The sequence below is a fragment of the Rhizobium oryzicola genome (assembly GCF_030504645.1).
Taxonomy (GTDB): Bacteria; Pseudomonadota; Alphaproteobacteria; order Rhizobiales; family Rhizobiaceae; genus Neorhizobium; species Neorhizobium oryzicola.
Window position 1 is genome coordinate 54,980 of the sequence record NZ_JAUKWQ010000006.1, and the last position, 55,882, is coordinate 110,861.

The 55,882-nt window shown below is 60.3% G+C and carries 56 protein-coding genes (2 of these 56 cut by a window edge); 45 read left to right on the forward strand and 11 right to left on the reverse strand.

The genetic code is table 11. The features are described from left to right. The 7 genes from Q2T52_RS18095 to ppa form a co-directional block, all read left to right on the forward strand. Positions 1-566, forward strand: partial view of a M3 family metallopeptidase gene (locus Q2T52_RS18095; RefSeq protein WP_302078222.1) — the 3' portion only. It extends 1,528 nt beyond the left edge of the window; 566 of the gene's 2,094 nt are visible here — the last part of the coding sequence; its start codon lies beyond the left edge, outside the window; it ends in the stop codon at positions 564-566. A 136-nt stretch (positions 567-702) separates the two neighbouring features. Next, complete coding sequence (locus tag Q2T52_RS18100; RefSeq protein WP_302078223.1) at positions 703-1,692, forward strand: ABC transporter ATP-binding protein; 990 nt, start codon at positions 703-705, stop codon at positions 1,690-1,692. Further along, positions 1,689-2,483 (forward strand): ABC transporter permease, encoded by a 795-nt coding sequence (locus tag Q2T52_RS18105; protein WP_302078224.1) that lies wholly within the window; start codon positions 1,689-1,691, stop codon positions 2,481-2,483. Before Q2T52_RS18100 ends, Q2T52_RS18105 begins: the two co-directional genes overlap by 4 nt. A 3-nt stretch (positions 2,484-2,486) precedes the next feature. Continuing rightward, the gene (locus Q2T52_RS18110; protein ID WP_302078225.1) at positions 2,487-3,287 is read left to right on the forward strand and encodes an ABC transporter permease; all 801 of its coding nucleotides are present in this window, start codon (positions 2,487-2,489) and stop codon (positions 3,285-3,287) included. A gap of 132 nt (positions 3,288-3,419) precedes the next feature. Next, positions 3,420-5,240 carry a translational GTPase TypA gene (gene typA / locus Q2T52_RS18115; protein ID WP_302078226.1) on the forward strand — a complete coding sequence of 607 codons (1,821 nt, stop codon included), beginning with the start codon at positions 3,420-3,422 and terminating at the stop codon, positions 5,238-5,240. Positions 5,241-5,452: 212 nt separating this feature from the next. Continuing rightward, complete coding sequence (locus Q2T52_RS18120; RefSeq protein WP_302078227.1) at positions 5,453-5,959, forward strand: GNAT family N-acetyltransferase; 507 nt, start codon at positions 5,453-5,455, stop codon at positions 5,957-5,959. 109 nt (positions 5,960-6,068) lie between these two features. Further along, positions 6,069-6,602: an inorganic diphosphatase gene (gene ppa, locus Q2T52_RS18125; protein WP_302078228.1), complete on the forward strand. Its 534-nt coding sequence runs from the start codon at positions 6,069-6,071 to the stop codon at positions 6,600-6,602. On the opposite strand, the gene Q2T52_RS18130 is transcribed toward ppa, so the two are convergent. Next, positions 6,586-6,933 carry a DUF167 domain-containing protein gene (locus Q2T52_RS18130; protein ID WP_302078229.1) on the reverse strand — a complete coding sequence of 116 codons (348 nt, stop codon included), beginning with the start codon at positions 6,931-6,933 and terminating at the stop codon, positions 6,586-6,588. The genes ppa and Q2T52_RS18130 overlap by 17 nt on opposite strands. Then, a complete protein-coding gene (locus Q2T52_RS18135) occupies positions 6,900-7,193 on the reverse strand; it encodes a YggT family protein (protein ID WP_302078230.1) in 294 nt (97 codons plus the stop codon). Before Q2T52_RS18135 ends, Q2T52_RS18130 begins: the two co-directional genes overlap by 34 nt. Positions 7,194-7,328: 135 nt before the next feature. Between Q2T52_RS18135 and Q2T52_RS18140 the strand changes: the two genes are divergently transcribed. Continuing rightward, positions 7,329-8,567, forward strand: a complete 1,239-nt coding sequence (locus tag Q2T52_RS18140) for an MFS transporter (protein ID WP_302078231.1) — start codon at positions 7,329-7,331, stop codon at positions 8,565-8,567. 1 nt (position 8,568) lies between these two features. Here Q2T52_RS18140 and Q2T52_RS18145 read toward each other — a convergent pair whose 3' ends face one another. The 6 genes from Q2T52_RS18145 to hemC all read right to left on the reverse strand — a co-directional run bounded on the left by Q2T52_RS18145 (position 8,569) and on the right by hemC (position 14,518). Next, a complete protein-coding gene (locus Q2T52_RS18145; protein WP_302078232.1) occupies positions 8,569-9,327 on the reverse strand; it encodes a glutamine amidotransferase in 759 nt (252 codons plus the stop codon). A 13-nt stretch (positions 9,328-9,340) separates the two neighbouring features. Next, positions 9,341-9,817 carry a tellurite resistance TerB family protein gene (locus Q2T52_RS18150; protein WP_302078233.1) on the reverse strand — a complete coding sequence of 159 codons (477 nt, stop codon included), beginning with the start codon at positions 9,815-9,817 and terminating at the stop codon, positions 9,341-9,343. 11 nt (positions 9,818-9,828) lie between these two features. Continuing rightward, positions 9,829-11,448, reverse strand: coding sequence for a heme biosynthesis protein HemY (locus Q2T52_RS18155; protein ID WP_302078234.1), 1,620 nt, complete (start codon positions 11,446-11,448; stop codon positions 9,829-9,831). 9 nt (positions 11,449-11,457) lie between these two features. After that, complete coding sequence (locus Q2T52_RS18160; RefSeq protein WP_302078235.1) at positions 11,458-12,789, reverse strand: COG4223 family protein; 1,332 nt, start codon at positions 12,787-12,789, stop codon at positions 11,458-11,460. A 64-nt stretch (positions 12,790-12,853) separates the two neighbouring features. Then, complete coding sequence (locus Q2T52_RS18165; RefSeq protein WP_302078236.1) at positions 12,854-13,585, reverse strand: uroporphyrinogen-III synthase; 732 nt, start codon at positions 13,583-13,585, stop codon at positions 12,854-12,856. A gap of 3 nt (positions 13,586-13,588) precedes the next feature. Further along, positions 13,589-14,518 carry a hydroxymethylbilane synthase gene (gene hemC, locus Q2T52_RS18170; protein ID WP_302078237.1) on the reverse strand — a complete coding sequence of 310 codons (930 nt, stop codon included), beginning with the start codon at positions 14,516-14,518 and terminating at the stop codon, positions 13,589-13,591. Positions 14,519-14,591: 73 nt separating this feature from the next. Here hemC and tsaD point away from each other — a divergent pair, with 73 nt between their 5' ends. Genes tsaD through Q2T52_RS18195 form a run of 5 tightly spaced genes read left to right on the forward strand, consistent with a single transcriptional unit; the run spans position 14,592 to position 18,085 of the window. After that, a complete protein-coding gene (tsaD, locus tag Q2T52_RS18175) occupies positions 14,592-15,686 on the forward strand; it encodes a tRNA (adenosine(37)-N6)-threonylcarbamoyltransferase complex transferase subunit TsaD (RefSeq protein WP_302078238.1) in 1,095 nt (364 codons plus the stop codon). Continuing rightward, the gene (locus tag Q2T52_RS18180; RefSeq protein WP_302078239.1) at positions 15,683-16,669 is read left to right on the forward strand and encodes an NAD(P)H-dependent glycerol-3-phosphate dehydrogenase; all 987 of its coding nucleotides are present in this window, start codon (positions 15,683-15,685) and stop codon (positions 16,667-16,669) included. The genes tsaD and Q2T52_RS18180 overlap by 4 nt, the downstream gene beginning before the upstream one ends. Positions 16,670-16,686: 17 nt before the next feature. Continuing rightward, complete coding sequence (locus Q2T52_RS18185; RefSeq protein WP_302078240.1) at positions 16,687-16,983, forward strand: YciI-like protein; 297 nt, start codon at positions 16,687-16,689, stop codon at positions 16,981-16,983. A 6-nt stretch (positions 16,984-16,989) separates the two neighbouring features. Continuing rightward, positions 16,990-17,430, forward strand: a complete 441-nt coding sequence (locus tag Q2T52_RS18190) for an EVE domain-containing protein (RefSeq protein ID WP_302078241.1) — start codon at positions 16,990-16,992, stop codon at positions 17,428-17,430. Positions 17,431-17,440: 10 nt separating this feature from the next. Continuing rightward, on the forward strand, positions 17,441-18,085 hold the full coding sequence (locus Q2T52_RS18195; RefSeq protein ID WP_302078372.1) for a class I SAM-dependent methyltransferase: 645 nt from the start codon (positions 17,441-17,443) through the stop codon (positions 18,083-18,085). Here the strand turns inward: Q2T52_RS18195 and Q2T52_RS18200 are convergent, their stop codons facing one another. Continuing rightward, complete coding sequence (locus Q2T52_RS18200) at positions 18,086-18,460, reverse strand: hypothetical protein (RefSeq protein WP_302078242.1); 375 nt, start codon at positions 18,458-18,460, stop codon at positions 18,086-18,088. A 296-nt stretch (positions 18,461-18,756) separates the two neighbouring features. Here Q2T52_RS18200 and sdhC point away from each other — a divergent pair, with 296 nt between their 5' ends. The 17 genes from sdhC to Q2T52_RS18285 all read left to right on the forward strand — a co-directional run bounded on the left by sdhC (position 18,757) and on the right by Q2T52_RS18285 (position 36,659). Beyond that, positions 18,757-19,149: a succinate dehydrogenase, cytochrome b556 subunit gene (sdhC, locus tag Q2T52_RS18205; protein WP_302078243.1), complete on the forward strand. Its 393-nt coding sequence runs from the start codon at positions 18,757-18,759 to the stop codon at positions 19,147-19,149. 11 nt (positions 19,150-19,160) lie between these two features. Further along, positions 19,161-19,541 (forward strand): succinate dehydrogenase, hydrophobic membrane anchor protein, encoded by a 381-nt coding sequence (gene sdhD / locus Q2T52_RS18210; RefSeq protein WP_302078244.1) that lies wholly within the window; start codon positions 19,161-19,163, stop codon positions 19,539-19,541. Between the two features lie 7 nt (positions 19,542-19,548). After that, positions 19,549-21,390 carry a succinate dehydrogenase flavoprotein subunit gene (sdhA, locus tag Q2T52_RS18215; RefSeq protein WP_302078245.1) on the forward strand — a complete coding sequence of 614 codons (1,842 nt, stop codon included), beginning with the start codon at positions 19,549-19,551 and terminating at the stop codon, positions 21,388-21,390. 7 nt (positions 21,391-21,397) lie between these two features. Continuing rightward, on the forward strand, positions 21,398-22,321 hold the full coding sequence (locus Q2T52_RS18220; RefSeq protein WP_302078246.1) for a glycosyltransferase family 25 protein: 924 nt from the start codon (positions 21,398-21,400) through the stop codon (positions 22,319-22,321). Beyond that, positions 22,314-23,093 carry a succinate dehydrogenase iron-sulfur subunit gene (locus Q2T52_RS18225; protein ID WP_302078248.1) on the forward strand — a complete coding sequence of 260 codons (780 nt, stop codon included), beginning with the start codon at positions 22,314-22,316 and terminating at the stop codon, positions 23,091-23,093. Before Q2T52_RS18220 ends, Q2T52_RS18225 begins: the two co-directional genes overlap by 8 nt. 180 nt (positions 23,094-23,273) lie before the next feature. Further along, on the forward strand, positions 23,274-23,822 hold the full coding sequence (locus tag Q2T52_RS18230; RefSeq protein ID WP_302078249.1) for a protease inhibitor Inh/omp19 family protein: 549 nt from the start codon (positions 23,274-23,276) through the stop codon (positions 23,820-23,822). A 23-nt stretch (positions 23,823-23,845) separates the two neighbouring features. After that, a complete protein-coding gene (gene zapE, locus Q2T52_RS18235) occupies positions 23,846-25,012 on the forward strand; it encodes a cell division protein ZapE (RefSeq protein ID WP_302078250.1) in 1,167 nt (388 codons plus the stop codon). A gap of 171 nt (positions 25,013-25,183) precedes the next feature. Continuing rightward, positions 25,184-26,146, forward strand: coding sequence for a malate dehydrogenase (mdh, locus tag Q2T52_RS18240; RefSeq protein WP_302078251.1), 963 nt, complete (start codon positions 25,184-25,186; stop codon positions 26,144-26,146). Positions 26,147-26,179: 33 nt separating this feature from the next. Next, positions 26,180-27,373 carry an ADP-forming succinate--CoA ligase subunit beta gene (sucC, locus tag Q2T52_RS18245; RefSeq protein ID WP_302078252.1) on the forward strand — a complete coding sequence of 398 codons (1,194 nt, stop codon included), beginning with the start codon at positions 26,180-26,182 and terminating at the stop codon, positions 27,371-27,373. A gap of 19 nt (positions 27,374-27,392) precedes the next feature. Then, positions 27,393-28,295, forward strand: coding sequence for a succinate--CoA ligase subunit alpha (gene sucD, locus Q2T52_RS18250; protein ID WP_143127589.1), 903 nt, complete (start codon positions 27,393-27,395; stop codon positions 28,293-28,295). A 184-nt stretch (positions 28,296-28,479) separates the two neighbouring features. Continuing rightward, positions 28,480-31,476, forward strand: a complete 2,997-nt coding sequence (locus Q2T52_RS18255; protein WP_302078253.1) for a 2-oxoglutarate dehydrogenase E1 component — start codon at positions 28,480-28,482, stop codon at positions 31,474-31,476. Positions 31,477-31,536: 60 nt separating this feature from the next. Continuing rightward, the gene (odhB, locus tag Q2T52_RS18260) at positions 31,537-32,757 is read left to right on the forward strand and encodes a 2-oxoglutarate dehydrogenase complex dihydrolipoyllysine-residue succinyltransferase (protein WP_302078254.1); all 1,221 of its coding nucleotides are present in this window, start codon (positions 31,537-31,539) and stop codon (positions 32,755-32,757) included. A gap of 21 nt (positions 32,758-32,778) precedes the next feature. Continuing rightward, positions 32,779-33,189, forward strand: coding sequence for an MAPEG family protein (locus Q2T52_RS18265; protein ID WP_302078255.1), 411 nt, complete (start codon positions 32,779-32,781; stop codon positions 33,187-33,189). Then, a complete protein-coding gene (locus Q2T52_RS18270) occupies positions 33,189-33,830 on the forward strand; it encodes a LysE family translocator (RefSeq protein WP_302078373.1) in 642 nt (213 codons plus the stop codon). Before Q2T52_RS18265 ends, Q2T52_RS18270 begins: the two co-directional genes overlap by 1 nt. A gap of 14 nt (positions 33,831-33,844) precedes the next feature. Further along, positions 33,845-34,603 (forward strand): SDR family oxidoreductase, encoded by a 759-nt coding sequence (locus Q2T52_RS18275; RefSeq protein WP_302078256.1) that lies wholly within the window; start codon positions 33,845-33,847, stop codon positions 34,601-34,603. 24 nt (positions 34,604-34,627) lie between these two features. Then, the gene (gene lpdA, locus Q2T52_RS18280) at positions 34,628-36,034 is read left to right on the forward strand and encodes a dihydrolipoyl dehydrogenase (RefSeq protein WP_302078257.1); all 1,407 of its coding nucleotides are present in this window, start codon (positions 34,628-34,630) and stop codon (positions 36,032-36,034) included. A 112-nt stretch (positions 36,035-36,146) separates the two neighbouring features. Further along, positions 36,147-36,659, forward strand: a complete 513-nt coding sequence (locus tag Q2T52_RS18285) for a cytochrome b (RefSeq protein WP_302078258.1) — start codon at positions 36,147-36,149, stop codon at positions 36,657-36,659. On the opposite strand, the gene Q2T52_RS18290 is transcribed toward Q2T52_RS18285, so the two are convergent. Together Q2T52_RS18290 and Q2T52_RS18295 are read right to left on the reverse strand one after the other, a co-directional pair. Beyond that, positions 36,637-37,710, reverse strand: coding sequence for a TraB/GumN family protein (locus Q2T52_RS18290; RefSeq protein WP_436799553.1), 1,074 nt, complete (start codon positions 37,708-37,710; stop codon positions 36,637-36,639). The two genes, Q2T52_RS18285 and Q2T52_RS18290, sit on opposite strands and share 23 nt — an antisense overlap. A gap of 70 nt (positions 37,711-37,780) precedes the next feature. Continuing rightward, complete coding sequence (locus Q2T52_RS18295) at positions 37,781-38,716, reverse strand: tyrosine recombinase XerC (RefSeq protein WP_302078260.1); 936 nt, start codon at positions 38,714-38,716, stop codon at positions 37,781-37,783. A 144-nt stretch (positions 38,717-38,860) separates the two neighbouring features. Here Q2T52_RS18295 and Q2T52_RS18300 point away from each other — a divergent pair, with 144 nt between their 5' ends. The 15 genes from Q2T52_RS18300 to fdhF form a co-directional block, all read left to right on the forward strand. Next, complete coding sequence (locus Q2T52_RS18300; RefSeq protein WP_302078261.1) at positions 38,861-39,784, forward strand: GNAT family N-acetyltransferase; 924 nt, start codon at positions 38,861-38,863, stop codon at positions 39,782-39,784. Positions 39,785-39,880: 96 nt separating this feature from the next. Further along, on the forward strand, positions 39,881-41,023 hold the full coding sequence (locus Q2T52_RS18305; RefSeq protein WP_302078262.1) for an AAA family ATPase: 1,143 nt from the start codon (positions 39,881-39,883) through the stop codon (positions 41,021-41,023). Between the two features lie 51 nt (positions 41,024-41,074). Next, positions 41,075-43,300, forward strand: a complete 2,226-nt coding sequence (locus Q2T52_RS18310) for a primosomal protein N' (RefSeq protein WP_302078263.1) — start codon at positions 41,075-41,077, stop codon at positions 43,298-43,300. Positions 43,301-43,367: 67 nt separating this feature from the next. After that, positions 43,368-43,766 (forward strand): AGROH133_08824 family phage infection protein, encoded by a 399-nt coding sequence (locus Q2T52_RS18315; protein WP_302078264.1) that lies wholly within the window; start codon positions 43,368-43,370, stop codon positions 43,764-43,766. Positions 43,767-44,009: 243 nt separating this feature from the next. After that, entirely contained in the window at positions 44,010-44,576 is a 567-nt protein-coding gene (locus tag Q2T52_RS18320; protein ID WP_302078265.1) for a F0F1 ATP synthase subunit delta, read from the forward strand. Next, positions 44,576-46,105 carry a F0F1 ATP synthase subunit alpha gene (atpA, locus tag Q2T52_RS18325; protein ID WP_302078266.1) on the forward strand — a complete coding sequence of 510 codons (1,530 nt, stop codon included), beginning with the start codon at positions 44,576-44,578 and terminating at the stop codon, positions 46,103-46,105. The genes Q2T52_RS18320 and atpA overlap by 1 nt, the downstream gene beginning before the upstream one ends. A 27-nt stretch (positions 46,106-46,132) precedes the next feature. Next, a complete protein-coding gene (locus tag Q2T52_RS18330) occupies positions 46,133-47,011 on the forward strand; it encodes a F0F1 ATP synthase subunit gamma (protein WP_302078268.1) in 879 nt (292 codons plus the stop codon). Positions 47,012-47,037: 26 nt separating this feature from the next. Further along, positions 47,038-48,510, forward strand: a complete 1,473-nt coding sequence (gene atpD, locus Q2T52_RS18335) for a F0F1 ATP synthase subunit beta (RefSeq protein ID WP_302078269.1) — start codon at positions 47,038-47,040, stop codon at positions 48,508-48,510. A 71-nt stretch (positions 48,511-48,581) separates the two neighbouring features. Then, a complete protein-coding gene (locus Q2T52_RS18340; RefSeq protein WP_302078270.1) occupies positions 48,582-48,986 on the forward strand; it encodes a F0F1 ATP synthase subunit epsilon in 405 nt (134 codons plus the stop codon). 153 nt (positions 48,987-49,139) lie between these two features. Further along, positions 49,140-50,072, forward strand: coding sequence for an L-lactate dehydrogenase (locus Q2T52_RS18345; protein WP_302078271.1), 933 nt, complete (start codon positions 49,140-49,142; stop codon positions 50,070-50,072). A 26-nt stretch (positions 50,073-50,098) separates the two neighbouring features. Then, entirely contained in the window at positions 50,099-51,034 is a 936-nt protein-coding gene (locus tag Q2T52_RS18350) for a LysR family transcriptional regulator (RefSeq protein ID WP_302078272.1), read from the forward strand. A gap of 115 nt (positions 51,035-51,149) precedes the next feature. Continuing rightward, a complete protein-coding gene (locus tag Q2T52_RS18355; protein ID WP_302078273.1) occupies positions 51,150-51,629 on the forward strand; it encodes a formate dehydrogenase subunit gamma in 480 nt (159 codons plus the stop codon). After that, a complete protein-coding gene (locus Q2T52_RS18360; protein WP_302078274.1) occupies positions 51,626-53,182 on the forward strand; it encodes a formate dehydrogenase beta subunit in 1,557 nt (518 codons plus the stop codon). The genes Q2T52_RS18355 and Q2T52_RS18360 overlap by 4 nt, the downstream gene beginning before the upstream one ends. Next, positions 53,179-53,394 carry a DUF4287 domain-containing protein gene (locus tag Q2T52_RS18365; protein WP_302078275.1) on the forward strand — a complete coding sequence of 72 codons (216 nt, stop codon included), beginning with the start codon at positions 53,179-53,181 and terminating at the stop codon, positions 53,392-53,394. Before Q2T52_RS18360 ends, Q2T52_RS18365 begins: the two co-directional genes overlap by 4 nt. 62 nt (positions 53,395-53,456) lie before the next feature. Further along, positions 53,457-55,882, forward strand: partial view of a formate dehydrogenase subunit alpha gene (fdhF, locus tag Q2T52_RS18370; protein WP_302078276.1) — the 5' portion only. It continues 457 nt past the right edge of the window; only the first 2,426 of its 2,883 coding nucleotides appear in the window; the start codon lies at positions 53,457-53,459; its stop codon lies off the right edge, out of view.

The window sequence follows — 55,882 nt, forward strand, 5'->3', positions numbered from 1 at the left end:
CGTCGCAGCTTTACGAACACTGGCTGACCGTGCCGGAAATCCTCACCCGCTATGCCGTGCACTACGAAACCGGCGCGCCCATGCCCAAGGCACTGCTGGACAAGGTTCTTGCCGCCCGCACCTTCAATGCCGGTTTCAATACGGTGGAGTTCACCTCGTCGGCTCTGGTCGACATGGCCTTCCATACGCGTGGCCCGGTGGAGGACCCGATGGCCGTGCAGGCCGAGGTTCTTTCAGAAATCGGCCTGCCGTCCTCGATCGTCATGCGCCACGCCACGCCGCACTTCCAGCATGTATTCTCCGGTGACGGCTATTCGGCCGGCTATTATTCCTACATGTGGTCGGAAGTGCTGGATGCCGATGCGTTCGCGGCCTTCGAGGAAACCGGCAATGCCTTCGACCCTGTCATGGCCCGCAAGCTGAAGAACAATATCTATTCCGTCGGCGGTTCGATCGATCCGGAAGAAACCTACAGGGCCTTCCGCGGCAAGCTGCCGGACCCGGACGCCATGCTGAAGAAGAAGGGCCTTGCCATGGTTCAGGAACTGGCCGGCAGCGACGCCTAAAGAGCGTATTCGCCCCTGCTTTAATTTGAAGATGGAATGGTTTCCATCACAAGAAGTGGGGGGCGAATCGCATAAGAGTCGCATAGATTTCATGCGACTCTCCTAACCGGGAGTTCCTTCGCAGAGGACTTCCGCCATGGCCGCCATCATCAGCGCAGACAACGTCGCCAAGATCTTCCGTCAGCGTGTGCGCCAGCCGGGCGTGCTCGGTGCGTTCAGGGATTTCGTGGCGCCTGTCAGCAAGCCGGTGAAGGCGGTGGATGGCATTTCCTTTGCCATCCAGCCTGGCGAAGCAGTCGGTTATCTCGGGCCGAACGGTGCCGGCAAATCCACCATGATCAAGATGCTGACGGGTATCCTGGCGCCATCTTCCGGCACGGTTACCGTGCTTGGGAGGCATCCGCAGCAGGAGCGGGTGGCCAATGCCCGCGAGATCGGCGCGGTCTTCGGCCAGCGCACGCAGCTCTGGTGGGAACTTCCTCTGTCCGAAAGCTTTGAACTGCACCGGCGCATGTACCGGGTGCCTGAACCGGTCTTCCAGCGCAATCGCGCAGACCTCATCGATATGATGGAGCTCTCCTCCTTCATCGGTCGGCCGGTGCGCCATTTGAGCCTTGGCCAGCGCATGCGCGCGGAAATCGCCATGGCGCTGATGCATGATCCGAAGATCCTGTTTCTGGACGAGCCGACCATCGGTCTCGATGTGGTGGCCAAGGATGTCGTGCGAAAGTTTCTGACCCGCATCAATCGCGAGCGCGGCACGACGATCATTCTCACCACCCACGACCTGCAGGATATCGAGGAGATCTGTCCGCGCCTGATCATGGTGGATGAGGGCAAGCTTCTGTTCGACGGGTCGATTGCCGACCTGCGCGTCACCTTCGGCGCGAAGCGAAGACTGACGCTCGAATTCGCGCATGATCCCGGACATGTCGAGCTTGCCGATGCCGAACCGCTTGCAGGCGAGGGGGCGGTGCGCGAATTTCTGCTGCCGGATGACAATCGCTCCCTGGTGCAATTGATCGGCGCGCTGCCGGCGGGCTCTGATCTGCGCGATGTGCGGCTGCACGAACCTGGGATCGAGGAGATCATTCGCACCCATTACCAATCCAAGGTGCCCGCATGAGTGCCTTCATCGCCTTGGTTCTGGCATCCTTCCGCCGGGAGACCCAGCATCGCCTCCAAACGGCGATGCGGATCATCGGCGGGCTTGTCGAGATCCTGGCACGCATTTCGATCTGGCAGGCGGTGTATGCCGGTCGGGCTGCTGTGGGCGGCATTTCGCTGGATAGCATGATGACCTATGCGCTGGTGGGCGGCACCATTCTCTCCAGCTGGGAAGCCACAATGATCGTGCGCGAAGTGGGGACGACCATTCGGACGGGCGCGATCGGCGCGACCTTGCTGCGCCCTGCCAGCTATCCGCTGATGCTGCTTGCCGAACAGATCGGCGCGCGGCTGTTCGAGTGGGTCATCATCGGCCTGCCGGTCATTGTCGTCATGGGGGCGATCTATGGTCTGCTGCCGCCAGCCAGCCTGCCGCATGGCCTGTTGTTCATCGGCTATCTCGCCGTTTCCATCGCCATCCTGATGCTGACCGGCATCCTCATCGGGCTCTTCTCCTTCTGGGTTTTCGATGCCCATTCGCTCGAATGGTTCATGCGCGGTCTGCTTGCCGTGCTGTCCGGCAGCCTTGTGCCTATCTGGTTCTTTCCGGCAGGGTTTGGCGAGGTCGTGCATTTTCTCCCCTTCTCCTGGATCACCTATCACCCCATGGCCGTCTATCTGGGTCAGCGTGACCTGATGGCGTCGCTGGAATATCTCGTGGGCGGCATTGGCTGGGCAGGTCTGTTGGCGCTGACAGTCGCATTCGTCTGGTCGCGGGCCTGCCGCCAGGTCGTGGTGCAGGGAGGCTGAAGGATGCGAGACACGCTTTCCTTGCTCTTCTACCTCATGCGGCTCAGGGTGCGGACCCGGCTGGAGTTCCGCGCCAGTCTTGTCATTGCATGGGTCGCGCAGGCCTTTGGCTATGCGGGCGTCTTCACGCAGCTCTGGCTGATCCTCACCCGGTTCGAGAATCTCGGCGGCTGGACATGGCCACAGATGGCCATGCTGCTCGGCTTCCATACGTTGGGCTATGCGCTCGGCGCCTGCTTTACCCTGGTGCAGCTGAGGCGCATGGAGGAGATCGTGCTCGGCGGTGAGTTCGATACGCTGCTGGTGCGCCCGATCAACCCTTGGGCCTATCTGGTCTTTTCCGGCTTCAATGTGGAGTATGGCGGGCACATCGTGCTGGGTGCCGGCCTGATCCTCTGGGCGCTGCCTCATCTCGGCCTTGTCTGGACACCCGGAACGGTGTTTCTGCTGGCGGGCGGATTGATCAGCGCGGCGCTCATCACCGCCTCGACCATCACCATCATCAGCGCCTTTGCATTGATCCTGGGCCGTGCGCGCTACCTGTTCGGCCTCTATTTCGACTTCTGGGAGCTGTCGCGCTATCCAGCCAGCATCTTTGCCCCGGCACTCCAGCTCATGCTGCTAACGGTCGTGCCGCTGGGGTACATGGCGTTTGTGCCCGTTTCGGTGCTGCTCGGCCGCCCCGTTCCCTATCTCGGATCGTTCGCGGAAGCGGCGGCGCTGGCTGCCGGGCCTCTCTCCGTTCTCGCAGCCGTGGCCTTCTGGCGTTTCTGCATGAACCGCTATCAGGGAGGTGGGGGGTGAACGCAGGTGTATCCCTCTTAACCCTTCATTCACCCGCCCCCTTTCGCAAATGCGAAAAACAAGCTATGAGCGCCCCAACGAAAATTGGCGCGTTGAGCTCCCGGCGTGCGCCACAGCCCCAGAGAACCAGATATGGCACTTCGCAACATCGCGATCATCGCGCACGTTGACCATGGAAAAACGACCCTCGTCGACGAGCTGCTGAAGCAGTCCGGCTCGTTCCGCGAAAACCAGCGCGTTGCAGAACGCGTGATGGACTCGAACGACCTCGAAAAGGAACGCGGCATCACCATTCTCGCCAAGGCAACTTCGGTGGAATGGAAGGGTGTCCGCATCAACATCGTCGACACCCCCGGCCACGCCGACTTCGGTGGCGAAGTGGAGCGCATTCTCTCGATGGTGGACGGCGCGATCGTTCTCGTCGATAGCTCTGAAGGTCCGATGCCGCAGACCAAGTTCGTCGTGTCCAAGGCGCTGAAGGTTGGTCTTCGCCCGATCGTCGCGATCAACAAGATCGACCGTCCCGATGGCCGCCATGAGGAAGTCATCAACGAGGTCTTTGACCTGTTCGCCAATCTCGATGCCACCGACGAGCAGCTCGATTTCCCGATCCTCTACGGTTCGGGCCGTGATGGCTGGATGAACTTCAACCCGGAAGGTCCGAAGGAAGAAGGCCTTGCGCCGCTTCTCGATCTCGTTCTGAAGCATGTGCCGGAACCGACGGTCGAAGAGGGTCCGTTCCGCATGATCGGCACGATCCTCGAAGCCAACAACTTCCTCGGCCGCATCATCACCGGCCGTATCGCCTCCGGCTCGATCAAGCCGAACCAGGCCGTCAAGGTTCTCGGCCAGGATGGCAAGACTATCGAAACCGGCCGTATCTCCAAGATCCTTGCATTCCGCGGCATTGAGCGTACCGCCATCGAAGAAGCCCATGCGGGCGACATCGTTGCGATCGCCGGCCTCTCCAAGGGCACGGTTGCCGATACCTTCTGCGATCCTTCCGTTACGGAAGCCATGACGGCGCAGCCGATCGATCCGCCGACCGTCACCATGTCCTTCATCGTCAACGACAGTCCGCTGGCCGGCACCGAAGGCGACAAGGTCACGAGCCGCGTCATCCGCGACCGCCTGTTCAAGGAAGCCGAAGGCAATGTCGCGCTGAAGATCGAGGAAGCGGAAGGCAAGGATTCCTTCTTCGTGTCCGGCCGCGGCGAATTGCAGCTTGCCGTTCTGATCGAAACCATGCGCCGCGAGGGCTTCGAGCTTGCCGTGTCGCGTCCGCGCGTCGTCATGCATAAGGACGAAGCGACCGGCCAGACCATGGAGCCGATCGAGGAAGTGGTCATCGACGTGGATGAAGAGCATTCCGGCGTCGTTGTGCAGAAGATGTCCGAGCGCAAGGCCGAAATGACGGAACTGCGCCCCTCCGGTGGCAACCGCGTTCGCCTGAAGTTCCTGGCACCGACCCGTGGCCTCATCGGCTACCAGTCCGAACTGCTGACCGACACGCGCGGCACGGCGATCATGAACCGCCTGTTCCACAGCTACCAGCCGTTCAAGGGCGCGATTGCCGGCCGCAACAACGGCGTTCTCCTGTCCAACGGTTCGGGCGAGGCTGTTGCCTATGCCATGTTCAACCTGGAAGATCGCGGCCCGATGATCATCGAGCCGGGTGAGAAGGTCTATCAGGGCATGATTATCGGCATCCACAGCCGCGATAACGACCTGGAAGTCAACGTGCTCAAGGGCAAGCAGCTCACCAACATCCGCGCCGCCGGCAAGGATGAAGCCGTGAAGCTGACCCCGCCGATCCGCATGACGCTCGACCGTGCGCTCTCCTGGATTCAGGACGACGAGTTGATGGAAGTCACGCCGAAGTCGATCCGTCTGCGCAAGATGTATCTCGACCCGAATGATCGCAAGCGGTTCGAGAAGGCGAAGATCGCCTGACGCACGAAGTCGCGTTGTAGTATCGAGACCCCGGCTGAAAAGCTGGGGTCTTTTTCTATGGCGCTTGGTATAACGCACCTGATGCCTTGTCGCTTTCATTAAAAAAGCGTTAATCTGTCTTTCGCGGTGTTCGAAGCATGATCGCTTCGAAGCTGCCCAAAGTTTCCACCTTGGAAGCCTTGGATCAGCGGCGGCGAGAGCAGAGTATTGTCATGAAGACCCTATCCATCGACGTCAGGCGAGCTGAAGCCTCTGATGCACGCGCTATTTCCGAAGTGCATCGCGAGGCATGGACCCAAGCCTATGCGGGTCTGATCCCGCACAAGGCGTTGACGCAGATGCTGGAGCGCCGTGGCGAAGCCTGGTGGCGCCGTGCGACGCGTGGCCCTGCAACGCTGCTGGTGCTGGATGTCGCAGGCACGATTGCCGGCTATGCGACGATTGGATTGAACCGCGCCCGTGCGCTGCCGCAGGATGGCGAGATCTATGAAATCTACCTGCGTCCGGAGTTTCAGGGCATCGGCCTTGGTCGCCGCCTGTTCGGCGAAACGCGCAGACTTTTGAAATCGCTGGGCTGCAATGGCCTTGTTCTCTGGTGCCTGGAAGACAGCGAACATGCGACCCGCTTCTTCCGCCGCCATGGCGGTCTTGATCTTGCGGAAGGCATGGAAGACTTCGACGGCGTGAACCTGCGCAAGATCGGCTTCGTCTGGCCCTGAGACGACCCTTCAAGCCCGTCTTTCCGCTCGTCAGCCGGTTGGCTGATGTTGCATTGCATCCAGATTCCCAGTATCGAGGCGGCACCTTTCAACGCTATCGGGGAAGAATATGCGTATCGATGCAATCAAGGTCGGCAAGAATCCGCCGGAAGACGTCAACGTGATTGTCGAGGTGCCGATCGGCGGCCACCCGATCAAGTACGAGATGGACAAGGACGCCGGCGCCCTCATCGTCGACCGCTTCCTCTATACGCCGATGACCTATCCGGGCAATTACGGCTTTGTGCCGCATACGCTCTCCGACGACGGTGATCCGATCGACGTTCTCATCTGCAACACTCGTCCTCTCGTTCCCGGTTGCGTCATCAATGTTCGCCCGATCGGCGTGATGCTGATGGAAGACGATGGCGGCAAGGATGAAAAGATCATCGCCGTGCCGGTTCCGAAGCTGACGCGCCGTTACGACAAGGTCGAGAACTACACCGACCTGCCCGAAATCACACTGAAGCAGATCGAGCATTTCTTTGAGCACTACAAGGATCTGGAGCCCGGCAAGTGGGTGAAGATCGGCGGCTGGCAGGATGTGACGGTTGCCAAGAAGCTGATCGTCGAGGCGATCGAGCGCTTCAACGCGCAGAAGTAATCAGCGCTTCCAGTTTGGATATCAGATCCTCCGGCTCGCCTTCGATCCGGAGGATTTTTTTGCGCGCCGTTTCACCCGAGACGAAGCTGATCGAGGATTTGGGAACGCGAAGCGCCTTTGCCAGAAGCTGGATCAGCGCCTTGTTGGCCTTTCCATCTTCGGGAACAGCGGTCACCCGTGCTTTCAGGAAGATATCGCCATCCGCCGACTGCTCGGCGCCATCCACGCCGTCGCGCGATGCGTTGGGCGTCAGCCGCACGGTCAGTCTGACATGATCGGCGAAAGCGGAATAGGGGATTATCGCAGCACCGCCGGCACGATCGTCGTCCACATCAGCGAGCGGATGAAGAAGATGATCAGCAGCAGGATGACCGGCGAAATATCGATACCACCCAGGTTCGGCATGATGCGGCGGATCGGGCGCAGTGCCGGCTCCGTCAGGTTATACAGCATGGTGCCGATCGAATTGACGACCTGGTTGTGAGAATTGATCACGTTGAACGCGTAAAGCCATGAGAAGATGGCGCTGGCGATAAGCACCCAGGTATACAGGTTCAATGCCAGGTCAATCGTCTGAAACAGCGCGAGCATTCATATCTCCATTTCTCGGTTGACAGACATGTAGACATTGGCGAGTTAAGCGGCAAGTGCCGCAGTGAGTGCCATGGCGAATCATGTTTAACGCGGCATCGCCTCGCCCCCGGCCAATCGAAAGCGCGTTTTCCCATGACCATCCATACGTCAGATGACCGGTTCGCAGCGTTCCGGCACAGTTCTTACACGCGTTTTTTCTTTTCGCGCTTTCTGGCTGCCTTTGCGATCCAGATCGTCAGTGTCTCCGTCGGCTGGCAGATGTATGATGAAACGAAAAACACGCTCTATCTCGGACTGATTGGTCTCTTTCAGTTCCTGCCGTCGCTGTTGTTGATTTTGGTGACAGGCTCCGTGGCCGACCGCTACAATCGCCGTGCCATCGTGGCGGCATGCCTGTTCGTCGGAGGCCTCTGCACGGCGGCTCTGCTTGCGCTGACGGTGACGCACCAGTTCGCGCCTTGGCTCGTCTTCGCGATCCTGATCGTCTTTGGCATTGAGCGCGCCTTCATGGGCCCTGCCGTCCAGTCGCTCGCTCCGAACCTGGTGCCGGAAGAGGCGCTTCCAAACGCGGTGGCGTGGAACTCCTCCTCCTGGCAGACGGCTTCCATTTTGGGCCCTGTCGCGGGTGGTCTGCTCTATGGTGTCAGTGCCGTTGCAGCCTATTCCGTTTCGCTGCTCTTCATGTTGGGTGCAGGCTTTCTTGTCATCACCATCCCCAAGCCTTCGCAGCGTAGCGCACCGAAGGCCGTTGGCTGGGAAACGATTACCGCCGGCTTCCGCTTCATCTGGAGCGAGAAGGTGGTGCTGGGTGCGATCTCGCTCGATCTTTTCGCCGTGCTGCTGGGCGGTGCGGTTGCGCTGATGCCGGTTTTTGCCCGCGATATTCTCGACCTCGGTCCCTGGGGCCTCGGCCTGTTGCGATCAGCGCCTGGTATCGGCGCTATCGCAGTCGCCTTGTTTCTCGCGGCCTACCCGATCCGCCACCGTGCCGGCGTTGCCATGTTCGTGGGCGTCGCTCTGTTCGGCCTCGGCACGATCATCTTCGGCATGTCGCACACGGTCTGGCTATCAATCGCGGCGCTGATGCTGATGGGCGCTTCCGACATGATCTCGGTCTATGTCCGTGAAAGCCTGATCATGCTGTGGACGCCGGACGAGGTGCGTGGTCGCGTCAACGCCGTCAACATGGTGTTCGTCGGTGCCTCCAACGAGCTTGGGGAGTTCCGCGCCGGCACCATGGCGCATCTGGTCGGTGCGGTTCCGGCCGTCGTCATCGGCGGCTTTGGCACGCTGGCAGTCTCGATCATCTGGGCCTTGGGTTTCCCCAAGCTGCGCAAGATCGACAATCTGGATGCGCCGACAAAGAGTTGATTCAGGTCGCTTCGGCGTAATGCGGCGTTGTTGCCGCTTTCTGTTCAGGACGCTGGAAGACGAGATCCAGATAGTCCCAGAGCCAGGCGCGCAACGGCGCATCGAAAAGCATGCGCCCTTCCAGGTGTTCGCGCCCCTGCTGCGCATTGGGCATGACGAAGCGTGAGGCACCCCGCACCACCCAGCTATGCATCATGGCGCGGGTGAGTTCGGCGTGGAACTGTACGCCCCATGCGTTCTCACCATATCGGATCGCCTGGTGAGGATAGGCATCGCCTTCGGCCAGAAGCTTGACGCCGCGTGGCACACTGAAGCCTTCGCGATGAAAGTGATACACCATGCGCGGCCAGTTCATAAGCAGGCGGCCATGCTCTGTGGCGCGCAAAGGATACCAGCCGATTTCCGTCAAACCCCTGTCATCCGGGCCAACCTTGCCGCCGAGGTTCTTCACCAGCATCTGCGCACCCAGACAGATGCCGAGATAGGGCTTGTTTTCGCTGAGCGGCACGGAGATCCAGTCGATCTCCCGTTTCACGAAGTCTTCAGGGTCATTGGCGCTCATCGGGCCGCCGAATATGACGGCGCCGGAGTGGTTGCGCATGGTATCAGGAAGCGGATCGCCGAGTGCCGGGCGGCGGATATCGAGCGCAAAGCCTTTATCCATCAGCATCTGCCCGACGCGTCCCGTCGAAGAGCGTTCCTGATGCAGGACGGCCAGAATGGGCGGTTTGGAAGTCGAACGGGGAGGTGTCATCAACATTGCACTTACGTCCTCAGTCTCCTCCCGTATCGTCTCCTCCCGCACGCGCCACAGCCTTCTGGCGCTGAAGTACCCGGTCCCGGGCCGAAACGCCCAGAAGATCCGCGATCCTCCAAATCACATGATCTTCCATCTCGCTGCGCTCGCCGTCGGCATAAACGAGGTCCCAGAGGACCCCGACGAGCTCAACACATTCGTCCGGGTTCAAGTGCCTCTTAAGATCAGAGGTGAAGCGGAAATAGTCAACTGCTTCCAGGCCAGCCTCATGGCCAACCTCCATCAGCTGCTCCAGGTGCGACTTGTCGAGCTGGTATCGCTCGCGTAGCAGTTCCCGCAACTTCTCCACCTCGCTATCGGAAACCGTACCATCCGCCTCCATCACCTGGAAACAGAGACCGGCAAAGGCGACGCGCGGATCGTCATGGGCGAACTCGTTTTCGGGCCGCTCTCCGGTGAGGTTCTGGAAGAAATCCAGAATGGTTTCAAACATGGTCTGCTCTTTTAAAACAGGCGCAAGCGCGTGGCGGGTTCAGGGGTGGATGTTTGGTCCTTGACGCCCGGATCATCCGGCAGCCGGCCATTGAAAGGGCCTGCGGGCGTCTCTTCCGGACCGCTTTTGCTTTCGAGGTTCTGCTTTGCCTCTACCTTGGCGACGGGCTTTTCCACCACGATCGGCTTTACCGGAGGCTTTGCCGGTTTGGTGACGGATATTTCGGCAACAGCCGATGCCGGAGCTGGCTTCGGTTCTGGCGCAGCAGCGGGCGGTGTGACGGGCGGAAGGTTGGCAATGGCCGTTTCGGCAGACAGCGTACCTTCCTCGATCGGACCTTCAAGCTGGCCGAAGGGACGCTTCCACTCGAAGGCATCGAGACGGCCGGAGTTCGGCGAGAAAGGCAGCCAGCGTTCCGACACGATGCCATCGGCGACCCAGGCTGGGTCTTTTGGCGCACGCAGTGCCTGCGCCATCCAGTGGCGGATGCGGCCCTGATCGTTGGTTTCAGCCTCTTCGATATCGGCCAGTAGCAGATAGGTGCTTTCGCGCGGATCCATGCGCAGCGCCGCCTCTGCCTTTTCGCGGGCCTTCCTGAGCTCCTTCGCATCCAGTGCGGCCTGGGCGACAGCCAGCAGCGATTCGGGATTGTTCGGTTTCAGGCGCTCCAACCGCTCGGCCCGCATCAGGCGGTCTGCGGCGCTATCGCCGGTACGGGCGCGAACATAGGTTTCGGCCAATTGCGGATGCGGCTGGATCTTCCACACGCTCTCCATGATGGCTGCGGCCTTGCGCAGGTTGTCGTCCCGCAGCCAGGCCTTTGCAGCAATGATGGCGGCAGGCACCAGATCCTTGGCAAGTTTCAGGGCTGCACCCGCGCTTTCTCGCGCAGTACGTGGATCGCCCTCCAGCGCTTCCGTGGCTTTGGCGGTCAGCAGAACGGCCTTTAGACGATCGGCCTGCTTGCGATCGATGACATTGGCAATCTTCTGCTGGTCCAGCAGGCGGATCGCATCATCCCATTCGCCGGATTTGGAGCGATGCTCCAGCGTGGCCTGTGCGGCCCAGGGCAGGTAGGGTGCGGTTTCCGCAGCGGTTGCCGCATAGTGGCGCGCGGCTTCGTCCGCGCCGAGGCGCCGCGCTTCCATATAAAGACCGCGAAGACCCAGTTCGTGTGTTTCCGGATCCTCCGCCATCTTCTCGAAGATCTCGCGGGCTTCCTCGTGCCGTCCTTCGATCAAAGCCGTCTGGGCTTCCAGCAACTTGATCAGCGGCTCCTTGTTGCTCTTCAGCAAGCCGCGGGCACGCGCGCTCATCTTGCGGGCGACCAGCGCATTGCCGGCGCCTGCAGCAATCAGCCCCGCTGACAGAGCCTGATAACCGCGATCACGCTTGCGGGCACGGAAATAGCGGCGGACCGAATGAGGCGAGGTCCAGATGGTCTGGATCAGCCACCAGACGAACATCACGGCGCCGATCAATGCGACGATGGCGGTTGCGGCCACGATGATGCTGGTTTCGATCAGGCGGCCTTCGAAAGTGATGGAGATCAGGCCTGGGCGATCCGCCAGCCAGGAGAAGCCCCAGCCGAGACCGAGAACGATGACGAGAAAGACAAACAGACGAAACATGTGCTCTCCTCAGCCTCCGGACTGGCTTGCGGCCATGGCGCGGGTCAGTGTTCCGCTGGCAATCCCATCGATGTCGATGCGAGCATCCAGCGCCTTCTTGTAGTCCGCCGAAGCCATCTTCGACGCTTCTGGCAGGGCATTCCACTCGGAGACGGCGGCGGTAAGGTCGCCGTTCTTCACGCGCTCTTCCATGCGGGCTACAATCGCCTCCGGCGTATCGCCGGGCGCTTCGCCGACAGGGCGGATCTTGACGAGACGCATCGCGCTGGACAGAAGTCGGTCGGTCACGCCCTGGTCCGCCTGCTGGTGGGCTGCGTCGATCATCGCATTGGCTGCCGCGGGGAAGCGGCGCACAAGTTCGGCGCGCGTCGGTACACCGCGATCAGCATAGGGCTGCAGCGACTTCACGGCCGGATCATCGCCTGCCACGCTGGCAAAGGTCTTCAGTTCTGCCGAGAAGCCACCGCCGCGTTCCGTTGCGGCTTTCAAGCCGGCAGCAGCGAGCGCTCTGGCGATTGCCTGTTCGCGCCCTGGCTGGTTCAATCTCGCTTCCGTCTGGTCGAGGCGACGGCTGAGATTGGTATCGTTCTGGCTTTGCGCTTCTAAGGCAGATTTCAGCGTGGTCAGGTCGCCCTGCAGTGAATTGAGCTGCTGGGCCAACTGGTCCGAATTGCCGCCGCTCCCGGATTTGGAAGCTTCGAGCGCAGCTACCCGTCTGGTCAGATCGGGAGAGGACTGCAGCGTTTCAATCCGCTGGCGCAGTTGTGCGATTTCTGCCGAAGCATCACGCGCACCAGAACTGCCCGCCGAGGGTAGGAAACCGGCATACTGCATCGCGCCTGCCAGGAGCAGCGCCACAATGCCACCAGCAATGCCGGAGGCAAGCAGTGTCGATGTGGTCGGTCCACGGGGCGCTGAGGTTGTGTTTGCGCTTCGGTCCAAAGGCGGTTCGAGTGGCGGCGGAGGTGCCAGATCCGGTTCCGGCTTGGTGGTGGCGTCTTCTGCCTTCAGCTCTTCCGTCGTTGTTGTGTCGGGCTTTGGGGTCGCTTCCGAGAGGGAAACGGTCTCGATGCTTTCAGCAGATGGCTTGGCCGAATCCGTAGTCCCTTCCGCAGGCGGTGCCGGTTCGGCAGCAACCGCGACGTCTACGGCATCGGGCGATGGCTTTTCGCCATGACCTTCCACCTCGCCGCGGGCGGCCAGATCATCCGGCTGCAACGGCGCGGTCACGGTTGTCTCCGGGGCCTGTTCCGTTGCGGCAGCGTCCTGTTCCGCTTTCAAGTCGATTGTGACCGGTTCCTTCTGGGGTCGGGAGCGGCGTGGCGGCTTGTCGGAAACCATGGCAACCTCGTCTGGATGATGTCTTTCCGGAAACTAGTCAGCCGGAAGAGCGAAAGAAAGAGGCTCAAGGGAAATTGGTTCCCGCCTCCGGTGAGAGTAGAGACATGAGCGCGTCTTCAGACGGACGTGCGGCGACCACGACATTTCCTTGGAATTGCGCCGGGACTGCGGCGGCGGTTTTGGGGCTCATGCAGAAAATCTTCATCGCCGCCACCCTAGCGAGCCAATCTTGAAGAATCTCTTGCGCGAAAAAAGACTTGGCCGCTTCCCGCGAATAGAGAAGAACTGCCTCCGGCGGGGTTGAGAGCAGGCCTGCTTCCGCCTTTCCCCATGTTTGCGGAAGCATTCGATAGGCTTCAACTGTCCGGCATGGGATGCCTTGCGCTGCCAAGCCCACTTCGAAGTCGGGGGAACGGGGATTGCCGGCGATATAGAGAAGCGGCGCCTCTTGCTGTGTCCAATGCTTTGCAATCACGTCTGCGAGTTCATCGCCCGTGCCCGGTCCCGCCGTGACGTTCCGGAAGCCGACCGACCGAGCCGATTCGGCCGTCACGGCGCCAACCGCATATAAAGGGACGTCGAAGAGGGCAGAGATGTTGACCTCGCTCAGCGCGCGGACAGCCTCAGCACTTGTCACCGCGAGCGCGCAAAAGGGAGAGGCTAGGGCCTCTTCGATTGCGGCCGCATCATGCCGTGGTTCGAACAGTGGCAGGAGTATCGGCTCGTGACCCATGGCGCTCAACCGTGCAGCGGTCCGTTCCGCAGAGGTGCTTGGCCTGGTCACGAGCACGCGCATTCTCTATCCCCAGCCGTCGAAGAAGCTTGTACCGGCCGCGTTCCGAACCGCGGTGCCCGCCTGTGCACCGATGCGGCCTGCCTCATCACGCGGGCCATCGAGTTCCACGCTGTGCTCCTGGCGGCCGTCCGGCGTCAAAATCAGGCCAGAAAACTTCAGGTGCTCACCGTCGCAAATTGCGTAGCCGGCTATCGGCGTGCGGCAGGAGCCATCAAGGGCGGCAAGGAAAGCGCGTTCACAGGAAACTGCGTCCCAGGTCTTCCGGTCATTGATGGCATCCAGCAGTTCCAGCACGCGGCGGTCGCCGATACGGCTTTCGATGCAGATTGCCCCTTGCGCCGGTGCCGGCGGGAAATCCTCCGGGTTCATGATCTCGGTTGCCACATGTGGCATGGAGAGGCGGTTCAGCCCGGCAAGTGCCAGGAGCGTGGCATCCACCTGCCCGTCTTCCAGTTTGCGAAGCCGTGTTTCGACGAGGCCGCGGAAGGTGATCACGGAGATGTCAGGACGACGGCGGCGGATGAGCGCCTGGCGGCGCAACGAGGAGGAGCCGATCACCGCGCCCTCGCGCAATGCCATCAGGTTTGGTGCCGTCTTGCCGATGAAGGCATCGCGAAAATCCTCGCGCGGCAGATAGGCGGAAATCTCAAGTCCGGCAGGTAGGCTGGTCGGCATATCCTTCGAGGAATGCACGGCAAAATCCAGCTCGCCCGAGAGAAGCTGCTCTTCAAGCTCTTGCGTGAAAAGGCCCTTACCGCCCACCTCGGCCAGTGGACGATCGGTGATGCGGTCCCCCGTGGTGGAGAGCACCACGATCTCAAACATTTCTTCCGGCAGGCCATGCGCCGCCATCAGGCGGGCGCGCGTTTCAGACGCCTGGGCGAGTGCCAGCGGGCTTCCGCGTGTTCCAATCCGGAAAGGTTTTGTTTGCATCTCACGTCATCCGTTGTTACGCGGTTCTCCGTAACCGGGTTTTTCCGGCATCGCAAATTATTCGAACGTCTCAATGTCCAGCTCTCTTCGCATTCTCGGCATCGAAACCAGCTGTGATGAAACCGCAGCCTCTGTGGTTGTGCGCCATCCGGATGGGCAGGGCGAGATTGTCTCCGACGTCGTTTTGTCGCAGCTGGAAGAACATAGCGCCTTCGGCGGCGTCGTGCCGGAAATTGCGGCTCGCGCCCATGTGGAGGCTCTCGATGGACTGATCGAGGAAGCGCTGACGCGGGCGGGCGTGACCCTTGCCGATGTCGATGCAATTGCTGCGACCTCCGGTCCCGGCCTTATCGGCGGCCTGCTCGTTGGCCTCATGACAGGCAAGGCGATTGCCCGTGCATCCGGCAAGCCCCTCTACGCTGTCAATCATCTGGAAGGGCATGCGCTGACGGCGCGCCTCACTGATGGGCTTTCCTTCCCCTATCTCATGCTGCTCGTTTCCGGCGGCCATACCCAGCTCGTGCTGGTCAAGGGCGTCGGCGATTACGAGCGCTGGGGCACCACGATCGATGATGCGCTTGGCGAAGCTTTCGACAAGACGGCCAAGCTTCTCGGGCTACCTTATCCCGGTGGTCCCGCCGTCGAGAAGGCAGCATGCATGGGTGATGCAACGCGCTTTGATTTTCCTCGTCCCCTGGTTGGCGAGAGCCGCCTCGACTTCTCTTTCTCCGGTTTGAAGACCGCCGTCCGGCAGGCGGCGACCGCGATCCAGCCCCTGACGGAGCAGGATATTGCCGATATTTGCGCCTCCTTCCAGCGCGCCATTTCGCGCACGCTGAAGGATCGTATCGGTCGCGGCCTTGCCCGTTTTTCGGAACGCTTTCCCGATTTGCCGGAACCGGCTCTGGTGGTGGCAGGCGGTGTCGCGGCCAATCTGGTTTTGCGCTCCACGCTGGAAGAGCTCTGTCGTGACCACCGTTTCCGTTTCATTGCGCCGCCGCTCCGGCTCTGCACGGATAATGCAGCGATGATTGCCTGGGCAGGCCTTGAGCGCATGGCCGCCGGCATGCCTGACGATCCGCTGGCGGTTGCGCCCCGTTCGCGCTGGCCGCTGGATGCGGAAGCTGCCGCTCTGATCGGTTCTGGAAAACGAGGTGCAAAGGCATGAGCGAGCAGGAAAAGTTCGTCGTTGTCGGCGCTGGTGCGTTCGGTACGGCACTTGGCACCGTCATGGCGCTGGATGGGCGCAGCGTAACGCTGATGGGACGTGACCCGTCCCTGATGGCGGATCTGCGCAATGATCGGGTGCACAATGCCGCCCTTCCCGGCGTGCCGCTACCGGATCTGCTGCAGTTTTCCGCCGAGCCGGATGCTCTGGAGGAGGCGACCATCGTTCTCTTCGCCGTCCCTTCTCAGGCACATGCCGACGCGGCCCGTCACTATGGTCCCTACATCCACCGTGACGCTGCCGTGGTGACCGCTGCCAAGGGCATCGAGCGCAAGAGCGGTCTTTTGCTGACACAGGTGCTTGAGCGCGAACTGCCGCATCATCCATTGGCTGTACTCTCGGGTCCCGGCTTTGCGGGTGATCTGGCGCGAGGGCTGCCAACCGCCATGGCGATTGCCGCCAATGATCAGGCGATCGCGGAGCGTCTGGCTCGCAGCCTTTCCACGCCGAGCTTCCGGCTTTATGCCTCTCTTGATCCGGTTGGCGTTCAGCTGGGTGGTGCATTGAAGAATGTGCTGGCCATTGCCTGCGGAGTGGTGGAAGGCGCAGGACTAGGCGACTCTGCGCGCGCTGCGTTGATTTCGCGCGGCCTTGCGGAAATGTCGCGGCTGGTCGTTGCCATGGGTGGACAGCCGGATACCGTGCGCGGCCTTTCCGGTCTCGGCGATCTCGTTTTGACGGCCACCAGCCATCAATCGCGCAACCTGCGCTTCGGCATCGGCCTCGGCCAAGGTGAGCCAGCGGATATGTCCGGTGGCAATCTGATCGAGGGTGCCTACACGGCGGCCATTGCAGCCAGCCTCGGCGAAAGCCACCATGTGGAACTGCCGGTGACGGAAGCCGTCGCCGCCATCATCGAGGGACGACTGGATGTGCGCTCCGCCATGGAGCAGTTGATGAGCCGCCCGATTACAACGGAATAGGACAGGAGAGTTCGATCATGCCGCTTTTTGCCTTTGTCTGCGCCGATAAGCCCGGTCATCTGAATGTGCGCATGGAGACGCGCCCGACGCATCTCGACCATCTCAATGCCCTCAACGAGAAGGGCATCTTGAAGATGGCCGGTCCTTTCCTGGATGGCGAAGGCAAGCCGAACGGCAGTCTCGTGATCGTTGAGACGGATACGATCGAAGAGGCGCGTGCGCTGGCCGACGCCGACCCCTACGCCAAAGCGGGCCTTTTCCAGTCGGTCGAGGTTAAGCCGTTCAACTGGGTCTTCAACAAGCCGGAGGCGTGAGGCGAGATGGCGTACTGGCTCTACAAGTCGGAACCCTTCAAGTGGTCCTGGGAGATGCAGAAGGCGAAGGGCGAAGCCGGGGAAGAATGGACCGGTGTTCGCAACTATCTGGCGCGCAACAACATGCGCGCCATGAAGATTGGCGACAAGGGCTTCTTCTATCACTCCAACGAGGGGCTTGAAGTTGTCGGCATTACGGAGGTTTGCGCGCTGTCGCATCCCGATTCGACGGCGGAAGGCGATCTGCGCTGGGATTGCGTGGATATTCGCGCCGTCTGCGACATGCCGAAGCCGGTGTCGCTGAAGGCTATCAAGGCCAATCCGAAGCTCGAAAAGATGTCCTTGGTCACCTCCATGCGCCTTTCCGTGCAGCCGGTGACCGAGGAGGAGTATTTCGAGGTCTGCCGTATGGGTGGGCTGGACAATCCGCCTCTTTCCCCTGCCTGAGGTCTTTACCCTGAAGACGGATCCGACCAGCTTCATCCTTGCCAATACCGGCCTGCTGACCCCGCCGCATGTGCCGGAAATTTCTCTGCATCTCGCAACCGAGGCGCATGAGCTTTGGCTGAAGACGGAAGAGGAGTTGCAGGAAATCGGCCTGCCTCCGCCCTTCTGGGCCTTTGCTTGGGCGGGTGGGCAGGGACTTGCCCGTTACGTGCTGGATCATCCGGAACTGGTTGCGGGAAGGCGCGTGCTGGATTTCGCGACCGGCTCCGGCCTCGTGGCGATTGCTGCGGCGAAGGCCGGTGCCGCGCATGTTCTGGCAGCCGATATCGATCCCTGGACCGAGGCGGCTGTTCGTCTGAACGCCGCCGAAAATGGGGCGGTGATTGATTTCACCAACGAGGACCTCATAGGTCAAGCGCTGGAGGTAGATGTCGTTCTGGCTGGCGATGTGTTCTATGACCGCGACTTTGCAAGCCGCCTCGTTGAATGGTTCTTTGAGCTCCGCGAGAATGACATTCGCGTGGTCGTCGGCGATCCCGGCCGCAGTTATTGCCCGAAAGATCGTTTGGAACCTCTGGTGACCTATCAGGTTGCCGTATCCAAAGCGTTGGAAGATAGCGAAGTCAAGAAGACAACAGTCTGGCAGTTTCGCTGATTATCTGGTGCCACGAATGACGCAAACGCCATGCTCATAGGCGCAGGCGGATGTTGCGCCATAGGCGCCGGTTTCGTTTTCGCCAACGCTGATGATTTTCACCTTGGGTGCCTCGGGCTCCGGAAGAGCGGAGGCAATACCATTCTGGCCGTAGAAATAGATGCCGTTGCCGCGGAAGCGCACGGCGGAAATTCCGCCGGCGAACGTGCCGACACCGCGGACATAGGAAGGGAGACCATTGCCGCCGACCTGGTCATGCCGGTGATGGTGGAAGGCGCGATGCGGCGCAAAATCCTCTGCCATGGCAGCCGGTGCCGAAAAGCCCGCGCCAAGGAGGACGCACCCGAATACGGCCTTGGTCCAATGTGTTGTCATGACGGGCTCCTTTCATTGTAAACGAAAGGTTAACATTCCCCATGATAAGGCTGCAAGGGTGATATCGCGTGGTGATCTATCGATGATTTGCCTGCGTAAATTCACACGGCTTGGCATGACGCCGGTAAGCCACTGACAACCCCAATCGATTAAATTTAAAATCCGTCTGGATTTGACTTGAGGTCTGTCAGTTGGGCGATTAAACCACGCGATGATGCAATGCACATCTTATCGGCAAGTGCATTGCCGGGGCGCGCGCCCCCGCGAGAACGCGCACTGAACGCCGTGAGGATATAATGGCGAATGTGACAAATAATCGGCCGCTGTCGCCGCATCTGCAAATTTATAAGTTCGTCCCGACCATGGCCATGTCGATCGTGCACCGCATCACCGGTGGCGCTCTCTACTTCGGCACGGTCCTGGTGGCTGCGTGGCTGATTGCCGCGGCATCGGGTGAGCAGGCCTTCAATACGGTCAACTGGTTCTTCGGCTCCTTTATCGGCAAGCTGATCCTGTTCGGCTACACCTGGGCAATTCTGCACCACACGATTGGTGGTTTGCGCCACCTGATGTGGGACCTTGGTTATGGCTTCGAGAAAGAGTTCTCGACGAAGCTTGCAAAGGCCAGCCTGGTTGCCTCGATCGTCCTGACCCTTCTGGTCTGGGCTGTCGTGCTGATCGTGCGCTGAGGAGACAGATCATGGATATGCGTACGCCCCTCGGCAAGGTTCGTGGTCTCGGCTCTGCCAAAAGTGGTACGGAGCATTTCTGGAAGGTCCGCACGACCTCGGTTGCTCTTGTTCCACTGCTCCTTTTCTATGTCGTTTTTCTGGTCATCTACGCCGGCAAACCCTATGCCGACGTGATCAGTGCGCTCTCCAATCCGTTCATTGCGACAATCAACGCGCTGACAATCATTGCCAGCATTGTACATATGAAGCTCGGCATGGAAGAGATCGTTCAGGATTACATTCATTCGGAAGTGACGAAGGTTGTCCTTCTGATGTTGAACTCCTTCTTTTCGTATGTGATCGGCGGTCTCTGTCTCATCGCCGCACTGAAGATCGCATTTGTAGGATAATCCCGCCATGGCATCGATCACCCCCATTGCGCAGACCGGCAAGGCCTACACCTATGTCGACCATTCCTACGACGTGATTGTCGTGGGTGCCGGCGGCGCAGGTTTGCGCGCAACGCTTGGCATGGCCGAGCAGGGCTTCAAGACGGCTTGCATCACCAAGGTTTTCCCGACGCGCTCCCACACGGTTGCGGCGCAGGGCGGTATTGCCGCTTCGCTGCAGAACATGACGCCGGACAGCTGGCAGTGGCACCTCTACGACACCGTAAAGGGTTCCGATTGGCTGGGCGACGTGGACGCCATGCAGTACATGGTCATGGAAGCCCCCAAGGCCGTCTACGAGCTGGAGCATTACGGCGTTCCCTTCTCCCGTAACGAAGAAGGCAAGATCTACCAGCGCCCGTTCGGCGGCCACATGCAGAACTTTGGTGCCGGCCCTCCGGTTCAGCGCACCTGCGCTGCCGCTGACCGTACCGGCCACGCCATCCTGCACACGCTGTACGGCCAGTCGCTGAAGAACAATGCGGAATTCTTCATCGAGTACTTCGCGATCGACCTGATCATGTCGGATGACGGTCGCTGCACGGGCGTTGTTGCCTGGAACCTCGATGACGGCACCATCCACCGCTTCGCGGCGAAAATGGTGGTTCTGGCGACCGGCGGCTATGGTCGCGCCTACTTCTCGGCAACCTCCGCCCATACCTGCACCGGTGACGGTGGCGGCATGGTGGCGCGTGCCGGTCTGCCGCTGCAGGACATGGAATTCGTGCAGTTCCACCCGACGGGCATCTACGGCTCCGGCTGTCTGATCACCGAAGGCGCACGTGGCGAAGGCGGCTACCTCGTCAACTCCGAAGGCGAGCGCTTCATGGAGCGCTATGCGCCTTCCGCCAAGGACCTGGCATCGCGTGACGTCGTTTCCCGCTGCATGACGCTGGAAATCCGCGAAGGCCGCGGCGTTGGCAAGAACAAGGATCACATCTTCCTGCATCTCGACCATCTCGATCCCGCCGTTCTGCATGAGCGCCTGCCGGGCATTTCCGAGAGCGCGAAAATCTTTGCAGGCGTCGATGTGACGCGCGAGCCGATCCCGGTTCTGCCGACCGTTCACTACAACATGGGCGGTATTCCCACGAACTACTGGGGCGAAGTGCTGAACGCCGACAGCAACAATCCGGAGCGTCTGCTTCCGGGTCTCATGGCTGTGGGCGAAGCGGGATGCGCCTCCGTTCACGGTGCAAACCGCCTCGGCTCCAACTCGCTGATCGACCTTGTGGTCTTCGGCCGTGCTGCCGCGATCCGCGCCGGTCAGGTCATCGACCGCGTCGGTGCCGTGCCGCAACTGAACAAAGCTGCTTGCGACAAGATCATGGACCGCTTCGACGGTCTGCGTCATGCCACCGGCGGTACGCCGACGGCCGTCCTGCGTGACAAGATGCAGCGCGCCATGCAGGAAGACGCAGCCGTCTTCCGTACGCAGGAATCGCTGGAGAGCGGTTGCAAGCGTCTCTCGGCCATCTGGAGCGAGATGAAGGATATCAAGGTCACCGATCGCTCGATGATCTGGAACTCCGATCTTGTTGAGACCCTCGAACTGCAGAACCTGATGGCCAACGCCATCACCACGGTCTACAGCGCCGAGGCCCGCAAGGAGAGCCGTGGTTCACACGCTCGCGAGGACTACACAGAAGGTGCATTCGCTGGTCGCGATGACGTCAACTGGCGCAAGCACTCGCTGGCATGGGTCGGCGCGGATGGCGATGTGAAGCTGGACTACCGTCCGGTTCACACCGATCTCATCGCCGACGGTATCGATCCGGCCAAGATCGAGCCCAAGGCTCGCGTGTACTGATATGAACATGGCGGTCTCTCTTCCCGGCAGCTTGAAAAGTGCCCCTGGGGGGAGGCCGCTTGGCGTCTTTGCGATCAACCTGGACCGCTCGCCCGATCGCTGGGCTTCCATCGAACGGGCGTTCGGCGATCTGCCTTGGCCGCTTCATCGCGTGGCGGCCGTGGATGCGAAACGGGATCCGCAATCCGTACTGGCCGTTCGCGGCCAGGCAATTCGGCATGAACCGGATGCGATCGGATGGAACAGTCATCGCAACCGCCTGTTCATGTTGACGGAGGAAGCCTGCTTGGCGAGCCATGTGCTGGTCTGGCGGCAGTTTCTGCAAAGCGATTTTGAGCACGCGCTGGTGCTGGAAGACGATGCGGTATCGCAAGCCGGCTTTGTCGATTGCGTAACGGCTCTTCTGACAGAAGGCCTGTCGGCAGATATCGTGAAGCTGGAAGGCATTGCCCGTAGCGGCGCTCGCAAGGCGCTCGCTATCCGTAGGCTCAATGCCGGCCACCTGTTGGTGCGCTCCCTGCGTCCATCCTCCGGGTCGGCTGCCTATCTAGTCAGCCGCAAAGGGGCGGAGACACTGCTTTGCGCAGCGAAGGATATTCGCGTTCCGGCGGATGACTTTCTCTGGACGCCCGCCTTCCATGGGTTGGATATCGCGCATGTCTCGCCCTGGGTCATCATGCAGTCGGGCGCGGTGAGCGTGATCGGCCACGACCTGAAGACGAAGCGTGCCCGGTCTAAGGCGCCGATCGCTCGTGGTTTGCTGATGCCGATGAAGCGGGCGATGGAAAGATTGGGCCTTGTATGGGCCGCACTGCAGGGAAACCCCCTGAACCTCTTGAATGTGAAGATGGTGCCCTGGGCGCCGAACAATTATAACCCCGGTGAAGAAACGGCGCTTGCCGCCGAGGATCAAAGGTCCAGCAATGGTTGAACTCGCTCTCCCGAAAAACTCCCAGATGACCGAAGGCAAGACCTGGCCGAAGCCGGCCGGTGCCAAGAATGTCCGGGAATTCCGCATCTATCGTTGGAATCCGGATGACGGTCAGAACCCGCGGATCGATACCTATTACATCGACGTAGACGATTGCGGCCCGATGGTTCTCGATGGCCTGCTCTACATCAAGAATAAGATCGACCCGACGCTGACGCTGCGCCGTTCCTGCCGCGAAGGCATCTGCGGTTCCTGTGCCATGAACATCGATGGCGCCAATACGCTCGCCTGCACCAAGGGCATGGACGACGTCACCGGCACGGTAAAGGTCTATCCGCTGCCGCATATGCCTGTCGTGAAGGACTTGGTGCCTGACCTCACCAACTTCTACGCCCAGCACCGTTCGATCGAGCCCTGGCTGAAGACGGTTTCGCCAACGCCGGCCAAGGAGTGGAAGCAGAGCCATGAAGACCGTCTGAAGCTGGACGGTCTGTATGAATGCATTCTCTGCGCCTGCTGCTCGACCTCCTGTCCGTCCTACTGGTGGAATGGCGATCGTTACCTCGGTCCGGCTGTTCTGCTGCAGGCCTATCGCTGGCTGATCGATTCGCGCGATGAGGCAAAGGGCGAGCGTCTGGACAATCTGGAAGACCCTTTCCGTCTTTACCGTTGCCACACGATCATGAACTGTGCCCAGACCTGTCCGAAGGGCCTGAATCCGGCCAAGGCAATTGCCGAAATCAAGAAGATGATGGTGGAGCGCCGGGTCTGATTCCGGAGCATGCCCCTCGATTTCGTGGCTTGACCTCGCGCAGATGTGTTCCATCTGCGGAGTTTCTTGTCCCAAAGCGATCGCAGTGCGGTATCTCTGGCTTGATTTGACATATCCTTTGGCGATAATTCAGGCATTCCGGCACGGGTCGGAGCTGATGCGGATCTCGGGAGCTTTATGATGCAGTTCAGATATGTGGTGACCGGCCTGTTGGTCACGATGTCCTTGGCCGGCTGCCAGCGTACCTCGTCCAGCCCCTATAGCGATCTGCCTCCTCCGGCTCCCCTCCAGGCCCAGCCTGTTCCGAGCGTTCAGGGCGGACAGCTGCCACCTCCAGGTGCAGCTGATGCCTCGCAATTCCCAGCGGCACCTGCTGGCGGAACCAACATGGCATCGCTCCCGCCTGCAGGCGGTGCGGCAGCCGGTGGCCAACCTCCGGCCACAGCGCTCGATGTCACCAAGGAATCCATGGTTGGCAACTGGCGAGTGAATGCCGGTGGCGTAAGCTGCGACATGTTCCTGACGCTGACCAATCTCGGCAGCGGCTCGCGCGGCGGCACGCGCGGTTGCGTCGGCGATCTGACCCAGATGGGCTCTTGGGAGGTCAACGGCAAGACGGTCATGTTCAAGAGCCGTTCGGGCGACGTGATTGCCCGCGTTTACAAGAGCGCCGATACGCGCTTCGATGGGACGACGAATTCCGGACAGGCGATCAGCCTCAGCCGATAAGGTTCGGGCGGTCTGGATAGCGGATGGAACCCATACCGGATTATACCCGTAGCGTCAGCGAGGAGCTGAAGTCGCTGACGATTGCCGGCACGCTGCAGGCGGATCCGGCACAGATGGCAGTGGCGGCCCGGCTCGACAAGGTGCTGGCGCAGCTGCGGGAAAAGGGACCTGCCAAGAAGACGAGCGCGCTTGGCTGGTTGTTTGCCCGCAAGGAACGGCGCGATAGCACGTCGGTGCATGGCCTCTACGTCTACGGCTCGGTTGGCCGCGGCAAGACCATGCTGATGGACATGTTCTTCGCCAAGGCACCTCTACAAAAGAAGCGTCGCTGCCATTTTCACGAATTCATGGCTGACGTGCATGGCCGCATCCACGCGCATCGGCAGAAGCTGAAGGCAGGTGAAACCAAGCAGGCGGATCCGGTTCCGCCCGTGGCAGCAGCGCTGTTCGCCGAGGCGGAACTGCTCTGCTTCGACGAGTTCTCCGTCACCGACATTGCCGATGCGATGATCCTCGGCCGCCTGTTCACCGAATTGTTCTCGCTCGGTTGCGTGCTGGTGGCGACGTCGAACGTGGCACCGGACGACCTCTACCGGGAAGGCCTGAACAGAAGTCTTTTCCTACCCTTCGTGGATCTTCTCAAAAAGCATGTAGATGTCGTCACGCTGGACTCTCCGACCGATTACCGTATGGAGAAGCTGGCAAGCCTGCCGGTCTACCTGACGCCGATTGACGCGCGCACGGATGCCGCAATGGAAACCTCGTGGCGACAGGTGCTGGATGGCGCGAAAGCGCAGCCGGACGAAGTTCCCATGAAAGGCCGCGTCATCCCTGTTCCGCTGGCTGGCGGGCGGGCGGCGCGCTTTTCGTTCCGAGATCTCTGCGAAAGGCCGTTGGGTGCATCGGACTACCTCGCGATTGCTGCCCGTTACGATGTGGTCTTCATCGAGCATGTGCCGCTGATGGGGCTTAACAAGCGTAACGAGACGAAGCGTTTCATTACGCTCATCGATGCATTCTACGACAAGGCGGTGCGGGTGTTCATCAGCGCAGAGGCAGCGCCGGAAGCACTCCTGTTAGAGCGGCATGGGACGGAAGGGTTCGAATTCGACCGCACAGTCTCTCGCCTTTTCGAGATGCGCAGCCCCGATTACCTTGCGCTGCATCACGAGCGCCGTCACGCTAATTAACATTTCAGTGACAAAATTTCTTACGTTTACGTAAGAAATTTGATGTCTAACCGATTGAAATTCTTGCGTTCAAAATAATCGATTGCCATTTTTTTGTAGAAAAGCTATGCGAGTGCCCATCCGGTCGACAGAACATGCCGGCCCTGCATTCGATGGAGAGGAAGCTTTTCTATGGCTCGCAAGAAGATTGCACTCATTGGCTCTGGCATGATTGGCGGCACGCTGGCACATCTCGCCAGCCTCAAGGAACTCGGCGACATCGTCCTGTTCGACATTGCGGATGGCATTCCGCAGGGCAAGGGTCTGGATATTGCCCAGTCCGGTCCGGTCGAAGGTTTCAACGCGAAGCTTTCCGGCGCCAGCGATTACGCTGCCATTGAAGGCGCCGATGTCTGCATCGTCACCGCCGGTGTCGCCCGCAAGCCGGGCATGAGCCGCGACGATCTTCTCGGCATCAACCTCAAGGTCATGGAGCAGGTCGGCGCAGGCATCAAGAAGTACGCCCCGAACGCTTTCGTCATCTGCATCACCAACCCGCTCGACGCGATGGTCTGGGCCCTGCAGAAGTTCTCCGGCCTTCCGGCCAACAAAGTCGTCGGCATGGCCGGCGTTCTCGACTCCGCTCGTTTCCGTCTTTTCCTCTCGGAAGAATTCAACGTTTCCGTTCAGGACGTCACCGCTTTCGTTCTCGGCGGTCACGGCGATACCATGGTGCCGCTCGCTCGCTACTCGACCATTGCCGGCATTCCGCTGACCGACCTCGTCAAGATGGGTTGGGTCACTGCCGAGCGTCTGGAGCAGATCATTCAGCGCACCCGTGACGGCGGCGCCGAAATCGTTGGCCTGTTGAAGACCGGTTCGGCCTATTACGCTCCGGCTGCCTCCGCGATTGAAATGGCCGAAGCCTACCTCAAGGACAAGAAGCGCGTTCTGCCCTGCGCAGCCCACCTCACCGGCCAGTATGGTGTGAAGGACATGTATGTCGGCGTGCCGACTGTCATCGGTGCCGGCGGCGTCGAACGCGTCATCGAAATCGAACTGAACAAGGATGAAGAAGCGGCCTTCCAGAAGTCCGTCGGCGCCGTTGCCGGCCTCTGCGAAGCGTGCGTCGCCATCGCGCCGTCTCTCAAGTAATCGACCATCGGCCCAAGATCCAAGGACCAGACGATGAACATTCATGAATACCAGGCCAAGGCTCTTCTGAAGGGCTTTGGCGCGCCGGTCGCCCAGGGCGTGGCGATCCATTCCGCCGATGAGGCTGCCGCTGCTGCCAAGCAGCTTCCCGGTCCGCTTTACGTCGTAAAGAGCCAGATCCATGCTGGCGGCCGCGGCAAGGGCAAGTTCAAGGAGCTCGGCCCCGACGCCAAGGGTGGTGTACGCCTGGCAAAGTCGATCGACGAAGTCGTCGCGCACGCCAAGGACATGCTCGGCAATACGCTGGTAACGGCCCAGACCGGTGAAGCCGGCAAGCAGGTCAACCGTCTCTACATTGAAGACGGTGCAGACATTGCCCGTGAACTCTATTGCTCGCTGCTGGTAGACCGTTCGGTTGGCCGCGTTGCCTTCGTTGTTTCGACGGAAGGTGGCATGGACATCGAAGCTGTCGCCCACGACACGCCGGAAAAGATCCACACGATCGCCATCGACCCGGAAGCCGGCGTCACGGCTGACGACATCGCCAAGATCTCGGCCGCTCTCGCTCTCGAAGGTGCTGCTGCAGAAGATGCCAAGTCGCTCTTCCCGGCGCTCTACAAGGCCTTCAACGAGAAGGACATGGCCCTTCTCGAAATCAACCCGCTGATCGTCATGACCAACGGCCACCTGCGCGTTCTCGACGCCAAGGTTTCCTTCGACGGTAACGCCCTGTTCCGCCACGACGACGTCAAGGCGCTGCGCGACGAGACCGAAGAAGACGCCAAGGAAATCGAGGCCTCCAAGTGGGATCTCGCTTACGTGGCGCTCGATGGCAACATCGGCTGCATGGTCAACGGCGCAGGCCTTGCCATGGCGACGATGGATATCATCAAGCTGTACGGCAAGGAGCCGGCAAACTTCTGCGACGTCGGCGGTGGCGCTGGCAAGGAGAAGGTCGCGGCTGCCTTCAAGATCATCACCGCTGACCCGAAGGTCGAGGGCATCCTCGTAAACATCTTCGGCGGCATCATGAAGTGCGACGTCATCGCGGAAGGCGTGATCGCCGCCGTGAAGGAAGTCGGCCTCAAGGTTCCGCTGGTTGTTCGTCTGGAAGGCACCAATGTCGAGCTTGGCAAGAAGATCCTGAACGAATCGGGTCTTGCCATCACGGCTGCCGACGACCTCGACGACGCGGCCAAGAAGATCGTCGCTGCGATCAACGGCTAATTGAAGGACCGGAACGACAATGTCCATTCTTGTTAACAAGAACACTAAGGTCCTCGTTCAGGGCCTGACCGGCAAGACCGGCACCTTCCACACCGAGCAGGCGCTCGCCTATTACGGCACGCAGATGGTCGGCGGTATCCACCCGAAGAAGGGCGGCGAAACCTGGACCGGCTCCAAGGGCGAAACCCTGCCGATCTTTACCTCGGTTGCTGAAGCCAAGGAAAAGACAGGCGCTGACGCCTCTGTGATCTACGTTCCGCCGGCAGGTGCCGCAGACGCGATCATCGAAGCGATCGACGCCGAAATCCCGTTCATCACCTGCATCACCGAGGGCATCCCTGTCATGGACATGGTTCGCGTGAAGGCGAAGCTCGACAAGTCCAAGTCCCGCCTGCTCGGCCCGAACTGCCCGGGCATCCTGACGCCGGAAGAGTGCAAGATCGGCATCATGCCGGGCTCGATCTTCCGCAAGGGTTCGGTCGGTATCGTGTCGCGCTCCGGCACGCTGACCTACGAAGCTGTCTTCCAGACCTCCAACGAAGGTCTTGGCCAGACGACAGCTGTCGGTATCGGCGGCGACCCGGTCAAGGGCACCGAGTTCATCGACGTGCTGGAAATGTTCCTCGCTGACGAAGCCACGACCTCGATCATCATGATCGGTGAAATCGGCGGTTCTGCTGAAGAAGATGCAGCGCAGTTCCTGATCGACGAAGCCAAGAAGGGCCGCAAGAAGCCGATGGCCGGCTTCATCGCAGGTCGTACGGCTCCGAAGGGCCGCACCATGGGCCACGCCGGCGCTGTGGTTTCCGGCGGCAAGGGTGACGCAGAATCCAAGATCGCTGCGATGGAAGCAGCTGGCATCAAGGTTTCGCCGTCCCCGGCACGCCTTGGCAAGACGCTGGTTGAAGTCCTCAAGGGCTAACGCCACATAAGACTTTGCTGAGATAAGCTTGAGGCAGGCGAATCGGTGCAACGGTTCGCCTGCCTACGCCCACAAGGGGCGACCGCCGGAACAGTATTCGGCAAGTTATTCAATTCATGCGCGGCCGGCGCATCCATCCGGCCCCAATGACGTCAGGAGGCGGGCGCGGCGCCCGCGGTAAAACATGGCACGGCAAGAAGCCAACGAGCAGTTTCTCATCACCTCGTTCCTCGACGGCGCGAATGCCTCCTATATCGAGCAGCTCTATGCCCGGTATGAGGACGATCCGAATTCCGTCGGTCCGGAATGGCAGTCCTTCTTCAAGGCGCTTGCCGACAATCCAGAGGATGTGAAGAAGGCGGCGCAGGGCGCATCCTGGCAGCGCAAGAACTGGCCGATCCCGGCCAATGGCGAGCTGGTGTCTGCGCTTGACGGCAACTGGCCGGTCGTTGAAAAGGCGATCGAAAAGAAGGTTCAAGCCAAGGCTGAAGCCCAGGCTGCCACCTCTGGCAAGCCGGTCGATCCGGCCGCCGTGCTGCAGGCAACCCGCGACAGCGTTCGTGCCATCATGATGATCCGCGCCTACCGTATGCGCGGCCACCTGCATGCCAAGCTTGACCCGCTTGGCCTTGCCGCGCCGGTTGAAGATTATAACGAACTGTCGCCGACCGCTTACGGCTTCACGGAAGCCGATTACGATCGCAAGATCTTCATCGATAATGTCCTGGGTCTGGAATACGCCACGATCCGCGAGATGATCACGATCCTGGAGCGCACCTATTGCTCCACGCTCGGCGTCGAATTCATGCATATCTCCAACCCGGAGGAAAAGGCCTGGATTCAGGAGCGCATTGAAGGTCCGGACAAGGGCGTTGCCTTCACCGCTGAAGGCAAGAAGGCGATCCTCTCCAAGCTGATCGAGGCCGAAGGCTTCGAGCAATTCATTGATGTCAAGTACAAGGGCACCAAGCGTTTCGGCCTTGATGGTGGCGAGTCGCTGATCCCTGCGCTGGAGCAGATCATCAAGCGCGGTGGCCAGGACGGTCTGGAAGAAGTCGTTCTCGGCATGGCCCACCGTGGCCGTCTGAACGTTCTGACCAACGTAATGCACAAGCCGCATCGCGCCGTCTTCCACGAGTTCAAGGGCGGCTCGTTCAAGCCGGATGAGGTCGAAGGTTCCGGCGACGTGAAGTACCACCTCGGCGCTTCCTCGGACCGTGAATTCAACGGCAATAAGGTTCACCTGTCGCTGACGGCAAACCCGTCGCACCTGGAAATCGTCAACCCCGTCGTCATGGGCAAGGCCCGCGCCAAGCAGGACATGTTGGCCAAGACCTGGGATGGCGACATCATTCCGCTGAAGGAGCGCGCCAAGGTTCTGCCGCTGCTCATTCACGGTGACGCGGCCTTTGCCGGCCAGGGCGTCGTGGCTGAAATCCTCGGCCTTTCCGGTCTGCGCGGTCACCGCGTTGCCGGTACGATGCATGTCATCATCAACAACCAGATCGGCTTCACCACCAATCCGGGCTTCTCGCGTTCGTCGCCCTATCCGTCGGACGTTGCCAAGATGATCGAAGCACCGATCTTCCACGTCAACGGTGACGATCCGGAAGCGGTTGTCTATGCGGCCAAGGTTGCGACCGAATTCCGCATGAAGTTCCACAAGCCTGTTGTGGTCGACATGTTCTGCTACCGCCGCTTCGGTCACAACGAAGGCGACGAGCCGGGCTTCACGCAGCCGAAGATGTACAAGGTCATCCGTGGCCACAAGACGGTCGTTCAGCTCTATGCCGATCGCCTGATTGCCGAAGGCCTGCTGACCGAAGGCGAACTTGAAAAGATGCGCGCTGACTGGCGCGCCCATCTGGAGCAGGAATTCGAAGCCGGCCAGAGCTACAAGCCGAACAAGGCCGACTGGCTGGATGGCCAGTGGTCCGGTCTGCGCTCTGCCGACAATGCGGACGAGCAGCGTCGCGGCAAGACCGCCGTGCCGATGAAGAGCCTGAAGGAAATCGGCCGGAAGCTTTCGACCGTTCCTGACAACTTCAACGTCCACCGCACGATCAAGCGCTTCATGGAAAACCGTGCGCAGATGGTCGAGACGGGCGAGGGTATCGACTGGGCGATGGCGGAAGCGCTGGCGTTCGGTTCGCTGGTGACCGAAGGCCACAAGATCCGCCTGTCCGGTCAGGATTGCGAACGCGGCACCTTCTCACAGCGTCACTCGGTTCTCTACGATCAGGACACCGAAGAGCGTTACATCCCGCTCGCCAACCTGGCGCCGAACCAGGCTCGCTACGAAGTCATCAACTCGATGCTTTCGGAAGAGGCGGTTCTCGGTTTTGAATACGGCTACTCGCTGGCTCGCCCGAATGCGCTGACGCTCTGGGAAGCCCAGTTCGGCGACTTCGCCAATGGTGCGCAGGTCGTCTTCGACCAGTTCATCTCGTCGGGTGAGCGCAAGTGGCTGCGCATGTCCGGTCTCGTCTGCCTTCTGCCGCATGGCTATGAAGGTCAGGGTCCGGAGCATTCGTCCGCTCGCCTGGAACGCTGGCTGCAGATGTGTGCCGAAGACAATATGCAGGTTGCCAACTGCACGACGCCGGCCAACTACTTCCACATCCTGCGCCGTCAGATGAAGCGTGACTTCCGCAAGCCGCTGATCCTGATGACGCCTAAGTCGCTGTTGCGCCACAAGCGCGCAACCTCGACGCTGGCGGAAATGGCAGGCGAAAGCTCGTTCCACCGCCTGCTGTGGGATGATGCGGAAGTCATCAAGGACGGCCCGATCAAGCTGCAGAAGGATGCCAAGATCCGCCGCGTCGTGATGTGCACGGGCAAGGTCTATTACGATCTCCTGGAAGAGCGTGAGAAGCGCGGCATCGACGACATCTATCTGCTGCGTATCGAACAGCTCTATCCGTTCCCGGCAAAGGCGCTGATCAACGAGCTGTCCCGCTTCCGTCATGCGGAAATGGTGTGGTGCCAGGAAGAGCCCAAGAACATGGGTGCCTGGGCCTTCATCGATCCATACCTGGAATGGGTGCTGGCGCATATCGATGCCAAGTATCAGCGCGTCCGTTACACGGGCCGCCCGGCTGCAGCCTCGCCTGCAACCGGCCTGATGTCCAAGCATCTGGCCCAGCTTGAAGCCTTCCTCGAAGACGCGCTCGGCGGCTGATTTCAGCCGCCCCGTCCTCTACCGCTACACACGACATCGGATCAAAAACGGAAACACATTATGGCCACCGAAATTCGCGTCCCCACTCTCGGCGAATCCGTCAGCGAGGCAACCGTCGGCACCTGGTTCAAGAAGGTCGGCGACACGGTGAAGGCCGATGAGCCCATCGTTGAACTGGAAACCGACAAGGTTACCGTTGAAGTCCCGGCTCCGGCCGCTGGCGTGCTGACGGAAATCGTTGCCCAGGCTGGCGAAACCGTTGGCCTCGGCGCACTGCTCGGCCAGATCGCCGAAGGCGCTGCCGGTTCCGCCTCCGCTGCTGCCCCGGCTGCCGCCGCACCTGCTGCTACGCCGGCCGCTGCAGCACCTGTGCTGGTTGCTGCTCCTGCAATGCCGGCCGCTCCTGCTGCTGCCAAGCTTGCTGCTGACAACAACATCAACACGGCTGACGTTGACGGTTCCGGCAAGCGCGGCCAGGTGCTGAAGGGTGACGTGATCGCTGCCATCGCTAAGGGTCCGGCTGCTGCTGCCGCTCCGGCCGTTCCGGCGGCTCCCCGTGCTCCGTCCACCACGGAAGATGCCGTTCGCGAAGAGCGCGTGAAGATGACGCGCCTGCGCCAGACGATCGCCAAGCGCCTGAAGGACGCCCAGAACACGGCTGCCATGCTGACCACCTATAACGAGGTGGACATGAAGGCCGTGATGGACCTGCGCAACAAGTACAAGGACGTGTTTGAGAAGAAGCATGGCGTGAAGCTCGGCTTCATGGGCTTCTTCACCAAGGCCGTCACGCACGCGCTCAAGGAACTGCCGGCTGTCAACGCTGAGATCGACGGCACCGACATCATCTACAAGAACTATTGTCACGTCGGCATGGCCGTCGGCACAGACAAGGGCCTCGTTGTTCCTGTTATCCGTGATGCCGATCAGCTGTCGATCGCTGGCGTTGAAAAGGAACTCGGCCGCCTTGCCAAGGCAGCCCGTGACGGCTCGCTCGGCATGGCCGACATGCAGGGCGGCACCTTCACCATCACCAATGGCGGTGTCTATGGTTCGCTGATGTCCTCGCCGATCCTCAATGCTCCGCAGTCGGGTATTCTCGGCATGCACAAGATCCAGGATCGCCCGGTTGTCGTCGGCGGCCAGATCGTCATCCGTCCGATGATGTATCTCGCTCTCTCCTATGACCACCGTATCGTCGACGGCAAGGAAGCCGTGACCTTCCTGGTTCGCGTCAAGGAAAGCCTGGAAGATCCGGAACGTCTGGTTCTCGATCTCTAATCATATACGAGGGAGGACGAGATGGACCCGATGGTCGCACAAGCTGGGCCTTACATTCTGGTGCTGGCACTTTCGGTCGTCTTTCTCGTCCTCCACATCATGCTGCAGGGCTTTCTCGCCACGCGCGAGCTTGGCTCTCAATGGAATGCGGGTCCTCGTGATGAGGGCCTGAAGCCCAAATGGGCTCTCGCGGGCCGCGCGGAGCGGGCTTCCGCCAATTTCCGTGAAACCTACCCCGCTGCTGTCGGCCTCCTGCTGGCCCTGGCGTTTTATCATCCCTCCACGACAGGGCTGATCGGTGGCTGGCTTTGGCTTCTCTGCCGCGTCGTTTACCTGCCGCTCTATCTGGCGGGTATTCCCTATATCCGCTCGCTGGTGTGGCTCGGTTCGCTCGGTGGCATCGGCCTTATGATCATTGGATTGTTCACATGATGCATCAGTACGTGGTTGAACTCGCATCGTTGATGGCGATCTTTGCTTTCGCAATTGTTTCACCGGGTGCGGATCTGGCGATGGTCATGCGTCAGTCATTGGTGCACGGGCGCCGCCAAGCCATCATCACCAGCGTCGGGATCGGCTCGGCCTTGATGTTCCACGTGTCGTACACGATCCTCGGAATTGGCCTGATCATTTCCCAATCGATCTACCTTTTCAATATCGTGAAGTGGTGCGGCGTCGCGTACCTCATCTATATCGGCATAAAGTCCTTACGCGCAGGCAAGACGGATATCTCCGTTCAGGCGGTGTCCGCCGCTGATGAAGAGCGCAAGCAGTCTGGCCTCAAGGCTTACATGCTCGGTTTCGCAGCGAATGCGCTCAATCCGAAGCCGGTCTTCTTTTTCCTGTCGATCTTCTCAACCGTTGTCAGCGTGCACACGCCGATGCTGGTCAAGTTTGGTTATGGCCTTGTCATGGCAAGCTGCCTGATTGCGTGGTTCATCGGCGTGAGCATCTTCATGACGACGCCGCGCATGCGGGCCGCCTTTTCGAAGGCCAGTCAGTGGATCGATCGCGCCAGTGGCTTGGTGTTCATCGCACTGGGTTTGAAGCTTGCCACTGAGAAGGCGACCTAAGGGGAGGACATGGGATGGCGACGCAAAACCAGCCTGTCCTGCTTGTTACCGGGGCCAGCCGCGGCATTGGCGCGGCCGTTGCCCTGAAGGCTGCAGCGGCCGGCTGGGCCGTCCTGATCAATTACCTCTCGAATGAAGCAAGGGCACAGGCGCTTGCCGAGCAGATCGGGCAGGCGGGCGGCACCGCCAGCCTTATCCAGGGCGATACAGGGACCGAAGAGGGCATTGCCGCGATCTTCAGTGCTATTGACCGGGAGTTCGGCCGCCTTGACGGTCTTGTCAACAATGCCGGTGTCGTCGACCAGACGGCGCGCGTGGATGAAATGTCGCGCGAGCGGCTGGAGCGGATGTTCGCGATCAACGTGATCGGCAAGATCCGCTGCGCCTCGGAGGCGGTGAAACGCATGTCCACCCGCCATGGCGGCAAGGGCGGCGTCATCGTCAACATTTCCTCAATGGCGGCGGTGCTCGGCAGCCCCGGCCAATATGTGGACTACGCGGCTGCTAAAGCCTCCATCGATACGTTTACGGTCGGGCTTTCCCGCGAGGTTGCAGGCGAGGGGATCCGCGTCAACGCGGTTCGGCCCGGCATTATTGATACCGATATCCATGCCTCCGGCGGCTTGCCGGATCGCGCACGGGATCTGGCACCCACGGTGCCCATGCAACGCGCTGGTACGGCAGAGGAAGTGGCGGAGGCGGTGCTTTACCTTCTCTCGCCGCAGGCTTCCTATGTCACGGGCGCAATCTTGAATGTGAGCGGCGGCAGATAGCGCCGGTAAAAAGGAAGTTCATCCATGGCTTATGATCTCATTGTAATCGGCACCGGCCCTGGCGGTTATGTCTGCGCCATCAAGGCGGCCCAGCTCGGCATGAAGGTGGCCGTGGTCGAAAAGCGCGCCACCTTTGGCGGCACCTGCCTGAACGTCGGCTGCATCCCCTCCAAGGCGTTGCTGCATGCATCGGAAGTGTTCGCGCATGCCAGCCACGGCATGGCCGACCTCGGCGTCGAGGTGTCCGGCACCACGCTGAACCTCGAAAAGATGATGGGCCACAAGGATGCGACCGTGAAGGCGAACGTCGATGGCGTCGCCTTCCTGTTCAAGAAGAACAAGATCGAGTCGTTCATTGGCACCGGCAAGATCGTTGCCGCCGGCAAAGTATCGGTGACCGCGGAAGACGGCTCGTCGCAGGAGCTGGAAACGAAGAACATCGTGATTGCGACGGGTTCCGATGTCGCAGGCATTCCGGGCGTTGCGGTCGAGATCGACGAGAAGGTCATCGTCTCCTCCACCGGCGGCATTGCGCTGGAAAAGGTGCCGGGCCATCTGGTCGTCGTCGGCGGTGGCGTCATCGGCCTTGAGCTTGGCTCCGTCTGGTCGCGTCTTGGCGCGAAGGTTACCGTCGTCGAATATCTCGACAACATTCTTGGCGGCATGGATGGCGAAGTCTCCAAGCAGTTCCAGCGTATCCTGGGCAAGCAGGGCGTCACCTTCAACCTCGGCGCCAAGGTGACCGGCGTTGAAAAGACGGAAGCCGGTGCAAAGGTTACCTTCGAGCCGGTCAAGGGCGGTGAAGCCCAGACCATCGACGCTGATGTTGTTCTGGTCGCAACGGGCCGCAAGCCCTACACGGCTGGTCTCGGTCTTGAAGAGGTTGGCGTTGTTCTCGACAACCGTGGTCGCGTCGAGATTGATGCGCATTATCGCACCAATGTTGCCGGCATCTACGCGATCGGCGACGTGGTCAAGGGTCCGATGCTAGCGCACAAGGCCGAAGATGAAGGCGTTGCTCTCGCTGAAATTCTTGCCGGCCAGCACGGCCATGTGAACTATGACGTCATTCCGGGCGTCGTTTACACGCAGCCGGAAGTCGCCTCCGTCGGCAAGACCGAGGAAGAGCTGAAGGCTGCAGGCGCCGCTTACAAGGTTGGGAAGTTCCCGTTCACGGCCAATGGCCGCGCACGCGCCATGCAGGCCACCGAAGGCTTCGTGAAGGTTCTCGCCGACAAGGATACGGACCGCGTTCTCGGCGTCCATATCATCGGCTTTGGCGCTGGCGAAATGATCCACGAAGCAGCCGTGCTGATGGAGTTTGGTGGCTCGTCGGAAGATCTCGGCCGCACCTGCCATGCGCATCCCACCATGTCGGAAGCTGTGAAGGAAGCAGCGCTCGCCACCTTCTTCAAGCCGATCCATATGTGATCCGTCAAATCCTGCATTAAAGTTTAGAAACATTCCAAAGTCCCGCTTGGCATCACCAGGCGGGACATTCTATTGTGGGGTCATCCATCTAACCTGTTGAAAAGGTGATGAAATGGCTCCTCTTTCTTATTCGGTTCCGCAGCGCATCCTGCATTGGGGCATGGCACTGCTGATCTTCTTCAACCTGATCTTTTCCGATGGCATAGAGCACTGGAAGCGGCTTGTGCGGCGCGGCCAGCCGATTACGCCTGACGATATCTCGTCCGCCAACATTCACGCCTATGTCGGCATTGCGATTCTGGTCCTGGCGGTCGTGCGGCTTGTGCTCCGGCATGTTCAGGGGGTGCCGCAGGCACCTGCGGAAGAGCCTGCAATTCTATCACTGGTGGCGAAGATCACCCACGGGCTGCTCTATCTGCTGCTGATCCTGATGCCCCTGACGGGCATTGGCGCCTATTATTTCGCGAACGGAACGGCAGGCGATATCCATGCGGATGTGCTGAAGGTGGTGCTTTGGGCACTCCTCGTCGCCCATGTGGCTGGCGCTCTGGTTCATCAGTTCTACTGGAAGACCGATGTCCTGGCGCGCATGACGTACGGTGTCAAAAAGCCGGCGTCACCGTAAAACCCTTGGCACGGAAAAGTTCGACCAGCCCATCCTTGCCCGGCAGATGCAGCGCGCCGACCGCCATGAAGGCATTGCCCTGCTCAATCACGGGCAGGGCGCGTTCCGCCATCACCTTGTTGCGCTGCGTGACAATGCGTTCCTCGAACTCGGCGTAACCTTCGCCCTCGGTGCCATCGGGTGCGACCGATTTCAACATCGGCATGGTCATGCCGATGTCTCCGGATAGATAGAGATCGGTCATGGTGGCGGTGACATCAGCCATCTTGTCGCCCAGCGAAATCATTTCCATCAGCGACTTCATATGGAAGTCGAGCGGTATGGACGCCATGGCGGAAAGCTGCTCCTCCATCGTCTCCAACCCCTTCACCGGCTTGCCGGCCGCGACCGTATCTTTGGCCAGCTTCTGATCCAGAAACGGCTCGCCCTTACCCTTGCGGGAAAGCTCGCAGGGGGACAATGCGACGAAGCTGGAGAGCATCCAGGGCTGCATGCGCGAAACGGCAGACAGCGGAATGCCGCGCTTCTTCAGGGCTGCGCTAAGCTTGTCAGCATCATCCTTTGACAACACGGACTGGATGGTCTTGCCATCGCTCATCATCGTCAGAGATGGTTTGGCGAGAAGTGCGGCAGACGCCTTCTTCTCGTCCAGGATTTCGTCGGACTCGACAATGGTCACCTCAGAGCGAGCGAAGGCTTCCGGGGCACCTTTCGGCATGGCAATCACGCGCGGGTCTGTGACATGCATGGTGCCGAGCAGCCAGGAAGGCGCAATGCCGGGTTTTTCGATCTTCCAGAACAGGCCCTTGCCGTTGGGCACCTTGGCGGCTTCCGTCTCAACCGCAGCATAAGCGGCTGGATCCTGTTGCTTCATGTCCGCCAGAATGTTTCGGCCACCGCAGGCGCCGGCATCCTCTGCCTTTGCTTTGGAGACGAAACCGAGAATGATCAGGAAGGAAACCAGCACCAAAAGGTGCAGGCTCGCCAGAGCCCAGAGGGCCAGATCGGACACTCGCCTGAGCGGAGTGTGATGGAGCGCGCGTGTCATCATATCCTCTGTTTAGCCCCGCAAAATCCACGGGAGCTTAACGGGTATGGTTAATGCATGATTTTGCTACATCTCAGGCGCGGGGATGTGCTCGATCATAGACTTCCAGCAGGCGCGCGGAGTCGACACCCGTGTAGACCTGCGTCGTCGACAGGCTGGCGTGACCCAGCAGTTCCTGGATTGTACGAAGATCGCCACCGCCGGACAGAAGATGGGTGGCGAAGGAATGGCGAAGTGCATGCGGCGTGGCGCTATCCGGCAGGCCCAGCGCACCGCGCAGTTTCTGCATCTCCCGCTGAATGATCGCGGCTTGCAATTTCCCGCCACGCGCGCCGCGAAACAGCGGTTCCTGCGGCGGAAGATCGAAAGGGCACAGCCGCTTGTATTCGTCCACGGCCCTCGGCACGATGGAGAGCAGCGGTACGAGCCGTGTCTTGCTGCCCTTGCCGGTGACGCGGAGCGAGGTTGCCTCCGGCGGAATATCGGCAGGTGTGAGATCGAGTGCCTCTGAAATACGCAGGCCGCAGCCATAGAGCAGTGTCAGCACGGCCGCATCGCGGGCGGCGATCCAGGGCTCCTCGTGCAATTGTGCCTTGAGGCTCACCACCTCGATCGCCTGCCGGTCATTGAGCGGCTTCGGAAGTGATTTCGGCTGCTTGGGCGAGCGGATGGCACCGGCAGCGGCGGCGTTTACGAGATCCTGACGTTCCAGATAGCGCAGGAAGGAACGCAGGCCGGCCAGATGCCGACCGAGCGAACGGGCGCCTGAACCCTCGCGGCGGCGATGCGCGAGAAAGCTTCGGAGGTCTGCCGTGCGCAGCGTGTGGACGTCGGCAAGCCTCGCCGGCTCCCCCAGGTGCCCGGTCAGGAAGGTCAGGAACTGGCGCGTGTCCCGCTCATAGGCTTCCAGCGTATTGTCTGCCAACCGCCGCTCGCTCTGCAGGCTTTCCAGCCACTGGCGCCGCTTTTCCATAAGCTCAGGCGTGGCCGGGATCAGGATATCGTTCATGGCGCTGTGTTCGGTACCGTTGATTTCATTCGGCGGTGCTCCACTTTGCGTATCGCGTGTTACAAAAGTGCTAAACCGCGCGGCCCGTCACAGTTCGATCACAAGCCGTTGCGAGAAACTGTCGGATTGAAGACGGGAGATTTTATGCAACGTCATCATTCGCAGGGATCACTCGCGCAACTGGCCGAGGCGCTCTTGCTTGTCTCGCAGGGCAGGCGAGGGCATATCGTTGATATGCTGATTGCCGAGCGCGGCACCCGCATCGTCAACAGTCCGCTTTGGCCGGTCATGCGACCCTTTCTCTACTCCCTGCTGCGCTATGGGCGTGCAATCCGCTTTGCCAACGATGTCCAAGGCCTGTCCGGCTTTCAGTCCTTTCAGCATCTGAGCAATATGCTGCACCTGAATATCCAGGTGCGCGGTGCAGAACGCCTGCCGGAAAAGGGTGGCTTCATTCTCGTCAGCAACCATCCGACGGGCATTGCCGATGGCGTCGCAGTCTTCGACCTTCTCAAGGCGCGCCGTCCGGACATGATGTTCTTTGCCAACCGGGATGCGGTGCGGGTCAATCCGCGTTTTGCGGAAATGATCATTCCCGTCGAGTGGCGCGAACAGTTCAAGACCAAGGACAAGGCGCGGGAAACGCTGCGCCTCACCAATCATGCCGTCGAAACGGGCAAGGTCACGGTGCTGTTTCCCTCGGGCCGCATTGCTTACTGGGCGGAGGGTCGGTTAAACGAGCGGCCCTGGAAGACTTCAGCCGTAGCTCTGTCTCGCAAGTACAATCTGCCGATCTTGCCCATGCATATGAAGGCCCGCAATTCGGGTCTGTTCTACTGGTTTGCCAAATGGTCGACCGAGCTGCGCGACATGACGGTCTTTTACGAACTCCTGAATAAGAAGGGTGACCTCTTCGACTTCACAGTCGGGCAGATGATCCAGCCGGACGAGCTAGAAGGAGAACTCGGCGATGTCACCCGGGCACTGGAAAAACATACGGTGTTCGATCTGGCCTCTGACCCGGATGCTAGGTTCGAGCCGCCTTATCGTTTGCGCAAAGCTGGCTAAGATCAGCTGTCTTCTGCTATCGATTGCTTTTGCGGATGTTTCCTGTCTCTTTTCCGATCGATCATCCAATTCGTTTCTATGTTGAGAGGGTATTCGGTGCATCTATCCGCGCTTGATGCACGTCAGTACCGATCGCTACGGGCAATCCGCATGGAACTCGGTGGCGTCAACGTTTTCGTGGGCGCCAATGGCGTCGGCAAATCCAATCTTTACCGAGCGCTTCAGCTTGTCCAGGCGGCGGTGCGCGGTAGGTTTGCGCGCGAGATTGCTGTCGAGGGCGGAATGAGACAGGCGCTATGGGCTGGCTCTCGGCGGACGCACGAACCGGCGCGTATCGTCTTTTCGGTTGAGCTTGCCGATGATCAAACCGGTGTCGATTTCATCTACCGCATTGAGGCGGGCCTCCGGCCAGCTGCGGCCGCAGCGGGGTTTGCGTTTGAACCGCAGATCAAGGCGGAGGAATTCAGTGTGCGTGTTGGTGCCCGCTCCACCCTTATGATGAAGCGGCAGGGGGCAGGCATCATGCTTCGGGGTGAGCGCGGTCGCATGACCCCCTTCGAAGAAGCCGTGTTGGTCTCGGAGACGGCCATTTCCTTGCTCGCACACGAGGGCACTGCTCCCGAGATTGCAAGCTTCTGTCGCTTTGTGGATCAATGGCGCTTCTTCCACGGTTTTCGCACGGACGCCGATTCTCCATTGCGCCGCCCATGCCTTGCCGTCACATCGCCGCTCCTTGATGAGGATGGGGCGAATCTCGCTGCTGTTTTTGCGACCCTCTCGGTGACGCGCGGCGATACGGTTGATCTCGACAGGGCGGTTGCCGATGCGCTCGGCGGCGCCCGGCTCGTCATTCCCGAGCCTGATGTTGATGCGTCATTCGGCCTTTCGCTCCCTGAGTTTGAGAAGCGCGTGTTTACGGCGCGTGAGCTTTCCGATGGGCAATTGCGCTTCCTTGCTTTGGCAGGGGCTTTGCTCTCCTATCGTCAGCCGCCGTTGATCGCCCTCAATGAGCCGGAGTCGAGTTTGCATCCCGATATGCTGGAACCTCTCGCTGACCTCATTGCACGCGCGGCGGATCGTAGCCAGGTCTGGGTGGTCACCCATTCAGAGCGGCTTGCCGACGCCGTACGGCAACGTTGCGGATTGAGGCCGCTCCGGGTAATCCGGCAGGACGGAGCGACGTGGATCGAAGGCATGCGGGTAACAGGCACCCATCCCGATGATGATGACGGGGAATGATCGGCGGCTTTCCTGTTTCCAATTTGGGCTGAGAAGGGCAATGTCGCCGGAATGAAGCAAGATTCGCTCACCTCTTCCCTGTTTGGTGATCTGCTGGATGCCGTCAAGCCAGGGCACGTCGTGCCCGTTCTGGTGCCATTGCCGGTTCCAGAGGCCTATAGTTATGCCGTGCCTGATGGCATGATGGTTGAACCCGGCTCCGTGGTTCAGGTGCCGCTTGGGCCCCGGCAGGTGCTGGGCGTGGTCTGGGATGGCGAGGATGGTTTCGGCGGCGATCCCAAAAAGCTTCGTCCCATCACGCTCGCCTTCGATTGCCCTCCTCTCTCGAAGGAGATGCGATCCTTCATCGATTGGGTCGCGTCCTATACGCTGTCGCCGCCCGGGCTTGTGGCGCGCATGGCGATCCGCGCCCCGGCAGCGCTGGAGCCGGAACCGATGGTCGAAGCGCTTCGCTATCTTGGCGGCGAGCCCGAGCGGATGACGCCGGCGCGCGCCCGCGTGCTGGATCTCATTCGTGATGAAGTGCCCTTTACCCGAAGCGGCCTTGCCCATGCGGCCGGTGTGTCGCTCAGCGTGGTCGACGGGCTTATCCAGCAAGGCCTGTTCGAGACGATCTTTCTGCCGCCGCCGCCGGTCGTCGCCTTGCCCGATCCAGATTACGTTGCACCCCGCATTGAAGGGCCTCAGAAGCAGGCCGCATCCGAACTCGTGGAAGCAGTCCAGGCGGGTGGCTTTTCGGCCTCCCTGATCGATGGGGTGACGGGGTCCGGCAAGACGGAAGTCTATTTCGAGGCGATCGCCGAGACGCTGCGCCGGGGCAAGCAGGTGTTGATCCTACTGCCCGAAATTGCGCTCACCTCCAGCTTCCTTGAACGCTTCCAGGATCGCTTTGGCGCAAAGCCCGCCGAATGGCATTCCGATCTCGCACCCCGCATGCGCGAAAAGGTCTGGCGCGGTGTGGTGACGGGAGAGGTGCGTGTTGTGGCTGGCGCCCGCTCCGCGCTGTTCCTGCCCTTCGAGGAGCTGGGCCTCATCATCGTCGATGAGGAGCACGACCCCGCCTACAAGCAGGAAGACCGCGTCTTCTATAATGCGCGCGACATGGCCGTGGTGCGCGGCCGCATCGGAGACTTTCCTGTCGTACTGGTATCTGCCACACCGTCCGTCGAAAGCCAGGTGAATGGCCTCAGCGGCCGCTACCACATGGTGCATCTGCCGACGCGCTTTGGCGATGCCGCCATGCCGGACCTGCACCTCATCGATATGCGCCGTCATCCACCGGAGCGCGGCGGCTTTCTGTCCCCGGTCATGCTGCGCGCTGTGAAGAAGACGATCGAGAAGGGGCAGCAGGCGCTGCTGTTTCTCAATCGTCGCGGTTACGCGCCGCTGACGCTTTGCCGTGTCTGCGGTCACCGCTTTCAATGCCCGCAATGTTCGAGCTGGCTGGTGGAGCACCGCTTCAAGGGCCAGATCCAGTGCCATCAATGCGGCTATTCGGAACGGACGCCGGAAGCCTGCCCGGAATGCGGTACGCTCGATCATCTCGTCGCCTGCGGTCCGGGTGTGGAACGCATCGCCGAAGAGGTGGAAAAGCATTTTCCCGATGCCCGCACCATCGTCATGTCCTCGGATCTCTTGGGCGGAGTGAAGCGTATGCGGCTGGAGCTGGAGGCGATTGCGAAGGGTGAAGCCGATATCGTCATTGGCACGCAGCTGGTGGCGAAGGGGCACAACTTCCCCCTGATGACGCTGGTCGGCATTGTCGATGCGGATCTGGGTCTTGCCAACGGTGACCCTCGCGCGGCAGAGCGTACCTTTCAGCTGCTCAGCCAGGTCACGGGACGCGCCGGGCGAACCGGCCTGAAGAGCCACGGCCTATTGCAGACCTATCAGCCGCAACACCCGGTCATGCAGGCGATCGTATCCGGCGATGCCACGGCCTTTTACGAGCGCGAGATCGGCGAGCGGGAAAAGGCGTTGCTGCCGCCCTTTGGGCGACTTGCCTCCATTATCGTTTCCGCGGACGACCGGGGTGAGGCCGAGGGACATGCGCGTGGTCTGCGGGCTGCTGCACCGAAGGCAACTGGCATCTCGGTTCTCGGTCCGGCGGAAGCACCTCTGGCGCTGGTGCGGGGACGCCATCGGTTTCGCCTGCTGGTGCATGGCCGCCGCAATAGTGACATGCAGGGATATCTGCGGACGATGCTGACCAACGGGCCCAAGGTTCGTGGAAGCGTGCATGTGCAGCTGGATGTCGATCCCCAAAGTTTCCTATGAGAATCAGGCACCGGCTGTTATTGCGGCAAAGCTTAATCCTTAAATGCCGATATGCGGGGTCTCTGCGATGGACTTCTATTTTCCGACGGAACTGCCTGAACGAATTGCCTTCATCGCCTCAGCTCTGACGGCGATCATCGGTCTCTTCATTCTGCTTCTGCCGGCCCAGAGCCTGCGGATTGCCGGTTTCTCCGTTGGTGGGATTACGGGAGACGGCTATGGTTCCGTGCGGTCCACCGGCGGCCTTTATCTCGGCCTTGGACTTTGCGCGATCCTGCTGGCGCAAAACTGGACCTATCTGGCTCTCGGTGCTTCCCTGTCGGCTGCGGCCATTGGAAGGTTGCTGTCCATGCTGTTTGATCGGGGTTTGAGCCCGCGAAATTTTGCGCTTTTGCTGCTTCAGGTTGCTCTCGGTGCGCTGCCTCTAGCCTATGTCTTCGGCTATATTCCGTCCGTTGCCGGGTAGCAGCATCACGCTCGACGCACGCAAATGTGAAGCTGGGGCATAAAATCGGTTCAAGCCCTTGCAGATAAGGCGGTTTCCGGGCTCCGGCGTGTTGCGAGTCCCTACATCCTATGCTAGACGAACCGCGAATTTCGGAAAAAGCCTGAATGAAAATTAGGCGCCGAGAAAGAATTAGAAGCAAATTCAAGCGTTTGTGAAGTTCGATAGAACCGAGCGCCTGCTTGGATAAAAATCAGGGAACTTGTGCCCGTGGCAGACACATCCCATCAGACTTCCAGCGTTGCGGATCGCTATGCCGTCTCGCTGTTCGAGCTCGCGCTCGAAGCCAATGCTGTCGATCAGGTGCGTGCAGATCTTGACCGTTTTCAGGCAATGATCGACGAGAGCGCCGATTTGAAGCGTCTTATCTCGAGCCCTGTGTTCTCGTCCGAGGATCAGGCGCGCGCAGTGTCTGCTCTTGCTGACAAGGCTGGCATTCAGGGTCTGGTGGCGAACTTCCTGAAGGTCGTTGCGGGCAACCGCCGCCTGTTTGCGCTGCCGGGCATCATTCGCTCGTTCCGTGAATTCGTTGCTCGCCATCGTGGCGAAGTAACGGCCGAGGTTGTCTCGGCCCATGCGCTGACCTCAGCGCAGGAAGAAGAACTGAAGTCGGCGCTGAAGGGCGTGACCGGCAAGGACGTCGCTGTTGACGTGACTGTCGATCCCTCGATCCTCGGTGGTCTGATCGTCAAGGTCGGCTCCCGTCAGATCGATACGTCTCTCCGCACTAAACTTTCCACCCTTAAGCTTGCACTGAAAGAGGTTGGCTGATGGATATCCGCGCCGCGGAAATTTCCGCAATTCTCAAAGATCAAATCAAGAACTTTGGCCAAGAGGCTGAGGTATCCGAAGTCGGCCAGGTGCTCTCCGTTGGCGACGGTATCGCCCGCGTTTACGGTCTGGACAATGTTCAGGCCGGCGAAATGGTCGAGTTCCCGGGCGGCATCCGTGGCATGGCGCTGAACCTCGAATCCGACAATGTCGGCGTGGTTATCTTCGGCTCCGACCGTGATATTAAGGAAGGCGACACCGTCAAGCGTACGGGTGCCATCGTGGACGTTCCGGTTGGTCCGGAACTGCTTGGCCGCGTTGTCGACGCGCTCGGCAACCCGATCGACGGCAAGGGTCCGATCAATGCTTCACGCCGTTCGCGCGTTGACGTAAAGGCTCCGGGCATCATTCCGCGCAAGTCGGTTCATGAGCCGATGTCGACCGGCCTCAAGGCCATCGATGCCCTCATCCCGGTTGGTCGTGGCCAGCGCGAGCTCGTCATCGGCGACCGTCAGACCGGCAAGACCGCGATCATTCTGGACGCCTTCCTGAACCAGAAGCCGATCCATGAAAATGGTCCGGAAAACGACAAGCTCTTCTGCGTTTACGTGGCTATCGGCCAGAAGCGTTCGACCGTCGCTCAGTTCGTGAAGGTTCTGGAGGAGCGTGGCGCTCTGCAGTACTCGATCGTTGTTGCGGCAACCGCTTCCGATCCGGCTCCGATGCAGTATCTGGCACCGTTTGCCGGCTGCGCCATGGGCGAATACTTCCGCGACAACGGCCAGCATGCCCTGATCGCTTATGACGACCTGTCCAAGCAGGCTGTTGCTTACCGCCAGATGTCGCTCCTTCTTCGTCGTCCGCCGGGCCGCGAAGCTTATCCGGGTGATGTTTTCTATCTGCACTCGCGTCTTCTCGAGCGCGCTGCCAAGCTCTCTGACGAGCGTGGCGCCGGTTCGCTGACGGCTCTGCCGGTTATCGAAACCCAGGGTAACGACGTTTCGGCCTTCATTCCGACCAACGTGATCTCGATCACCGACGGCCAGATCTTCCTCGAAACTGACCTGTTCTATCAGGGTATCCGCCCGGCCGTGAACGTTGGTCTCTCGGTTTCGCGCGTTGGTTCTGCCGCTCAGATCAAGGCCATGAAGCAGGTTGCCGGCTCCATCAAGGGTGAGCTTGCTCAGTACCGCGAAATGGCGGCCTTCGCCCAGTTCGGTTCCGACCTTGACGCCTCCACGCAGCGCCTGCTGAACCGTGGTGCACGCCTGACGGAACTCTTGAAGCAGCCGCAGTTCTCGCCGCTGAAGACGGAAGAGCAGGTTGCGGTGATCTTCGCTGGCGTCAACGGCTACCTCGACAAGCTGCCGGTCGCACAGGTCGGCAAGTTCGAACAGGGCCTGCTGAACTATCTGCGTACTGAAGGCAAGGCTGTACTCGATGCGATCCGCACCGAGAAGCAGCTGTCGGACGATACCCGCGCCAACCTGAAGGCTGCGCTGGAATCCTTCTCCAAGACCTTCGCCTGAGCGGACAAACCCGAGGACCGATAACGGATGCCTTCACTTAAGGATCTGAAAAACCGGATCGCCTCCGTCAAGGCGACGCAGAAGATCACCAAGGCGATGAAAATGGTCGCCGCGGCGAAGCTGCGCCGTGCGCAGGAGGCGGCCGAAGCGGCTCGTCCTTATGCGGAACGGATGAACCGTGTTCTCGCGAGCCTCAGCGCTGCCAATGCCGAAAACGCAGAGGCGCCGCTGCTGCTCAAGGGCACAGGCAAGAATCAGGTTCACCTTCTGATCGTTGCCACTGGCGAACGCGGCCTTGCGGGGGGCTTCAACTCCTCGATCATCCGCATGGCCCGTGACCACGCGCTGAAGCTGATCTCCGAGGGCAAGACCGTCAAGATCCTGACCGTTGGTCGTAAGGGCAATGACATTCTGCGCCGTACGTTCCGCGAAAACATCGTGGACTACGTGACCTTCCGCGAAGTGAAGCAGCTTGGCTTCGTCAACGCGAACGAGGTGGCGCAGAAGGTTCTCGCTCTCTTCAATGCGGGTGAGTTCGACGTCGCGACCCTGTTCTATGCGCGCTTCCAGTCCGTCATCTCGCAGGTGGCGACGGCGCAGCAGATCATTCCGGCCAAGTTCGAAGATGCTGCAGCTGGTTCTTCCGCATCTGCCCTTTACGAATACGAGCCGGGTGAACAGGAAATCCTGGAAGACCTGCTGCCGCGCAACATCGCGGTGCAGATTTTCCGCGCCCTGCTTGAAAACAACGCTTCCTTCTACGGCGCGCAGATGTCCGCTATGGACAACGCAACGCGCAATGCCGGCGAGATGATCAACAAGTTGACGCTGTCCTATAACCGCCAGCGTCAGGCGCAGATCACGAAGGAACTCATCGAAATCATCTCGGGCGCGGAAGCGCTCTGAGGGCCCAGAGAAGAAGGGTAAGACATATGGCTAGAGCAGCGACCCTGAATACCAATTCGACCAGCACGAGCGAGTCCGTTGGTCGCGTGACGCAGGTTATCGGCGCCGTCGTGGACGTTGCCTTCACCGGCGAACTGCCCGCGATCCTGAACGCGCTGGAAACCGACAACAACGGCAACCGCCTCGTTCTGGAAGTGGCACAGCACCTGGGTGAAAACCAGGTTCGTACCATCGCCATGGACTCCACGGAAGGTCTCGTTCGCGGCCAGCCGGTGACCAACACGGGCGCTCCGATCTCTGTTCCGGTTGGCGATGAAACGCTCGGCCGTATCATCAACGTCATCGGCGAGCCGGTTGACGAACTGGGCCCGGTTCCGACGCAGTCGCGCCGGGCCATCCACCAGCCGGCTCCTGAGTATGTCGAGCAGTCGACGGAAGCTCAGATCCTGGTCACGGGCATCAAGGTTGTCGACCTTTTGGCGCCTTACGCCAAGGGTGGTAAGATCGGCCTGTTCGGCGGCGCCGGCGTTGGCAAGACCGTTCTCATCATGGAATTGATCAACAACGTTGCCAAGGCACACGGCGGTTACTCCGTATTCGCCGGCGTTGGTGAGCGTACCCGTGAAGGTAACGACCTTTACCACGAAATGATCGAATCCAAGGTGAATGTGGACCCGCATGAGAACAACGGTTCTGCTGCCGGCTCCAAGTGCGCCCTGGTTTACGGCCAGATGAACGAACCGCCAGGTGCACGCGCACGCGTCGCTCTGACGGGTCTGACGATCGCTGAAGACTTCCGCGACAAGGGCCAGGACGTGCTGTTCTTCGTGGACAATATCTTCCGCTTCACGCAGGCTGGTTCCGAAGTGTCGGCTCTGCTCGGCCGTATTCCGTCTGCCGTTGGTTATCAGCCGACGCTCGCAACGGACATGGGCGCTCTGCAGGAACGCATCACCACCACAACCAAGGGCTCGATCACCTCGGTTCAGGCCATCTACGTTCCGGCCGACGACTTGACCGACCCGGCTCCGGCAACCTCGTTCGCCCACTTGGACGCAACGACGGTTCTGTCGCGCTCGATCGCTGAAAAGGGTATCTACCCGGCCGTTGACCCGCTCGACTCCACCTCGCGTATGCTCGACCCGATGATCATCGGCGAAGAGCACTACGAAGTGGCTCGTAAGGTTCAGTCGACGCTGCAGCGCTACAAGGCCCTGCAGGATATCATCGCCATCCTCGGCATGGACGAACTGTCTGAAGAAGACAAGCAGACGGTTGCCCGCGCCCGTAAGATCGAGCGCTTCCTGTCGCAGCCGTTCCACGTCGCCGAAGTCTTCACCGGTTCCCCGGGCAAGCTCGTCTCGCTCGAAGACACGATCAAGGGCTTCAAGGGCCTCGTCAACGGCGAATACGACCACCTGCCGGAAGCGGCCTTCTACATGGTTGGCTCCATTGAGGAAGCCATGGAAAAGGCAAAGAAGCTGGCAGCAGCTGCCTGATCCTAACGGGATGATACCGCACTCGCGGTGTCATCCCCCTCTTGCATAACGCACTGAAGAAGTGGACCGTCATGGCCAACGCTTTTGATTTTGAACTGGTTTCGCCCGAGCGCCTGCTTCTGTCGGAGAAGGTGACCGAGGTCGTTATTCCGGCGACGCTGGGTGAAATGACTGTGCTCGCGAACCACGCGCCGACCATGACGACAATCAAGTCTGGCCTGGTTACGGTGAGGCTGGCGTCTGGTCAGGTTGCCAAGTATGTCGTGTTCGGCGGTTTCGCTGATATTCTGCCGACTGGCTGCACGCTGCTCGCGGAATCGGCCGTTCCGGAAAGCGAAGCCTCGCGCGATCTGCTCGACAAGAAGATCAAGGACCTGCGCTCCGAGATCGACAATACGCTGAGCGATGATCATCGCACGAAGCTTGAGCATATGCTTGCTGATCTGACCCATCTTGGCGGCACGCTGCCGGCTTGAGGCGAAAGCTAAAGTCTTTCTTGAAAGGCGGCCCTGGCCGCCTTTTTGCATTTTGGTGGTGCGACTAAATTTTGCTGCGTTTGATTTGCCTTCTTTCGCGATAGGACGCTTTCCGTCATCTTCTGATTGCATGGGTCAACGGGAGACGAGATCATGAAGGTTGGAATTGTTGGCGCCGGCATGGTGGGGAGTTCGGCCGGTTACGCGCTGGCCTTGACGGGTATTGCCAGTGAGATTGTGCTGGTTGATATGCACGAGGCACTGGCGCGTGCCCAGGCCGAAGACATTGCCCATGCAACACCCTTTCATTCCGCAACGAAGGTGACGGCCGGTTCCTATGCAGACCTCGCGGGCTCTTCAGTGGTGATCATCGCAGCCGGTGTCAACCAGAAGCCGGGAGAGGATCGCCTGGCGCTTCTGGAGCGCAATGCCCAGGTCTTCAAGCAGGTTGTCGGCGCGATCCTGGCTGTCGTGCCGAACCCGATCCTGCTGATTGCATCCAACCCGGTGGATATCATGACGGATATTGCGACGCGCATTTCCGGTCTTTCGCCGCAGCGGGTGATTGGCTCCGGCACCATTCTTGATACGGCTCGCTTCCGCAGCCTGCTCGGACGCCATCTCGGCATATCCTCGCAATCCGTTCATGCCTATGTGTTGGGTGAACATGGGGATAGCGAGGTGCTGACCTGGTCGAATGCCCGCGCTGGCTCGCTCGCCGTTTCCGATTTTGCAGCACAAACGGGCAAGCCGATCACGAAGGAAATCCGCGCTGAGATCGACGATAATGTTCGCAATGCCGCCTACCGCATCATTGAAGGCAAGGGCTCAACCTATTACGGGATCGGCGCCGGCTTGGCGCGTATCATCAAGGCAATCGCGCTGGATCAGCGCGCTGTGTTGTCCGTTTCGATCGTTACGCCTGCTGTCGAAGGTGTCGAGCACGTGGCACTCTCTGTTCCGCGGGTGATTGGTGCGCAAGGCGTCATGACCGATCTCTTTCCGGAACTGGATGATGCGGAACATGCAGCACTAAAACGCAGTGCTCTGCTTCTCAAGGAGAAGGCAAGTGCCGTAAGGTTGTGACGGCATAAGCATCGAGGCGAATTTAGGTGATCGACAAGCTGGAATTCTTCATCGCACTGGCGCGTGCCGGACATTTCGGGCGTGCGGCGGAAGAGTGCGGCATTTCCCAGCCCTCGCTCTCGGCGGCCATCCGCCAGCTGGAGGACCAGTTGGGTGTGGTTCTGGTCGTGCGCGGTTCACGCTATCAGGGCCTGACGCCGGAGGGTCAGCGCGTGCTGGAATGGGCACGACGCATCGTGTCAGACACCCGCACCATGCGCGAAGAGATGCGCGCCGCCCGTAAAGGTCTGGCCGGGCATATCCGGATTGCCGTTATTCCGACCGCGCTTGCCATGGTGCCGCGGCTGACCGAACCTTTTCAGGCGCGCCATCCGGCGGTGACATTTTCCGTGACCTCGCGCACCTCGCTGCAGGTGCTCAGCCAGTTGGAAAATCTGGAGATCGACGCCGGCATTACCTACCTCGACAATGAGCCCTTGGGTCGGGTGACCACTGTGCCGCTTTATTCCGAGCGCTACCACCTCATCGCGGCCGCCGGAACGCCACTCGCTGATCAGGAATCCGTCACGTGGAAGGATGTTTCCTCTCTTAGGCTTTGCCTATTGACGGCGGATATGCAGAACCGCCGCATCATCAACAAGCATATGGCGGAAGCAGGGGTGTGGGCAAAGCCTACGCTTGAATCCAATTCCATGATCGTGTTGTTTTCGCATATTCGCACGGGGCAGTGGGCATCCATCATGCCGCGTAACGTTGCGGAATCCTTCGGGTTTCCAGAGGAGATCCGCATGATACCGATCACGGAACCCGACGCGGAGCACCTGGTTGGACTGGTGGCAACTCATCGCGAACCACACACCCCCCTTGTATCGGCACTGCTTCACGAGGCCAGATTGCGCGTTGCTGCATCCGCCTTTGATAGAAATATCCTATCAAGCGACGGAAAGCCGATATTGACGTAAGTCGCCACTTTTCGTCATTCTTCGCAAAAGACAAATATCTGAACGATCCTTGAGCTTTTCCGAAAGCAGAAACTGCCGGATTGGTCAGGCGGGGTCGGTTTGGGAGGACTGGTGCATGAATATTCGTGCGGTCGCTGTAGACGAGGCGGCCCGTATTGCCGAAATTATTGAGGACTGTCGGCAGCTTGAAGGCCCGATGTTGCCGATCCTGCACCGCGTGCAGGAGGAATTCGGATTTATTCCTGAAAGCGCCAGGCAGGTGATTGCCAAGGCCCTCAATCTCTCGCGCGCCGAAGTGCATGGTGTCGTCAGTTTCTATCATGATTTCAAAGATCATCCGGCCGGTCGCCACACGCTGAAGCTCTGTCGAGCCGAGGCTTGCCAGTCGATGGGCTGCGAGTCTCTTGCGGAAAAGGCCAAGGCCAAACTCGGAATTGATTGGCACGAAACCACGTTTGATGGCGCGGTGACGCTGGAGCCCGTCTTCTGTCTCGGGCTTTGCGCCCAAGCGCCTGCTGCCATGCTGGATGGTGAGCTTTTCGCGCGCCTTGATGAGGACTGTCTGAACGACATCGTTGCGGAGGTGCGGGCATGAGCGTCACCGTTTTCGTTCCACGTGATTCGGCAGCACTTGCCGTCGGCGCAGACAAGGTGGCAGCCGCGATCCAACGTGAGGCAGAAGCACGTGGCATCGACGTCCATATCGTGCGTAATGGCTCACGCGGAATGCTGTGGCTGGAAGTGCTGGTCGAGGTGCGAACGGATCATGGTCGCGTGGCCTATGGTCCGGTAAAAGCATCTGATGTGCCCTCGCTGTTCGATGCGAGCTTCCTCACCGGCGGCAATCACCGGCTCTGTCACGGGCTGACCAGCGAGATCCCGTTCCTCAAGAACCAGACGCGGCTGACCTTCTCTCGTTGCGGCATCACCGATCCGTTATCGCTGGAGGATTACCGTCACTACAAGGGGCTGACGGGTCTGCAAAAGGCCGTTGCCATGGCACCTGCGGACATCGTGAAGCAGGTGACCGACAGCGGCCTGCGGGGTCGCGGCGGTGCTGGCTTTCCAACCGGCATTAAGTGGAAGACGGTTGCCGATGCCAGGGCGGACCAGAAATACATCGTCTGTAATGCGGATGAGGGCGATAGCGGCACGTTTGCCGACCGGATGATCATGGAGGGCGACCCCTTCGTACTGATCGAGGGCATGGCAATTGCCGGTATCGCGGTCGGAGCCACCAAGGGCTATGTCTATACGCGCTCGGAATATCCGCACGCCATTGCCGTGATGGAAGAGGCAATCGCCATTGCGCGGCGCGAGGGCATTCTGGGCTCCTCCGTGTTGGGATCTGCTTACGCTTTTGATATGGAAGTGCGCATGGGCGCGGGCGCCTATGTGTGCGGCGAAGAGACTTCGCTTCTCAACAGCCTGGAAGGCAAGCGCGGCATTGTGCGCGCCAAGCCGCCACTGCCGGCGCTGGAAGGCCTGTTCGGCAAGCCGACTGTCGTCAACAATGTCATGTCGCTGGCCTCCATCCCGGTCATCATGGACCGCGGCGCGCAGTTCTATCGAGACTATGGCGTTGGTCGCTCGCACGGCACGATCCCGATTCAGCTTGCCGGCAATCTGAAGCATGGCGGTTTGTATGAGACAGCCTTCGGCCTGACGCTTGGCCAGATCGTTAATGAGATCGGCGGTGGCACAATCAGCGACCGGCCGGTCAAGGCGGTACAGGTTGGCGGCCCACTCGGCGCTTACTTCCCTCCGGCGCTGTTCGATACGGTGTTCGATTACGAGGCCTTCACTGCCGCCGGCGGTCTGATCGGTCACGCTGGTATCGTGGTGTTTGACGATACCGTCGACATGCTGAAGCAGGCGCGCTTTGCCATGGAGTTCTGTGCGGTCGAAAGTTGCGGCAAGTGCACGCCCTGCCGGATCGGGTCGACGCGCGGCGTCGAGACTGTCGACAAGATCGCTCAGGGCATTGAGCCGGAAAAGAACAAGGTTTTGCTGGAAGACCTCTGCAACACCATGAAGTTCGGCTCGCTCTGTGCGCTTGGCGGCTTCACGCCCTATCCCGTCATGAGTGCGCTGACGCATTTTCCTGACGATTTTGCACCTGCACCGGTGCGGGAGGCAGCGGAATGAACGAGACGCAAAAGGTCAAAGGTCCGGCTTCCTATTTCCCTTCAATCGAAAAAACCTATGGGAAGCCAATTCAGCATTGGCAGGACATCGTTCGTCAGCAGGAAGGTAAGTCACATATGCAGATTGTTGCACTGCTGAAGGCGGATCATGGTCTGGGCCACGGTCATGCCAATGCCATCGTCGCGGCGACGCTCGCCGAGCAGAAATCGTAAGCGCAGTTGAACCTCTTCTGCGCGGTATAGTCCGCAGCGGAGAGACTGATCTGGAGGTCATCATGCCCCTCGTTCCTGAAATCGATTACGGCACGCCTGCATCCAAGGCCACGGATCTGGTGACGTTGACCATTGATGGTCGCGAAGTGACAGTGCCGGCCGGCACCTCTATTATGCGCGCATCCATGGAGGCCGGCATTCAGGTGCCGAAACTCTGCGCGACCGACATGGTGGATGCCTTCGGCTCCTGCAGGCTCTGTCTGATCGAGGTGGAAGGCCGAAACGGCACCCCTGCCTCCTGCACCACGCCTGTCGCGCCGGGCATCGTCGTCCACACGCAGACGGAGCGGTTGAAGCAAATCCGCAAGGGTGTGATGGAGCTTTACATTTCCGACCATCCGCTCGATTGTCTCACCTGCGCCGCAAATGGCGATTGCGAGCTGCAGGATATGGCCGGTGCTGTGGGTCTTCGCGATGTGCGCTACGGCTACGAAGGCGAAAACCATGTCAAGGCTCGCTCCGCCACCGGGGATGTGAACGCCCAATGGATGCCGAAGGACGAGTCGAACCCTTACTTCACCTATGATCCTTCAAAGTGTATCGTCTGCTCCCGCTGCGTTCGAGCCTGCGAAGAAGTGCAGGGCACGTTTGCTTTGACGATCGAAGGCCGCGGCTTCGACAGCCGCGTTTCGCCCGGTGCGCATGAAGCCTTCCTCTCCTCCGAATGCGTCTCCTGCGGCGCCTGCGTGCAGGCCTGCCCCACGGCGACGCTGACGGAAAAGTCCGTCATCCAGATCGGCCAGCCGGAGCATTCCGTCGTCACAACCTGCGCCTATTGCGGTGTCGGCTGCTCCTTCAAGGCGGAAATGCGCGGCGAGGAACTGGTGCGTATGGTGCCGTGGAAGGATGGTCAGGCCAATCGCGGCCATTCCTGCGTCAAGGGCCGGTTCGCCTACGGTTACGCAAGCCACAAGGACCGTATCCTCAACCCGATGATTCGCGAGAAGATTTCCGATCCCTGGCGTGAAGTCACCTGGGAAGAGGCGTTCGCCCACATCGCCTCGGAATTCCGGCGCATCCAGTATCAATATGGCCGCGAATCCATCGGCGGCATCACCTCGTCGCGCTGCACCAACGAGGAAACCTATCTGGTGCAGAAGCTGATCCGCGCCGGCTTTGGGAATAACAATGTCGATACCTGCGCCCGCGTTTGCCATTCGCCGACGGGCTACGGTCTCGGTCAGGCTTTCGGCACCTCTGCCGGTACGCAGAATTTCGACAGCGTCGAGCATTCCGACGTGGTCGTGGTGATTGGTGCGAACCCGACCGACGGTCACCCAGTCTTCGGTTCGCGGCTCAAGAAGCGTTTGCGCAAGGGCGCGAAACTGATCGTCATCGATCCGCGGCGTATCGACCTGGTGCGGACCCCACATGTCGAAGCTGCTTACCATCTGCCGCTCAAGCCCGGCACGAATGTGGCCGTTCTGACCGCCATTGCCCATGTCATCGTGACGGAAGGCCTGTTCGATGAGCGCTTCATTCGCGAGCGTTGCGACTGGTCCGAGTTCGAGGATTGGGCGGCCTTTGTCTCCGAAGCCCAGCATTCGCCGGAAAAGACGGAAAAGTTCACTGGCGTTCCGGCGGACGAACTGCGCGGTGCGGCGCGTCTTTATGCCAGGGGTGGCAATGGCGCGATTTACTACGGTCTCGGCGTCACCGAACACAGCCAGGGTTCAACAACCGTCATGGCGATCGCCAACCTAGCCATGGCCACCGGCAATATCGGTCGCCCCGGCGTCGGCGTGAACCCGTTGCGCGGACAGAACAATGTGCAGGGCTCCTGCGATATGGGCTCCTTCCCGCATGAACTGCCGGGCTATCGTCACATCTCTGATGATGCCACCCGCGAGACCTTCGAAAAGCTCTGGGGCGTGACGCTGAACAACGAGCCGGGCCTTCGCATTCCCAACATGCTGGATGCTGCCGTCGAGGGCACGTTCAAGGGCATTTACATTCAGGGTGAGGATATTCTTCAGTCAGACCCGGATACCAAGCACGTCTCCGCCGGTCTCGAAGCCATGGAATGTGTCGTCGTGCACGATCTCTTCCTCAACGAGACGGCGAACTATGCGCATGTCTTCCTGCCGGGTTCCACCTTCCTGGAGAAGGACGGCACCTTCACCAATGCGGAGCGCCGCATCAACCGCGTGCGCAAGGTCATGACGCCGAAGAACGGCTATGCGGACTGGGAAGTCACACAGAAGCTGGCGCAGGCCATGGGCCTTGCCTGGAACTACAGCCATCCTTCCGAGATCATGGATGAGATCGCCGCCAGCACGCCAAGCTTTGCCGGCGTCTCCTATGCCTATCTGGAGGAGAAGGGTTCCGTTCAGTGGCCCTGCAACGAGAAATTCCCCGATGGATCGCCTATCATGCATATCGATGGTTTCGTGCGTGGCAAGGGTAAGTTCATCCGCACGGAATATGT

Excerpts from the sequence above, each read along its gene's own strand:
- Q2T52_RS18100 (WP_302078223.1), top strand. The coding sequence starts at position 703 with ATGGCCGCCATCATCAGCGCAGACAACGTCGCCAAGATCTTCCGTCAG.
- Q2T52_RS18105 (WP_302078224.1), top strand. The coding sequence starts at position 1,689 with ATGAGTGCCTTCATCGCCTTGGTTCTGGCATCCTTCCGCCGGGAGACC.
- Q2T52_RS18110 (WP_302078225.1), top strand. The coding sequence starts at position 2,487 with ATGCGAGACACGCTTTCCTTGCTCTTCTACCTCATGCGGCTCAGGGTG.
- typA (WP_302078226.1), top strand. The coding sequence starts at position 3,420 with ATGGCACTTCGCAACATCGCGATCATCGCGCACGTTGACCATGGAAAA.
- Q2T52_RS18120 (WP_302078227.1), top strand. The coding sequence starts at position 5,453 with ATGAAGACCCTATCCATCGACGTCAGGCGAGCTGAAGCCTCTGATGCA.
- ppa (WP_302078228.1), top strand. The coding sequence starts at position 6,069 with ATGCGTATCGATGCAATCAAGGTCGGCAAGAATCCGCCGGAAGACGTC.
- Q2T52_RS18135 (WP_302078230.1), bottom strand. The coding sequence starts at position 7,193 with ATGCTCGCGCTGTTTCAGACGATTGACCTGGCATTGAACCTGTATACC.
- Q2T52_RS18140 (WP_302078231.1), top strand. The coding sequence starts at position 7,329 with ATGACCATCCATACGTCAGATGACCGGTTCGCAGCGTTCCGGCACAGT.
- Q2T52_RS18145 (WP_302078232.1), bottom strand. The coding sequence starts at position 9,327 with ATGTTGATGACACCTCCCCGTTCGACTTCCAAACCGCCCATTCTGGCC.
- Q2T52_RS18150 (WP_302078233.1), bottom strand. The coding sequence starts at position 9,817 with ATGTTTGAAACCATTCTGGATTTCTTCCAGAACCTCACCGGAGAGCGG.
- Q2T52_RS18155 (WP_302078234.1), bottom strand. The coding sequence starts at position 11,448 with ATGTTTCGTCTGTTTGTCTTTCTCGTCATCGTTCTCGGTCTCGGCTGG.
- Q2T52_RS18160 (WP_302078235.1), bottom strand. The coding sequence starts at position 12,789 with ATGGTTTCCGACAAGCCGCCACGCCGCTCCCGACCCCAGAAGGAACCG.
- Q2T52_RS18165 (WP_302078236.1), bottom strand. The coding sequence starts at position 13,585 with ATGCGCGTGCTCGTGACCAGGCCAAGCACCTCTGCGGAACGGACCGCT.
- hemC (WP_302078237.1), bottom strand. The coding sequence starts at position 14,518 with ATGCAAACAAAACCTTTCCGGATTGGAACACGCGGAAGCCCGCTGGCA.
- tsaD (WP_302078238.1), top strand. The coding sequence starts at position 14,592 with ATGTCCAGCTCTCTTCGCATTCTCGGCATCGAAACCAGCTGTGATGAA.
- Q2T52_RS18180 (WP_302078239.1), top strand. The coding sequence starts at position 15,683 with ATGAGCGAGCAGGAAAAGTTCGTCGTTGTCGGCGCTGGTGCGTTCGGT.
- Q2T52_RS18185 (WP_302078240.1), top strand. The coding sequence starts at position 16,687 with ATGCCGCTTTTTGCCTTTGTCTGCGCCGATAAGCCCGGTCATCTGAAT.
- Q2T52_RS18190 (WP_302078241.1), top strand. The coding sequence starts at position 16,990 with ATGGCGTACTGGCTCTACAAGTCGGAACCCTTCAAGTGGTCCTGGGAG.
- Q2T52_RS18200 (WP_302078242.1), bottom strand. The coding sequence starts at position 18,460 with ATGACAACACATTGGACCAAGGCCGTATTCGGGTGCGTCCTCCTTGGC.
- sdhC (WP_302078243.1), top strand. The coding sequence starts at position 18,757 with ATGGCGAATGTGACAAATAATCGGCCGCTGTCGCCGCATCTGCAAATT.
- sdhD (WP_302078244.1), top strand. The coding sequence starts at position 19,161 with ATGGATATGCGTACGCCCCTCGGCAAGGTTCGTGGTCTCGGCTCTGCC.
- sdhA (WP_302078245.1), top strand. The coding sequence starts at position 19,549 with ATGGCATCGATCACCCCCATTGCGCAGACCGGCAAGGCCTACACCTAT.
- Q2T52_RS18220 (WP_302078246.1), top strand. The coding sequence starts at position 21,398 with ATGGCGGTCTCTCTTCCCGGCAGCTTGAAAAGTGCCCCTGGGGGGAGG.
- Q2T52_RS18225 (WP_302078248.1), top strand. The coding sequence starts at position 22,314 with ATGGTTGAACTCGCTCTCCCGAAAAACTCCCAGATGACCGAAGGCAAG.
- Q2T52_RS18230 (WP_302078249.1), top strand. The coding sequence starts at position 23,274 with ATGCAGTTCAGATATGTGGTGACCGGCCTGTTGGTCACGATGTCCTTG.
- zapE (WP_302078250.1), top strand. The coding sequence starts at position 23,846 with ATGGAACCCATACCGGATTATACCCGTAGCGTCAGCGAGGAGCTGAAG.
- mdh (WP_302078251.1), top strand. The coding sequence starts at position 25,184 with ATGGCTCGCAAGAAGATTGCACTCATTGGCTCTGGCATGATTGGCGGC.
- sucC (WP_302078252.1), top strand. The coding sequence starts at position 26,180 with ATGAACATTCATGAATACCAGGCCAAGGCTCTTCTGAAGGGCTTTGGC.
- sucD (WP_143127589.1), top strand. The coding sequence starts at position 27,393 with ATGTCCATTCTTGTTAACAAGAACACTAAGGTCCTCGTTCAGGGCCTG.
- Q2T52_RS18255 (WP_302078253.1), top strand. The coding sequence starts at position 28,480 with ATGGCACGGCAAGAAGCCAACGAGCAGTTTCTCATCACCTCGTTCCTC.
- odhB (WP_302078254.1), top strand. The coding sequence starts at position 31,537 with ATGGCCACCGAAATTCGCGTCCCCACTCTCGGCGAATCCGTCAGCGAG.
- Q2T52_RS18265 (WP_302078255.1), top strand. The coding sequence starts at position 32,779 with ATGGACCCGATGGTCGCACAAGCTGGGCCTTACATTCTGGTGCTGGCA.
- Q2T52_RS18270 (WP_302078373.1), top strand. The coding sequence starts at position 33,189 with ATGCATCAGTACGTGGTTGAACTCGCATCGTTGATGGCGATCTTTGCT.
- Q2T52_RS18275 (WP_302078256.1), top strand. The coding sequence starts at position 33,845 with ATGGCGACGCAAAACCAGCCTGTCCTGCTTGTTACCGGGGCCAGCCGC.
- lpdA (WP_302078257.1), top strand. The coding sequence starts at position 34,628 with ATGGCTTATGATCTCATTGTAATCGGCACCGGCCCTGGCGGTTATGTC.
- Q2T52_RS18285 (WP_302078258.1), top strand. The coding sequence starts at position 36,147 with ATGGCTCCTCTTTCTTATTCGGTTCCGCAGCGCATCCTGCATTGGGGC.
- Q2T52_RS18290 (WP_436799553.1), bottom strand. The coding sequence starts at position 37,710 with ATGATGACACGCGCGCTCCATCACACTCCGCTCAGGCGAGTGTCCGAT.
- Q2T52_RS18295 (WP_302078260.1), bottom strand. The coding sequence starts at position 38,716 with ATGAACGATATCCTGATCCCGGCCACGCCTGAGCTTATGGAAAAGCGG.
- Q2T52_RS18300 (WP_302078261.1), top strand. The coding sequence starts at position 38,861 with ATGCAACGTCATCATTCGCAGGGATCACTCGCGCAACTGGCCGAGGCG.
- Q2T52_RS18310 (WP_302078263.1), top strand. The coding sequence starts at position 41,075 with ATGAAGCAAGATTCGCTCACCTCTTCCCTGTTTGGTGATCTGCTGGAT.
- Q2T52_RS18315 (WP_302078264.1), top strand. The coding sequence starts at position 43,368 with ATGGACTTCTATTTTCCGACGGAACTGCCTGAACGAATTGCCTTCATC.
- atpA (WP_302078266.1), top strand. The coding sequence starts at position 44,576 with ATGGATATCCGCGCCGCGGAAATTTCCGCAATTCTCAAAGATCAAATC.
- Q2T52_RS18330 (WP_302078268.1), top strand. The coding sequence starts at position 46,133 with ATGCCTTCACTTAAGGATCTGAAAAACCGGATCGCCTCCGTCAAGGCG.
- atpD (WP_302078269.1), top strand. The coding sequence starts at position 47,038 with ATGGCTAGAGCAGCGACCCTGAATACCAATTCGACCAGCACGAGCGAG.
- Q2T52_RS18340 (WP_302078270.1), top strand. The coding sequence starts at position 48,582 with ATGGCCAACGCTTTTGATTTTGAACTGGTTTCGCCCGAGCGCCTGCTT.
- Q2T52_RS18345 (WP_302078271.1), top strand. The coding sequence starts at position 49,140 with ATGAAGGTTGGAATTGTTGGCGCCGGCATGGTGGGGAGTTCGGCCGGT.
- Q2T52_RS18355 (WP_302078273.1), top strand. The coding sequence starts at position 51,150 with ATGAATATTCGTGCGGTCGCTGTAGACGAGGCGGCCCGTATTGCCGAA.
- Q2T52_RS18360 (WP_302078274.1), top strand. The coding sequence starts at position 51,626 with ATGAGCGTCACCGTTTTCGTTCCACGTGATTCGGCAGCACTTGCCGTC.
- Q2T52_RS18365 (WP_302078275.1), top strand. The coding sequence starts at position 53,179 with ATGAACGAGACGCAAAAGGTCAAAGGTCCGGCTTCCTATTTCCCTTCA.